Source organism: Verrucosispora sp. WMMD1129, from assembly GCF_029581255.1.
GTDB lineage: Bacteria > Actinomycetota > Actinomycetes > Mycobacteriales > Micromonosporaceae > Micromonospora > Micromonospora sediminimaris.
Genome location: NZ_CP120741.1, coordinates 1548959 through 1606629 on the forward strand (window position 1 = coordinate 1548959; position 57671 = coordinate 1606629).

A 57671-nucleotide genomic window follows, 5' to 3' on the forward strand; every position below is an offset into this window, starting at 1 on the left:
ATGCTGAACGTAGCGACCGGGCCACGGTCCGGGGTTACCGAGAAATGTCGCCGGCAATACCATTTGGAACGCGACATGATTGATCGGAATGACCAGCTACGGCACCGTTGCCGTACGGCGCACGTGAATGGCGAGGTCACCGGGGAGACGGCGGTTGTCACAGCTCGCGAATCGGCAACCGGTCGACGGATGTCAACATGGCAGAGGTCACAATCAGCCGCCGTGTTAGCGCTAACCCAGGAGGCATCCGACCGCAACGTCCGGTCAAATTGCGTGATGAATTGGAAACCCCGGATTCATGTGTCCAACCGCCGGGTGGCGGCCGCACGGCCCCGAGCGCCGCGGCGTACGGTCGGCGTGGGCGCGGCAGAGCCGGCACCGGGGCCGGCTGGCCGATCGGCTCGGGAGGAACGAGTGATCCGGATTCTTCTCGCAGAGGACGTACGCATCCTGCGGGACACCCTGGCCGCGGTGCTGCGGCTTGAGGACGACCTGGCCGTGGTCACGACGGTCGCCAGGGGCGACGAGATCGTCCCGGCCGCGTTACAGCACCGCCCGGACGTCGCCGTGGTCGACATCGACCTACCCGGCGTCGACGGCCTGACTGCGGCGGCCGAACTGCACCAGCGCCTCCCGCAGTGCCGTACGTTGATCCTGACCGGGCTGGGCCGGCCCGGCAATCTCCGCCGGGCGGTCGCCGCCGGGGTGAGCGGCTTCATGGTCAAGGACGCCCCGGCGGAGCAGCTGATCGACGCGGTCCGGCGGGTGGCCGGCGGAGAACGGGTGGTGGAGTCACAGCTGGCGTTGGCGGCGCTGGAGGCGGCGGACAACCCGTTGACCGCCCGGGAGGCCGAGATCCTCACCCGGCACGCGGCCGGCGCGTCGGCGGCCGAGATCGCCGCCGACCTGCACCTGTCCCGTGGCACGGTGCGCAACTACCTGGCCTCGGCCGTCACCAAGCTGGGCGCGCGTAACCGGGTGGACGCCGCCCGCATCGCCACCGAGGCCGGCTGGCTGTAGCGGAACGGATCCGCACGTCAGGTCTCCGGCTCTGGGACGGACCCGCCGACAACAGGCGGCCGGTGGGCGGAGTCGCCAACGACGGGTGCCCGTTCACCGCGCTGTCTTGGTGGGACGCCCGGCAGCGGCAGCCAGGCCGTCAGCTCGAAGCGACCGCCGTGGACCCGAACGGAGAGCCGCCCGGCAAGGTCAGCGACCCGACCGGCCAGGTTGGACAGCCCGTGCCCGCCGGTGTCCGGAGGCGCGTCCGGCCCAGGTGGCCGCAGTTGCCCACGCTCGCCAGCGACGCCCAGGAGGCCGTCGTTGGAGACCCGGAGGCGGACCGTGTCCTCGCCCACCTCGACCGTGATCTCGCACCCCCGTGCCGGCGCGTGCCGCACCACGTTGGTGACCGCTTCCCGCAGGAGCGTCGCAAGGACGGTGTCCAGTTGCTCGGGCAGCCGAGCCACCGACGGCTCGGCGCGCACGACGGCGTCCACACCGGCGGCGGCGAGCACCTCAGCCGCCGCAGCCAGTTCGACGCTGAGCGAGAGGACACGTTCGTCGGCGGTCACGGTCCGCAGGTCCGCCCGTGCCTGCCGGGCCAGCCGGGTCAACGCCTGCAACTCCGCACGCGCTGCGGCGTCGTCGCGGCCGATCAGCCGCCGGGCCAGGTCACACTTGAGCGCGACCGCTGAAAGGCCCATACCCAGCAGGTCGTGGGTGTCCTGCGCGACCCGTATCCGCTCCCGCACGGCGGCCATCCGGGCGAGGTGCCGGCGTACGTCGTCGAGTTCCACCGCAAGGGCCGCCATGCGGGACAGCGCGTGGACGACCAGGCCGGTGGTCACCGTCACCAGGAGCGCGTAGACGAGGTCGGCGGTGTCCAGGTCGGGCAGCACGTGCGCGTGTACCGCGATCGACGCCTGGATCACCGTGAAGGTCAGCCAACCCCATGGGCGGGGCAGCAGCAGCAACGCCGAACCCGCCACGAAACCGCTCAGCCCGTGGATGGCCGGGTGCATGGCCGGGACAAAGCCCAGGCAGGTGAGCAGCAACTGGCCGGTCAGCGTGTACGACCAGCCGCGCGGTCGGACACGGTCCCGCCACGCCGTGGAGTGGTAGAGCTGAAGCACCGCGAGCAGCACGATGGCGGCGACCGAGGCCGCCATGACGACGGTGCTCGCGGAGCTGGCCACGGCACTGACCGTGAACTCCGCCGCGAGGGCGGCCAGCACCAGGGCGAGGACGAGTCGGGCGAGCCGTGGTGCCAACGTCGGCTGGGTGGTGTGGTCGGCGGACGGGTCCGGCATGCTCGCCGGCCGGTCGTACGCCACCGCTGCCCGGATCTGGTCGAGTGCCTGCCGGGCGCTGCGCGCCGCCTCGTCGAGCCGTTCGCGCGCCTCGTCCGACCTCCGGATGCCGGTCGCGAGTGCGGCCCGGGCATGCGCCAGCACGGTGTCGAGCCGGTCACCGACGGCCACCCGCAGTCGCTCGGCCGCCCGCAGGCGTTCCCGGGCCACGGTCAGGGTCGCCAGCTCGGTCCGGGCGGTGTTCAGTTCGGTGACGATGCCGGCGAGCCGGACCAGTCCGAACAGGGCCATGCCGACGTAGACCGGTAGGACGAGGACCAGCGGGGTCTCCGAGAGGCCGGTGAGATGCGGCAGGCCGACAACGGCGAAGCGCAGCACACTCTCGGCCGCCACTGCGACGCCGAACAGCAGCCATGACATCGGCGTCGCCACCGTCAACAGCAGCAGCGCGCCCAGCAGACCGGACGTGCCGACCACCCAGTCACCCCCGAACAGCACGAACGGCAGGTAGGTCAGCAACGCCTGGGTGGTGAGCAGGAGCGCGCGGTGGCGCGCCCACCAGGGCCGGGTCGCCGGTACGGCGTACAGCAGCGGTAGCGCGAACGCCAGGATGGTCACCACGCCGGCGAGCGGACCCGCCCAGTGGACCGCGATCCCTGCGCCCACGGGCAGGGTCAGGCAGAGGAAGACAGTCGCGGACACCCACGAGTGCCGGTGGGCGTCCGGGGCCGGCCCCCGGTCCGCGTCCATTCCTGCTGGCACCTTCCTCCTCGCCGGTTCCTGGCCGGCTGCTGCCGTCTGCACGGTAGTCGCCACCGTCCGCCACCGAAACGAAGATGTGCCCGGCGCACCCTCCGGCCCATGCGGATCGCACATCCAGCTCGTGCTCGGCGGCACTGGTCCGCCGCGTCCGCACCGCACGAGACTCGACCTACGGTCCGTCGTCAGCAGTCGCGGAGGTCAGCATGCGGAGCACGGGGAAGCTGGCGCCTCCCGGCCGCCGCCGCGTGGTGCGGAGACTTACCCGAGGCGCGGTGGTGCTGCTCGCCTTCCTCGCCGTCCCGGCGGCCACCTTCGCCGCTGGCCTGCACACCTTCGACCGGGACCGGTACGCGCAACCCGACGCCGACGCGGCGGCGATCGCGGCGGCCGTTCCGCCGGCACACGACCCCGGTAAGCCCACCGCCGTGGTCGTCGTCGGCAACGACGGCGCCAACATCGCCGACACGCTCGTCCCGTACGAGGTTCTCGCCGCCAGTGGTGCGTTCAACGTCTACACCGTCGCGCCGGAACGTCGCCTCGTGCCGCTGCTCGGCGGGCTCGATCTCGTACCCGATCTCGACTTCGCGCAACTGGACCGGCGGCTGGGTGGTGCCGCGCCGGACGTCACAGTCGTACCGGAGATGCCGGCATCGGAGTCCAGCGACGCGCGGGTGACCGGGTGGCTGCGCGACAGCGCCCGGCGCGGACTGCTGCTGGGGGTGTGCACCGGCGCGCGACTGCTCGCCGAGGCCGGTCTACTTGACGGCCGCGACGCGACCACGCATTGGTACCGGCTCGACGGTTTGCGGGAGCGCCATCCCGATGTGCGTTGGCAGCGCGGGGTCCGCTATCTCGACGACGGCGACGTCATCACCACCGGCGGGCTGTTGTCCTCAGTTGACGGCACGTTGCGGGCGGTGGAGCGGCTCGCGGGTACCGACATCGCCGCGACGGCCGCGACGGCGGTGGGTTGGCGGCACTACTCCCCCGGCAGCGCAGCCGCCCTGCCGAGGTCGCGGCTGGCCGTCGGCGACGCACTTCTGCACGTGCTCAACGTCGGCTTCCGCGCGCGGGAGACCACCCTGGGGGTGGTGCTCACCGATGGTGTGGGCGAGCTCGAACTGGCCTCGGCGTTCGCCCCGTACGCCGAGGTCAAGGCCGCGCGGACGGTGGCGCTCGCGGCCGGGGACCGGATCCGTTCCCGGCACGGCCTGACCTTCGTCCCCCGGGCACAACTCGGCGACGCGGAACGCGTCGACCGGCTGCTCGTTCCCGGTGCCGACGCCGCCGCCGATCCGCCCGCTGCGCTCGTCGGGTTGAGCGACCGCGCCGACGTACCGGTGGCGTACCTGCATGAGCGGCCCGGCTTCGCGTTCGACCCGGCGCTGCGGGAACTGGCCCGCAGCATGGATGTGCCCACCGGACGGTGGACCGCCAAGATCCTGGAGTACCCCCGCTCGGATCTCCAGCTGTCCGGGCCGGGGTGGCCATGGTTGTTGACCCTGCGCCCGGTGCTCCTTTGCCTGGCGGGGCTGGCGGTCGCGCTGGCGGTCCTGCGATTGGCGCGGAAGCCCCGCGCCGCGCCTCCCCTGCCTGACAATGCAGACCGATGATTCGTCGCAGGTGGGCCTACACCCGACAGACAACTGGAGGTAGCAGCGGATGAGCACGACCGAGAGTCGCGGCCGGGTCAAGGCCGCCATCACCGTGTCGGTGGATGGCTACGTCACCGGTCCGGACGACCGTGAGGGCCAGGGGCTCGGGGTCGGCGGTGAGCGGCTGCACTACTGGGTGATGGGCGGCCCATGGACCTACGAGACCGACCATGAGCCCGGTGCAGGCATGAGCGACGCGGACCGCGCCTACTACGACGCACTGCTCGACGGGGCGACCGGCGGCCTGTGTGGCCGTGGCATGTACGACAGCTCCGGTGCCTGGGGCGGCCAGAATCCGTTCGGCGGGACGATGGTCGTACTCACGCACCGCACTCAGGACCAGCCCGACCCGAGTAGCGGCTTCCTGATGGTGAACGGCTTCGACGAGGCGCTGGCGGCGGCCCGGAAAGCGGCGGACGGCGGGGCTGTCGCCATCGGCGGAGGCGCCGACATCATCCGGCAGGCCCTCACCGCGGGGGTCGTCGACGAACTCGGCATCACCACCGCTCCGGTGACGCTCGGCCGAGGCAAGCGGCTCTTCGAGGGCTTCGACCGCGACCTCGACCTCGAGATCCTCTCGGTCCACCAGTCGCCGTACGCCGTCCATGTCAGGTACGCGGTCCGACGCTGACCGTCGACCGTCTGTTGTGACCAGCGCTACCTACCCGAGAATGGAAACACCGGGTGGGATCACGACCGGGCGTAGTGGCGGCAGCGGCCGGTGAAGGTCAGCGCCAGGACCGGGTCGATGACCGCGTCCGCGGGTGCCCGACGACGGGCCGGATCGTCGGGGCCGACCAGGATCAGGCTGGCAGCCAGACCATAGGTGGTGGCGAGGATCCGGGCGGCGGCGGTATCGACGTCGACGTCGACGTCGACCTCGCCGCACCGCTTCCCGTTGCGCACCGCGATCGACGCGCGCAGGTGCAGGTCGCGGTGGGCGCGTGCCGCGACCTCAGCGAGCTCCTGATCATGCAGGGCCTGGGTGGTCAGGTTCTGGGTGACGTGGAACTCCTCGATCCGGATCTCGTCGAGCGGAAGCAGTTCGACCACCGCGGTCGCGATGATCTCGCGAATCGGCCGTTCGGCGGCCTCGCCCTCGGCGATGTGCGTCGCGATCCGCTCGTCCCGGCGGCGGAGCGCGTCGACGTAGACGAATCGGAGCAGTTCCTCGCGGTTGCCGAAATAGTGCTGGATGAGGCCGACCGAGATGCCGGCAGCGGCGGCGACGCGGGCGAACGTGGTGGCCTGAAGGCCGTGTTCCACCAGGTGACGCCGGAACGTCCGGGCGATGAGCGCGCGTCGCTGGTCGTGGTCGGCAACGCGGGGCATTTGATGACCATACCGCCGTATGGCTACGGTTGCCATATGAACGTATTGCAACGGGGGGTGGCCGCGCTGCTGCTCGCGCTGCCCGGAGTCGACCTAGGGGTCGGAGCCGGCAGGTCGGTTGAGGCGGCACCGGCGGCGAGCAGCGCCGTCGAACCGGGCCGGCTGGACGCCTTCGTCACCGAACAGATGGACCGGGCCGGCGTCCCGGGCGTCGCGTACGCGATCGTCGGCTCCGGTGGAGTGGAGCACCAAGCGACGTTCGGCGCGGACGGCGACGGCGAGCCGATCACCGACGCCACCCCGTTCCTGTGGGGATCGGTGGCCAAGCCGGTGACCGCGAGCCTGCTGGTGTCGATGGCCACGGCCGGGGAGCTGGATCTCGACGCGCGCGTGACGACCTACCTGCCGACCTTCGGCATGGCCGACGAGGAAGCCAGGACGATCACCCTGCGCCATCTGCTGAGCCAGACCGGCGGCATCCCGGAGCGGATGGACCTGACCGACCGCTACGACGTTGATCGGCGGCCGGGCGACGTCATCGACGCCCTCGACAACGTGCACCTGGCCGCCGGCGTCGGCGAGAAACACCTCTACTCCAGCGTCAACTACCTGTTGCTCGGGGCTGTCGTCGAGGAGATCACCGGCCGGGACTTCGCCGACGTGCTTCGTGAGCGGCTGCTCGCGCATGCGGGGATGAATACCGCGATCATCGAGGCCGACGATGCGGCAGACCGGCTCCCGCCGGGCCATCGATACGTGTTCGGCGAGCCGAGGGCGTTCCCGAGCCGGTTCGACCCCGCCGGTGTCAGCTACGGATACCTCGGGGGTTCCCTCCGGGACGCCGTAGCGTTCGCCCGGGCGAACCTCGACGGCAGCGCAGTCCTGTCCGCCGAGCAGCGGGCCACTCTGGTCCGTCCGGTGGCGACCACCGGGGACGGCCGGAGCTACGGGCTCGGCTGGCGCACCTGGCCGGTGTTCGGCAGCGACCAAGCGATGGTCTGGCACTCCGGCGCCGCGCCGGGCTACCAGGCCGGGATCGTTGTGCTGCCCGAGCAGGACCGGGCCGTGGTGGTATTGCAGAACGCGTACGGCAGCTTCCAGGAGAACCAGCTCCTGGACACCTCGTGGGGCCTGGCTTCCATCCTCTCCGGAGCCGTACCCGAGACCCACGGCAACGAGCCGTCCTACGCCGCGCTCCTGTCCGGCCTGAGCCTGGTGTGTCTGCTGCTGCTCACGGCGGTGGCCGGCTCGCTGTGGCGGGTGGCGCGGCCGGTCGCCGCCGGGTCCCGGCGGCGTCTGCTGGGTCTCGTCGCCTGGCTGGTGGCCCTGCTGCTCGTCGGTGCCGGCCTGCTCGCCCTGCCGTCGTACTTCGGCGTCACGCTGGGCCAGGTCTCCCTGTGGGCGCCCGACCTCGCCGCGCTGCTCGGTGCCGGGCTGCTCCTCGTCGCTGTTCTCTTGCTGGCCCGCGCAGCCGTCACCGTACGCATCTGGCGTCGGGCAGCAGAGTTGGATCCGAGTACCGCCCCTGAGGCCGGTGTCGGATCTGCGGGGCGGATCATGTTCCCGGAAGGTGGCGACGCATGATCCACGTCGGCGCCGTGCCTTCGCCGGTCACCGCGCCGGTACGCGGGTCGACCGCGCGCCAGCGGTGCTGGTGAGGTCGAACGATCACGTAACCCAACCTCTGGTAGAACGAGACGGCCGCCTCATCGTCGACGTCGACGTCGAGACTCATGGCGTCGGCGCCGCGCGCCACACCTGCCGCTTCGCTGGCTGCGACAAGCGCCCTTCCTACCCCACGGCGACGGGCCGGCGCGACCACCGCCAGCCCGTACAGCCATGGGTTGGGGGTGTCGCAGCCGTCCCGCCACCGGACGCTCACCACCCCCACGACGCGGTCGGCGGCCACCGCGACGAGCATCGCCTCCTCGCCTCGCCCGGCGGCCTGGAGACGCACCTCGGCGCGGTCCCGCGAACCCGCCAATTCGCCCAGACCGTCCAGGTCGACGCGGTGGGCGGCACGGATCATCAGGTCGTCGAGCGGGCTCATTGCGGCGTCCCCAGTCGCGTCGGTAACGGGCTCGGCATCGTCGTCGGTGCCGCGTCCGGGCGGCAACACCGTCTCGGAGATCGTGTCACTCGTAGCGATGGGCCCGGGGGTGCCGCCGAGAGCAACCTAAAGCTATTAGGTTTTAATCTAAAGGGTGTAGGGTGTGGGTATGGCACGAGCGAACCTCACCCCGGCGGTCGTCATCGCCGCGGCGGCCCAGTTGGCGGACCGGGAAGGATTCGACGCGATCACCCTGTCGGCGCTGGCCCGCCATTTCGGCGTGCAGACCGCGAGCCTCTACTCGCATGTCCGTGACCGGTCCGCGCTGCTCGACAGCGTCCAGGAACTGGCCCTCGGCGAGCTGGCCGACCGGATCGCGATCGCGATCGGTGGCCGCTCGCAGCGAGACGCGCTCACCGCTCTCGCCGACGCGCACCGCGACTACGCCCGTCAGTTCCCCGGCCGTTGGGCCGCCCTGCAACGTCCGGCGGCGGCGACCACCGTGCGGTCGGACTCCGCCGGCAGGCTGGCCGCGCTCACGCTGGCGATGCTCCGTGGCTACCAGCTGCCGGAGACCGAACTCGTGCATGCCACCCGGCTGCTCGGCGCGACAATCAACGGCTTCCTCGCACTTGAGGTGGCCGGCAGCTTCGGGCACCGCGAGCCCACCCCCGACATCTCCTGGCAGCGAGCGCTGAGCGCGCTCGACACCGCATTCCGCTTCTGGCCCACCGAAGGGAACCACTGATGCCAGTCCCATCCGAACTCCTCCGTGGCGTCGCCGAGGCCGAGGCCACTCCGCGCGGCCTCCGGCCGCACCGGCTACCGACCTGGGTACGGGAGCAGTTCCCGGACGGCCAGCTGCTCGCGATGGAGAGCCAGCCGTCCGGCGTACGCATCGTCTTCCGGACGGCGGCGAGCACGCTGGAACTGGTGACCCATCCGACCCGGGTCGCCTACCTGGGCGCCGACCGACCGCGTGGCCGCATCGACGTGTACGCCGACGGCGCACTCGCCGCCCGCGACACGCTGACCGGTGGCGACCGGATCGATGTCGATCTCACCAGCGGCCAGAGCGCCCTCCATCCCGGACAGGCGCACACGACCACCGTTTCCGGGCTGCCCGCCGGCCGCCACCGGATCGAGATCTGGCTGCCGCACAACGAGAGCATCGAACTGGTCGACCTGCGGGCCGATGCCGCGATCGAGCCGGACGACGCCGCGTTGCCGCTGTGGGTGCATCACGGCAGTTCCATCAGTCACGGTTCGAACGCCCTCGCGCCCAGCGAGGTCTGGCCCGCTGTCGCCGCCCGCCGGGCCGGTGTCGAACTGCGCAACCTCGGCCTGGGCGGCAGCGCGTTCGTCGACCCGTTCCTGGCCCGCGTGATCCGCGACGCCTCCGCCGACTACATCAGCGTCAAGCTCGGCATCAACGTGGTGAACCTCGACGGGATGCGGCTACGTACCTTCGTCCCCGCCGTACACGGTTTCCTCGACACGATCCGCGACGGCCACCCCGACGTCCCGCTGCTGCTGATCTCGCCGCTGTTCTGCGGAATCCACGAGGACACCCCCGGCCCGGGGGCGATCGACCCCGAGTCGATCGGCACCGACCAGGTACGTTTCGTCGCGACCGGCACACCCGGGGACGTCGCGCTGGGACGCCTGACGCTCCAGGTCATCCGGCGCGAGTTGCGCTCGCTGGCCGACCGCCGTGCCGCCGACAAGAACCTGCACTACCTCGACGGCACCGCCCTGTACGGCCCGACCGACGCCACCGACCTTCCGCTACCGGACGGCCTGCACCCGAGCGCCGAAGCCCACCGGCGGATCGGCACCCGGTTCGCGGAATACGCCTTCACCGGCACCGGCCCGTTCACCCGATGACACCTGGACGTCAACCTCGCGATCTACCCTTCCACCGACCCCACCGACCCGCTGCGGAACGGACCCGATTCCGATTCCCCCTTCGGGTCCTTTCGCGACCGATGCTCTGCCGAAGCCTGCCCGGACGTGGCCCGGCGTGCCTCGGCTGCTACCACCCCGTCGTGGTCGATCGCCGCCGCTTTTCGTTGCGTCGGGACAGGCGCAGGCCCAGCGTCGCCTACCGTAGGTGACACCGCCGCCTGCCGACGGTGGTCATACCGCAGGTAGGCCCACCCGGCGACAGCCGTGAGAACCCAGGTGCCGGGGAGAAACCAGTAAAGGTCAAACCCGATGCTCTGCAGTGGCCAGGCGACGATCAGACAACAGCAGAGAGCCAGCACAGATGCGAGGACGGCCTGCCTGGCCCAACCCTCACCACGACCTTGGCCTCCTGGGCGGCCATGGAATGCCACCACGACAAGAACGAGAACGAGGCCGACGATTGTTTCAAGCGGTTCCCACTGTCCTTCAGCCGCCGCGATGCTGACGGTGGCCGCGAGCGCGACGCCCAGAATTGCCACTTGATCGGAATGGGCTTCCGGCCTCTCGGTCACGCCCGGGTCCTCTCCGTCCATGATCTCCCACCGAAATCAGCCGACCGCTACCTGAAACGCGCTCCTACTCCAGGTCCACGACCTGCTCCAGGGCGGCGCGGATCGTCTCGTCGGACACCGTGTCACCGGTGATCTCCACCTCGGCCACGATGCGGCCGTCCACTCGCTTACGCAGTATCAGGAAGCGACGCCGGTCGCGGTTGAGCCAGGCGTGGAACAGCGCGACGACGCTGCCCAGCGCCCCTCCCCCGCCGACCAGAATCGTGAGGTACTGCTCCCACCCCTTGGTGCCCGGTACGTCGGGGCCCTCGTCGTGCGAGATCAGACCCTGTTCGAGCAGATCCACGCGTAGATCTTCCACCGCACTGAGTGCCGCTTCGTGGTCGTTCGCGACACCGGTCAGGCCGGGACTCACCACGATCGCCAAAGGACCCACCTCGCGCCTCCTCCGCATTACTGGCGAGCCGTACAGTAGACCACTGGTCGCGTTGTGGGCAGTCGGGAGCGAGAGTGTACAAAGCCCTCCTCATTTGCAATTCGGACTACGGCCGGTCCGGGACGCTGCCGTTCCTCCGTGGTCCCGAGAAGGACGGGAACCTGCTCGCTGCCGCCCTGACCGATCCCGACAGGGGCATGTTCACCGACGCGACAGTACGGCCCGAGCAGAACTTGACCTCGGCTCAGATGCAGCGCACCATCAACGAATTCTTCAGGTCCGCGAGTCCCGAGGACACTCTGCTGTTCTACTTCAGCGGGCATGGCCGCAGCGAGTTGCAGAAGCTCTACCTGTGCGGCGTCGACACCGAACGGGATCTCATCCCCGGCACGGCCGTCGGAAACGACACCATGAATGCGATCTTGCAGCAGTGCGTTGCCCGGACGAAGATCTTCATTCTCGACTGCTGTGACGGCGGCGCGTTCAAGGGCGACAACCTGGCCGAGCAGTTCGCGGGCCGCGGCCGGTTCGTGCTCACCGCTGCCGCCGCGACGGAGCTGGCCAAGGACGCCGAGCTCGACGGCCAGCCCAGTCCGTTCACCGCAGCCCTCGTGGACGGACTGTTGGGCGGTGCGTCGGTCGACAACGACGGCAACGTCACGCTGGCCACTCTCTACGACTATCTGCACGCCACGCTCACCAGTCCGCGGCCCGGCCAGAAGTTCGACGGATACGGGCGGATCGCGATCGCCCGCCGACCTGCGCCGGCCGTGGGAGAGGTCACGCCGCCGGCGGATCCGCAGCCGACCGATCCGACCGAGGAGGCCCTGTCGCTGCTGGAACGGCCGACCTCCGGCACGGCCGTGAACACCGAACAGCTGGCCCAGTTCCGCGCGAACCTGCGCCCCGACATCGCCGCGGAGATGCCACCCGCCCTCAACACCGCCGAGTTCCTGCATCGGGCCCACCTGATGCGCAACGGGCGGCTGACCTACGCGGGAGCGCTGCTGTTCGGCGAGGATCCGACGGCCGTGGTGCCGACCGCCATGGTGACCTGCGTACATTTCAAGGGTTCGAACCGGGACGAGTGGTACGCGCGAGAGGAGCTGCGCCGGACGGTACCGGAGCAGATCGTGCAGGCGCGCAACTTCGTCGCCCAGCGGACGGCGCAGGGTGAGACGTTCACCGGTGACTCGATGACACCGGTGCCGGTCAACGACTACCCGATGATCGCGGTACGCGAGGTCATCGCGAATGCCCTCGCGCACCGCGACTACGAGCACCGGGGCATGTGCGTGCACGTTCGGGTCTTCGACGACCGGGTGGAGATCGTGAACCCGGGTTCCTGGCACGGGCCGGAGTTGCCGGACGGCGAAGCGATTCCGATCAGCCAACTACGCTCGGAATCCGACCGCCGCAACTTCCACTTCGCGCGGGTGTTGACCTGGATGCGACTGGTGGAGGGCGAGGGCTCGGGCATTCCCCGCGCGGTCGGCGAATGCCAGCGCATCGGCGCACCTGAGCCGACCGTGGTGCAGACCGGTGACCGCGTCATGGTGACGATCTATCCCCGGGCCCTCAAGGCCACCACGAAGGTGTACGTCTCGTCGACCTTCCCGGATCTGACCGAGTGCCGCCGCGCGGTCCACACCGCCGCTCGTCGGCTCAATGTCGAAGACGTCGCGATGGAATCGTACGTCGCGGAGAGCCGTCCTCCCCTGGAGGCGTCGCTGCGGGCCGTTGCCCGCAGCGATCTCTACATCGGGCTGTTCGCGTGGCGGTACGGTTTCGTGCCGGCGGGGCACGACCAGTCGATCACCGAGTTGGAGTACCGGGAGGCGCTACGACTGGGCAAGCCGTGTCTGATCTTCCTCCTGGCTGACGACGCGCCGTGGCCGGCCACCATGGTCGACCGTGGCGAGGCGGGCGAGCGGATCGAGGCGCTGCGTACGGAGCTTCGAGGGCGCCATCTCATCGCGTTCTTCCGCGGTCCGGAGGATCTCGCAACCCAGGTGACCGCCGCGCTGGCCAACTTCCTCGCGGGCACCCAGCCCCCTGAAGCCGACGACAAGGCCATCGCCGAGAGCCTGCGGGGATACTTCCTGCGGCTACGCCAGCGCTACGGTGGACTCGACCTGGAGGCGTTGTCCGGGCCGGGCTATCGACGAATCGACCTCGGGTCCGTGTTCGTCGAGCCGATTGCCCGTGAGGAGGTCGGCCCCGGAGCGACGGCGTCAGCGGTGCCTCTGTTCGAGCTGCTGTCCGATCCAGGCCGCCGGACGGTGATGCTGCTCGGTGCCCCCGGCGCGGGCAAGTCGACGGTGGCGCAGTATCTGGCACTGGCACTGGCCGAACCGCATCGGGAGCCCCGACTCGCGCCGCTGCGCGGGCACGTTCCGCTGCTGGTTCCGCTCCGCTCCTACGCTGCGCCAGCCGGCGACGGTCGGCGGGAGGGCATTCTCGATCACCTCGACCACCTGCATCGCTCCGAGGGCCTCGGCCTGCCGCGCTCCGTGCTGCGCGCCCTGCTGGACGCCGGTCGGCCCATGATCTTCATATTCGACGGGCTGGACGAACTGTTCGATCCCCGCCAACGTGAGGCGGTGACGGGCCTCATCGCGGCATTCGCCGCCGAGTATCCCTCCGTCCGGATCGTGGTCACGTCGCGGCCGGTCGAGTACAGCCAGCGGATCCTGGCCGAGGCCGGGTTCCACCACCTCACCCTGGATCCCCTGAACGACGCCCAGATCGCAGATTTCCTGTCCAACTGGTATGCGGTGGAGGCGCCGGACGACCCTGCCAAGGCGGAACCACACCGGAAACGTCTCCGGTCCGCGATCCGCGACAGCCCGGCCATCCGGGCGTTGGCCGGAAACCCGTTGCTGCTGACCGCCCTGCTCTCGCTGAGACTCCGGCCGGAGCAGCCCAGGAATCGATGGCAGCTCTACGACCACCTCACGGACGTCCTTCTCGACCGCTGGGACCAGCACCGCCACCTGAGCCCGACCCGGCACGCCGCAGCCTTCGTCGACGTCGCCGACAAGAAGCAGATGCTGGGACGCCTGGCGTACCTGATGCAGTCACAGGGCGCGACGCGCCTCGATCGAGATGAGCTTGACCGGGTCTTCGAGTCCTACCTGGAGGAGCGGTACGGCCTGTCACGTGTGCAGTCCCGGCAGGTGATCGGCGAGCTCATCGACGAGTTCCGCGTACGCGACTTCATGCTCGTCCGCTACGACGACAGTCGGTACGGCTTCACGCATCGCACCCTCCTGGAATGGTTCTGCGCGCGGGACATCGTCCGGCAGCACCATGAGGGGCAAGCGGAGTCGTTACTGGCCCTCTTCGCCGCGCACTGGGCCGACCAGTCGTGGTGGGAGGTGCTCCAGCTCGTCGCGGGAGCGGTGCCCCCGGCGCTGGCCGGGCGGCTGATCCAAGTCCTCTCGACCGAGGTCAACCGGCCCTGGCCGGCCGACCGGTTCACCGAGCCGCCGTGGAATCTCGTGCTGGCCGTGCAGTGCCTCGCCCAACTGCGGATCGGACCCGCGGTGGCCCGGCCGGCGTACGCGCTCCTGCGCCAGCTCATCCTGCTCATCGAGCACGGCGTGTCCACCGGCGACGAAGCCACCGCCGTACTGATCGAGGACCCGATGCTGCCGGTGATCAGGACGCTGGGCACCGACTGGCCGGGCCGAGAGGCGTACCCGCGCTGGTACCGGCGACGTGGGTTCGAGCTGACCCGGGGCACCGCGCACGCCGAGGTCGCCGCGCGGCTCGCCACGCTTCTCGGCGCTCCGCGCGACGGCATCCAGGAGCTTCTCGACCCGCTGGCCGACGAAGGGGATCACCAGGCGCAGCTCGCACTGGTCGCCAGACTGGCCGAAACCGCGATCTCCGAGGCTGGGCTGCCGGTCGAGCGGGACCGCTTGACGGCCGGTCGGGCACGGCTGATCGGGTACGCCGTCAACAGCGCTGACCCGGCGGTGCGGCGTGTCGCGCTCGACGCGCTCGTCAGCGGCTACGGCGTCGACGACGCTCTGGTGAATCTGCTGCATCACCGGGCCCGCAGCGACGAGGACCCCCCGGTACGCGCCCTGGCGGTGCGGGCGCTCGGCCACCATGACGACGGGGACGTCCACGACACCCTTTGCGAGAGACTGGCCAAGGATGTCGCGCCTCCGGTGGTGGAGGCGGCGGCCATCGCGCTGCTTGACCAGCCCGGCAACGCCCCACTGGTCCGGCGGCAGTTGCTCGACCGGATCCATGAAGACGAGTCCGGGGCGGTGCGCAGCATTGCCGTCCGCCTGCTGAGCCGGCACTTTCCGGACGCGGGGCTGATGCTCGAACTTGTGCGTCACGACCCCGACCCGGACACCCGCCTCGCGGCGCTGGAGGCACTCGTGCGAACCACCGACCACAGTGCGGCGGTTCTCGACACAGCACGCGACGATCCGGCGCCAGCGGTACGGCTCGTCGCCGTCCACGCTCTCGCGAACGGCAGTCCGGCCGTCCTCGCGGACGCCGCCGAGGACCTGATCCGAGACGCGGACCCGGCTGTGCGACAGGCCGTCGTCAGTACTCTCGTCCGGACCGGCACCCGCGACCACCTCGCGCTCGAACGCATCCGCGAGGATCCGGACCCGCAGGTGATCCGCGAAGCGGCCACCGGCCTCTTCGGCTGGCAGTCCCCCGTGCGAAACGAGGTCGTCGCGGCGCTGCTGCAACGCGGCAGCCACGACGTTGACCCCGCTGTCCGAGCCGCAGCCGTCGAACTGCTCGCCAGCTCGCCCCTCCCGGCCGAGCAGTCGAGGGCGTTCCTCCTCGACCGGGTGAACGACCCGGATCCCACCGTCCTGGCGGCCGCCGCCGGCGCGCTGCTCGCGGCGGACGGCAGGCCCACGGTGGCACCGCTGCTTCGAACACGCGCTACCAGTGACGACCCGACCATCCGACGCGCCGTGGTCGAGCTGCTCAGCCGAGACTCGGAGGGCGACAGCGACACCCTCGCCCTGCTGGTGGAGCGGGCGAGCACTGACCCGGACGTCTCCGTCCGCCGTGTCGCCGTGGCAGGTCTCGTGGACAAGGGACGCGACCGCCCCCAGGTCGTCGACCTGTTCCGCGACCTTTTCACCGACGGCGATCCCGGCGTACGCCGCACAGCGGCCCGGGCACTGGCGCAGCACCACCCCACCGAGGAGTTCCGCGACCTGCTCGTGGACCAGGCCGCCCATCACCCCGACCCGGCTCTGCGGCGGCTCGCCGAACAGGCCCTCACCTGGCTGCCCGGCACCGAGATCGACGACCTACCCGACCGCACACCGAGCTATCCCGACCCCCGGTAGCCGCCTTCGTGGAACGATGCCGTGAAGCCGACCGGATGGACTCTGTCCGAGGCATCCTTTCGACCGACGCGGGCCATCACCACTCGGGTTAGCCACTGGGACATGAACAGGCGTACTCACTACTGCTGCTGCAGTACCCGAGCTTCGCTCAGAAGACCGGCGACACCGCGGATGTGGTAGGTGCTCATGAAGTCGTAGACGTCCAGCGCCTCGCCGAACTCGTCTTCGATCTTCGCAAGGACCTCGACCGCAACAATCGAGTCGCCGCCGAGGTCCAGAAAGTCGTCGTGCACGCCGATCCACTTGAGGTTCATGGTGCTGGTCCAGATCGACAGGAGCCGCTCTTCGACACCGTCGACCGGACCTTCGAACAGGGTGCACGTGCCGGCGATGACGGCGGACCGGACGTATTCGGTGTCGAGCGTGTTGCCGGCGAGCGGCATGGCGTCGACGAGCAGCACGCCGTCCAAACCACAGCCCGCACCGAGCCGGTCCCACACGTAGCCACGAAGCTCCGGCCCGCTTACGTACTGGGAAAACTCGACCACGCCGATCGTGACGTCCCGATCGTCGTGGCGGATCGTCGTCGCCCGGGCATCACGCACAGCCGGATGCCCCAGCAGGGTGGATGCGAGCTCTGCCAAGCCAACCATCAACCGCTCCTTCAGTAACGGCGGCAATCCGAGCCGTCGGCGCGGATTGACAACAGTCGCCAATGTGCCACGGATGCTTGAGCGGTCGCAGAGAAGAACCGGCAGAAGTTCCGGAAGTGGTTGACTGCCCTTGCTTCTTACCGCCAATCCTTGCCCGCGCCGGCCGCGCGAACCACAATTCTCCCGAGGGTGGCGAACCTGCGACTGTTCGCCAATAGACGCCATATTGTCGCCGGCCAGGGGGTAATTGACGATGAACGAGATCAGCTATGCACAGTCGTCGCTCGTCGAAGAGGACAGGCCAAGCACCACTACGGAACGGGTCATCGCCGAGGTGTGGGCCGAGGTACTGAATCTCGACGAGGTCGGGCGACACGACAACTTCTTCGACCTCGGCGGCCATTCGGTGCTCGCGACGCAGGCCGTGGCAAGGCTGTGCGTCGCCCTGGACCGGCAGTTGCCGGAGCGGGCCCTGTTCGACTGGCCGACCGTCGCGACTCTGGCCTCGGCTCTGCCCGGCTACCCCGTCGCCGAACAGGTTGCGCCCATCAGGCGCCGGTGAGTGACGGGCCGGGGGGCTTCCGGACCGGAGCTGCCCCGCCGCACCCGCGGGTCGGACAAACCGATCAAGCCGGAACCACACGACATGACGGATCCTCACGACATCGAGCGACCAAACTATCGTTCAGAATTTACCGGGGTTTCGTCCGCGACAGGTCATCAGTAAGACGATCTGTAACCGGTCAAACCGCCTCCCGACGAATTGAGGTTACTCGCGGTATCCCTGCTCCGCGGCCCGCTCGAGTACGCCCGGTTGGCGCCTGAACGACTTCCGGAACAAACGTGATTGATGATCGTCGTTCCGTGATACCGTATGCTGGCCGACATGGTGCGAGTCGAGTTCCGGGTTCTCGGAACATTGGAAGCCGTGGTCGATGGTTCCCCCGTGCCGATAACCTCCCCGCGGCAGCGCATAGTGCTGGCCAATTTGCTGATGGCCGCCAACCATGTCGTGACCGTGGAAAAGCTGATCGGCGCAGTTTGGGACGATTCCCCGCCGCCCAGCGCGCGTGGTCAGATCCAGATCTGCATCTCCGCGTTGCGCCGGGCTCTCGGCAGTCCGGAGATCATCGACACCAGCCCACTCGGGTACTCCATCCGGGTGGCCCGTCAGCAGCTCGACTACCTCATGTTCGACGACGCTCTCGCCCGGGGCCGGTCCGCCGCAGCCAAAGGTCGGCTGGACGAGGCGCTTACGCACCTGGACCGCGCGATCGACATCTGGTCCGGACCGGCCTTGGGCGGAGTGCCGGGCCGGGCCGCCGAAGTTGTCTCCCACCGTCTGGAGGAACGGCGGATCATGGCGCTGGAGGACCGCGCCGAGATCCGTCTTGGCCTGGGCGGTCATCGGGAGTTGGTCGAGGAACTGGTCGCGTTGACCACGGAGTACCCACTGCGAGAGCGCCTGTGGGGATTCCGGATGCTCGCGCTGTATCGGTCCGGACGGCAGGCAGAAGCGCTGGCGACGTACCGTACGGCCCGCACCAACCTGGTGGGCGAGCTCGGCATCGAGCCGAGCCAGTACCTGCGCAAGCTGGAACGCGCGATCCTCAGCCAGGACAGCAGCATCAGCGGCGAAGTGGACGACAGCCGAACCGAGGCCGCCACGAGCGTGCACCGTCCGCAGGAGTTGCCCGCAGATCTGCCGGACTTCGTCGGCCACGCGGCGCTTATCGAAACCCTGACCGCCACGCTGACCAGCGAGGACACCAAGCAGGTGCCGATCGCGGTCATCACCGGCGCGCCGGGCTGCGGAAAAACCTCGCTGGCCCTGCACGTGGCCCATCTGTTACGCGCCAAGTTCGTCAACGGCAGCCTCTACGCCTGCCTCTACGGGAGCACCACGCAGCCACGCTCGACCGAAGCCGTACTCAGCGACCTCCTGCACGGACTCGGCGTCGCCCCGGCGGCGATCCCGGTCGCACCCGGCCAGCGGATCAACCTGCTACGGAGCCAGCTCGCGACGCGGCGGCTGTTGATCGTGCTGGACGATGTGGGCAACGAGGACCAGATCGCCGACCTGCTCCCCGGCGTGCCAGGCCCGGCGGTGCTGATCACCAGTCGCCGCCGGCTCGCCGGCATCCCGGGCGCCCGGGCCGTCGACGTGGACATGATGTCGGCCGAGGAGAGCCTCACCCTGCTCGGCCAGATCTGCGGGGAGCAGCGGGTCGCCGCGGCGCCCGAGGCTGCTGCGGAGCTGACCGAGATGTGCGGTGGTCTGCCCCTGGCCGTGCGGATCGCCGGGGTCCGACTGGCTGCGCACCCGCACTGGGCCGTTGGCACCCTGCTGGACCGGTTGCGCGACGAACGATCTCGGCTGGACGAACTCTCCCACGGTGACGTCGCGGTCCGCTCGCTGCTCGCTGACGTGTACGACTCCCTCACCGTGCCGGCGCAGACCCTGTTCTGGTTGCTCAGCGCGTTGGAGCTACACGAGTTCAGCGCCTGGACCGCGGCGGCCCTGCTGGACTGCGATTCGAGACAGGCCACGGCGCTCCTCGACGAGCTCGTCGACGTCCGGCTGCTGGAGGCCCAGCTTTCCGCGCTCACCAAGCAACCCCGCTACCGATTCCACGAGCTGGTGCGGGTGTTCGCCAGCGAGCACCGGCTGACGCAGGACGACCGGGAGACCTGCATAGCGGCGGTCACCCGATCGCTCGGTGCCCTGCTCGCCTTCGCCGAGGAGGCTCATCATCGGATCTACGGGGGGCGGTTCGCGGTTCTGCACGGCACGGCACCCCGATGGGCCAGCGCGCGTGCCGAGTTCGACCGCTTCCTCGGCGATCCCACCGCCTGGTTCGACGAGGAGCGCATCACGCTGGAGGTGGCGATCCGCCAGGCGGCAGAGCTGGGGCTGGACGAACTGTGCTGGGAGTTGGCCACTGTATCGGTTGCCCTGTATGAACGGCGCGGCCTGTTCGCCGAATGGCGTACGACCCACAACATCGCGCTGGAGGCCACCAGCAGGGCCGGCAATCGCCGGGGTGAGGCTGCCGTGTTGGCGTCGCTCGGCTCGCTCGGCGTGGCCCAACACGCCGAGGACGACGGCGAGAACCTGCTGCACGCGATGAGCTTGTTCGACGCGGTCGGCGATCAGGCCGGAGCGGCATTGACGCTGCGCAACCTTGCGCACCTGGACCGAATCCAGGGTCGACCCGACAGTGCGGTGCTGCGTTACGAGCAGGCGCTGGAGAAGTTCCGGGCAGTCGGCGACCTGGGCGCACAGGCCCACGTACTGAGTGGACTCGCGCGTAGCCACCTGGATCTCGCAGCCCCGGAGCGCGCCGAGATCCTGGCGAAGGAGTCACTCGCACTGGGTGAACAGCTGGGTAACCGGCGCCTACAGGCCCAGGCGTTGTACCGGCTCGGTGAGGTGTTTGCCGACTCGAAGCAGTCGCTGGCCGCGAAGGCCGTCTTCCAGTCGGCTCTGGACCTCGCTCGGGCGCAGGACGACCGGATCGGCCAGTCCTACGCCCTGATCGGTCTCGGCGGGGCCATGTTGGAGCAGAACGAGTTCACCGCCGCCGAGATCCACTTCAGCGAGGCGGTCGAGATCTGCCGGATGACGCAGGAGCGGAATGTCCATGCCCACGCCCTGTTCGGCCTCGGCCGGGTGTACCTGGGCCGGAGTGAGTTCGACACCGCCGAACACTTCTTCGTGCAGGCCGCGAACGCGTTCGCGATGCAGGAGAACAATCCGTGGCACTCACGCTCCATCGACGAGCTGGGCGCGCTGCGTCGGGCCGCCGGCCGGCTGACCACGCAGAGCAACAAGAACGAGCCGGCCGGCGAGATGAGAACCTGACCGCGATCAGCCCCGCTGGCCGGCCAGCCGCCAACGTTCGAGCTTCCCGGCCGCCGAACGCGGCACCTGATCGACGAACGTGACCCGCGTCGGCACCTTGTAGTTGACCAGACCAGCCCGGCAGTGCGCCATCAGCTCACCGGTACTGACCGAGGCTCCCGGCCGGCAGACGACGTAGGCGCCGACCGTAGCGCCCAGCACCTCGTCCTCGGCCGCCACCACCACGGCGTCCAGCACCGCGGGGTGCTCCAGCAACTGCGCCTCGACCTCGTTCGGGTAGACCTTCTCACCGCCCACGTTGATCACGTCGTGCCGACGGGGGGCGAGGAACAGATAGCCGTCCTCGTCGAGCCATCCGAAGTCGCCGACGCTGGCGAAACCGTCGGCCGTCGTTTCCAGCACCTGGCTGCCCAGGTAGGCGTCTCCTTTGGACACCCGACCGGCGCGCATGAACACCTTGCCGGTCTGTCCCGGGCCCAGCCGGTTCCCGGCGTCGTCCCTGATGCTGATCTTCGTGAAGAACCCCCGGCCCACCGTGCCCGGCCGTTGTTGCCATTCGTCCCCACGCACCAGGGTGCCGCCGACGTTCTCGGTCGAGCTGTACACCTCGTACAGGTGTTGCGGCCCGACCAGCTCGATCCACCGCTTCTTGGTGAACGAGTCGCACGACGCGGCCGTGTGCATCACCGTACGCACGCTGGCGAAGGACGCCGGATCGGGCTCGAGAAGCATCAGGATGGTGCGCATGTGTGCCGGGGTGAGCTGGATCCATTCCACCGCGTAGCGCTCGACCAGCTCCACCGTCCAGGCCGGCAGGAAGTACGGCGGCAGAATTGTGGTGTTGCCGTCGAGGAGCCCGTCCAGCAGCGTGGTGAACGGGGCCGCGTGGTGCAGCGGGCCGAGAATCAGCTGCCGCTGACCGGCGCGCCAGCCGGCGCGACGGCGCAGGGGCAACGGCACCTGGTGCGGATCGTAGCCGAGTGGTCCGGGCCGAATCGCGATCTTCGGCCGGCCGGAACTGCCGCCGGTGGGCAGCAGGTAGGCGATTCGGCTGGCCATCGCCGCCGGCGACCGCGCCGGTCGTCCCGCGCCGGCCTCGGCGTCGGCCTCTGCGGCGATGAGCTCGGCCCGTCCGTACGTCTGGCCGATGAAGTTGAGCAGCTTCTCCCGCTCAGGTACGGGCGAGGCCGGGTTCAGCGGCAGCAGTGGCAGTTCCGCGGAGAGGACGGCCACGATGTCGACCACCGACTGGATCGTGTTGTTCGCCTCGATCGCGACCACGCCCGGACCGGTCCCCCGAGCGGCGGCGTCCACAAGTGCGTCCGCCCGCCGGCCGCTCCGCTCGGCCAACTCCCGCCACGTCAGTACCTGCTCGACGGAGTTCTCGTCGAAGCCGACGACCGCAGGCCGATCGGCTGACATCTCCGCGATATCGGTGATCCGCTGACGGATCGATACGCTCATTCGAGCCTCCCACAATCGAGTACGTCGTCATCCACCCGGCGGTCGGCGACCTGCCGGACGAGCCGGCCGAGGTGGAGGAGACGCAGACCCACCCGGCAGACCTGGCCGGCGCACACGTGATGGACGCAGGTCGATGATGGCCCGCCCGGGTCGGCATACGCAGAGAACAACCGGCAGAACAACGCACACGACCCGACCCCGAGTCGCTGCCGGTCCTTCTCTACTGCGCGGCGCGGAGCGCTCAATAGCGTTGCGCACATGGTCTCACCAGGGCACATCTACAGTGCCGCGCCGAGCATCCGGACGACGCGGACCCACCAGGCAACCGGAACCCGCGCGCCCCGGCGTCGGGCTCGATCGGTGACCCTGGTCCCGCGGCCGTCGGTGACCGTGCGGTTCAGTGGAACACGGTCGGCCGAGGGGCCCCTCAACATCGGCCAGTACAACATCCTGCAGTGGCTGCGTCGTGAGTCGGAGCAGTTCTTCGCGGCCGTCGCGGGGGAACTCGACGTTCCGGCCGCGACCGTGGTCGATGACGTCGCCCAGGCACTCGCGGTCCTGATCGAACGGCACGAAGGACTCCGTACGACCTACCTGGACGGCGCCGAGCCACAGCAGTTCGTGCAGGCCACCGGCGAGCTTGTCGTGGAGGTTTACGCGATCGAGGCCGCTGACCCACAGCTCGTCGACCGGGCCAGCCTGGCCCGGGACCTTACCCGGCGGTTGCGCGCCGCGGGCGCGTACCGCATCGGCGAACTGCCGGTCCGGGTCGCCCTCGCGGTGTCCTCCGGTGACGCGTCCACCAGCTCCGCCGAGGTGGTGCAGGCCGCGGTGATCGGCTGCTCGCATCTCGCGGTCGACTATCAGGCCATGGAGATCATCAAGCGGGAATTCGCCGACCTGATCCGTGACCGCGGTGCACGACCGGCCGGCGGACCACCGATCCAGCCGTTGGACCTGGCCGCCCTGGAACGTACGCCCAAGGCCCTGCGGCACGAGGAAACGGTTCTCAGCTACTGGAAAGACCGGTTCTCCCGCATGCCGCAGTGCCTGTACCCGGTCCCGCGGGTCGCCGCCGGCACCGGGTCGGTCTCCGTCGAGATGACCTCCACCGCAGCCGGGATGGCGTTGCGGGCGGTGACGGCGCGCACCAGGACGAGTCGCGCCAGCGTCGTGCTGGCGGCGATCGGCGCGGTGCTCTCGCACCGGACCGGCGTCCGGGAACTCGTGCTCCCCACCCTGTCCGCCAATCGCTTCGAGCCGCACCTTCGGCAACACGTCGGCAGCCTCGCGCAGCTCGCGTCGATCACGCTCACGGTCAGTGACACCACCTTCGACCGGCTGGTACGGCAGGCGTGGGCCGCTGTGGTCGACGCGAGCCGACACGGCCGTTACGACGTGGACCGGCAGAGTGCCATCGCCCGCCGGATCGAGCACGAGCGTGGCGTCGTGTTCGATTGCGAACCCCTGTTCAACAACCTTGTCATCGAGTCCGGTCGGGCCGCCGGCCGGGCCACGGCACCGGTACCCACGCCGGATGAGCTGGTCGCCGCGCGACGCACGACGCAGCTGCGGCGGCAGCCGATGCCCGCCGGGACCACGCTGATCCGCTTCGACCTCTACGGCACCGACGGGCAGTTGCGTCTCGGCTGCTGGAGCAGTGACACCGGCCGCATCCCCGACGACGAGGTCGAATCGCTGCTCCTGGCGGTCGAGAACCTGTTGATCGCGGCCGGATCCGCTGACCTCGGCGCCCGGGGGATCCGCGACTCGATTCCGCTCAGCCCGGTGCAGCGGGGCCCCGGCTGGCGGCTCGTGGACGGTTGCTGGATCGAGGTGGCCGAGGTGCAACGGTTGCTCGACGACAACCTGCCGTCGACAGGTGCCCGGATCTTCGCGGAGGTGGACGGCCTGCCGTTGGTCGCTCACCTGGCGCGGACCGAGGCCATCCGCACCCCCGAACAGGCCCACGCCGCCTGTCTGGCAGCGGTGAAGGCGTATCCGACGGCGATGACACCACGGCACTACGTCATCTGCGAACGCGTTCCGGACAACCCCGACGACCCGGCCGCCTGGCGCGACGTGTGCTCCCAGGGATCCGGCCGAACCGTCGGGACCGGCGACCCCGGGCCCTGCTGATCCGACCCGACCACCAGATGCAATGAAGGGAGCCGACGGTGACCACCAGCAACATCACGCCCGTACGCCTCACACCCGCGGTATCGAGCGACGAGTCGACACTGCCCGCCGTGCTGACCGCGCCCAGCAGTGGCGTACCGGCCGAGAGTCAGATCGCCGAGATGCGGGAATCGGTCCGTCGGCAGCTGCGCACCAACGGCGCGGTCCTGCTACGTGGCTTCGACATCGGCAGCGTCAGCGGGTTCGAACGGGTCGTCCGGGCGGTGTCCGGTGCGCCGCTGTCCTACGCCGAGCGGTCGTCGCCGCGTAGCACCATCGAGGGCCAGGTCTACACCTCGACGGACTACCCACCGACCGAAGAAATCTTCCTGCACAACGAGAACTCGTACCAGGCGACCTGGCCGCTGACGCTGTTCTTCTACTGCATCACGCCGCCCGACACGCAGGGCGCCACGCCGCTGGCCGACACCCGCCGGATCCTACGGTCGATCGATCCGAGCGTGCTTGAGGAGTTCACCCGGCGCGGCTGGACCGTGGTACGCAACTTCACCGAGGGCTTCGGGGTGCCATGGCAGCAGGCGTTCAACACCACCGACCGGGCCGAGGTGGAGCGCTACTGCGCGCGTAGCGGTGTGGAGGTCCAGTGGGTCGGGACCAACGGCCTGCGTACGACGGCCCGCCGCCGGGCGGTGCACCAGCACCCGGTGACTGGCGAGACCGTCTGGTTCAACCACCTCACGTTCTTCCACGTGACCACGCTGCCCGAGGAGGACTGCGAGGGCCTGCGGGAGATGTTCGACGAGGCGGACCTGCCCACCAACACGTACTACGGCGACGGCGGGCGAATCCCCGATGAGGTCGTGGCGCACCTGCGCGACTGTTACCGAGCCGCCCAGCGCCGCTTCGACTGGGAGCGCGACGACGTACTGATCGTCGACAACATGCTCGCGGCTCACGCCCGTGAGCCGTTCACCGGACCACGAAAGATAGCCGTGGCGATGGCCGAACCATTTCCGGCTGCGTGAGGAAGGTGGCACCTGACCGACGGAGGGACACCGCTGCGGCGGCCCTCCGTCGGCCGGCCCGGGAGAGACTGATCATCCCCACGGCGTGTCACCGGCGACAGCGACCACCGAGGTGGGCGACGAGACGATCGGGCGCGGACCGGAAACCTTTGAAACCAACAACTCGATACCCCTTGTCTGCTTCGGCTCTTGTGCCGGCTGCCGCCGACAGAAACGAAGCTATGGCCGGCCGTTTTCGGCTCCCCATCACGACGCTTTCCTCGCCGGCCGCTGCCTACCCGATCGGCGATAGCGGTGTGGAGGTGCCCGGGACGACGGTTGAGCAAGAATTGCCTACTCTCCGTCAACGAAGGCGACCCTCCTCATGGCCTCATGGTTGGACCAGCGGACCGCTCCGCATGTCGGCACCGCAGCGCTGATCTGCATACCCAGCGCCGGTAACGGCGACTTCCAGTTCGACCGGTGGCCCGACACCGTCGGCCCCTGGTGCGTCGTCCGCCCGCCCGTCGTGGGCGACCCGGGCGGCGACGCACCGGCCACGCGGTCTGCGGCCCAGCCTCCGCCAGGACTGCCGGAGCGGGCCGCGGAGCTCGTGGCGGACCTCAAGCGCCTAGGGGTCGAGAAGTTCGCGTTGTTCGGCCACGAGGGTGCCGCGCTGCTCGGCTACCAGGTCGCGGTCGAGCTGGACCGGCGGGGCGCGCCGGCACCGCTGCGCCTGTTCGTGTCGGGCTGTCCCGCACCCCAGTACCTCCGCCGCTATGCCGGCGAGGCGCACACCGAACCGACCGACGACGAACTGACCGAACGGGTGCTGGCGACCGCAGTGGCCATGGGCACCATTCCGCTGCCGTCGATCGTCGCGGCCGGCGTACGGGCGCTCCGGGCCGAACTGACCGCGTTGCGGGCCTATCAGGTGCCCCGTCCGGCGCCGCTGCGCTGTCCGCTGACCGCGATCCGGTGGCTGGACCAGGGCATCGAGGCGGAGGTGATGGCCGGCTGGTCGGCGTACGGAGACACCGATCTGGTGCAGTTGCCCGGGTCCGGATTGAGCTATTCGACCGAGCCGGCCGATCTGTTGCGGGTCATCGGTGACCGGGTGCCGGCCGGTGGCCGCACCTGAATGACACGTCCGCGGCTGCACGCCGGTGTGCAGCCGCGGACGAGGGGGGCTCAGATCAACCCGGTCGCTACCCCACAGGCCACGGCGTGGGCGCGGTTGCGGACCTGCAACCGCGCCATCATGTCGTAGATGACGTTCTTCACGGTGTGGTTGGAACACAGCAACGACCGGGCGATCATCGCGTTGTCCTGGCCCTCGGCCATCAACGCGAGCACCCTCGTCTGACGGGGCGTCAGCGGCGACCGGCCGGCCGCGCGGGACGTTTCGGCCTGGCTCGGCGTGCCGCTGCCACCGAGCACCCCGACCAGCACCTCGTGCGGCAACCGGACCTCCCCGTCCCGGGCGGCCCGCACGGCGGCGGCCAGTCGGCTCGGTGTGACGTCGGCGAAGCGGAGCATCACCAGGGTCCCCGAACGCAGTACGCGTACCACGTCCGTCGGTGAGAAGCGGTCCGCGACCAGCAGCGTCCGCTGTGTCGTGGGCCGCGACGGGCACGCCGTCAGCGCCTCGTGCACCGTGTCGACCGCCGTGACGATGACGGTGTCCGGTGATTCGTGCGGGTCGGGCACGGGTGTGACACCGGCACGCCGCAGCGCGGCCAGCACCTCGGCCCGGATGGTCGCGTTCGGGGCCACCACGTGTGCGGTCAAGGCCATCATGTTCTTCTCCTGTTCGCCGTTCACAACATTCCGGCCCGCAGGGCGAAGGCCACCGCGTGGGCCCGGTTGCGCAGCCGGAATCGTCGGGTGATGTCGTGCACGACACTGGTCACGGTGCGCGTCGAGTAGCACAGCTCCTTGGCGATCTCACCGGTCTCCCGGCCCTCGGCGATCAGCCGCAGCACCGCACGCTCGCGGTCGCTGATGTTCGACGCCAGGGTGCCGGCCGGAGCGGCCGGCGCGGCGAGCAACCGGTCGAGCATGTCCGGCGAAACCGTGCAGTCCCCCTCACCGGCGGCCAGCACGGTGCGGGTGAGCCGCTCCGCGGTCGCCTCCCGGCGCCGAAGCAGGCCGCGGGCACCCGCCGCGATGGCTCGCAGCGCGTCAGCCGGCTCCACCTCGGGCACGACGAGCACCACCTCGGGCCGGTCCGCACCGGCGCGGACGGCCCGCACCGTATCCAGCGCGTCCTGGCCCAGCTGGTCGACCACCAGGACCGTGACCGCCGCCTTCTCCCGCGTCGTCACCACAGCGATGTCCGGGCACCCGAGCATCGCGCTCGTCACGCCCGCTTCCAGCACGGGGTCGGTCGCCATGACGTTGACCCACATCGGTTCGCCCATCACGCCTCCTTCTTCGTCACGCCGGGGCGTGGCGTGGCGTCGGAATGTCCTGGCCGGATGGTTCCGCGACGAACTAACTGGTCGCTGTCGACTCGCTGTCGACTCGCTGTCGGCCGCCGGCACAGCCTGATAGCGGAGCATCGACTCGCCATCGTCGCGCCAGCGCCGGTCGTCCTGCCCGCAACGCGACGCCGGCTACATCGGCGGGCCGACCCGGGGCGGCAGCCTTCCCGCATGTCTGCCGATTCTTCTCTGCAGGCGGTCCGTGTTTCCGTGGCACATTTACAACCGTTGTGGATCCGTGCCGAGAACGTCGATTTCCGCCGTTGCGGTGAGAGCGGTTGATGAAGGCCGCCCGCCCTCTACCTGGATGGACACGGATCGGAAAGAGCAAGGTTCGGTGCCGAAAAATCGTCGGATCAGCAGGATGTGGGTGAACAAGTGATTAGTTCTGACGTCAGTGACATCGCCGCAGACCTCGCGGCGAACGCCACTCTCTTGGAGATCGCCGAGAATGTAGGGCTTTCGCCGCTACTCGATCGCGGAACCCCATTCACGCTGGCCGAGGCAACGACCGCGACGGGCGTTCCCGAAGATCGTGCTGCCCTCTTGCTGCGCGCCATGTCCGCCGCCGGGCTGCTGGAGCGCGACGCCGAGACCGGGCCGTTCACGCCCTGCACGGAGCTCGCGGACCGGCGGTACGAGGCGGGCTACCTCTCCTGGTCGCTCAGCGCGAACCGGCCGTACATCGATCACGCGGAGCGGTTTCTGCGTGAGCCGGAAGCGGCCGGCCGCCAGCACCAGCGCGACGGTCGACGGGTGGCGGTGTCGTCCCGCTGGATCGGCTCGCGCGGTTTCTATCCCGGGGTGTTGTCCGAGATCATCAGCCGCAAGCCCCGACACATCGTGGATCTCGGCTCCGGCGCGGGCGCGCTGCTGATCCGGCTGCTGACCGAGCTGCCCACCAGCACCGGCGTGGCCCTGGACCTCAGCGCGGGGGCGTGCGAGGAGGCCGAACGCGCCGGTCGCCACGCCCAGGTGGACGACCGGCTCACGGTGGTCAACCGGTCCGTCGAGACGCTCGTCGACGACCCCGCCCCACTCGACGGCGCGGACATCATCCATGCCGGCTTCGTCATGCACGATGTCGCTCAGCATCCCGAGGTCTTCGCGGGTGTCCTGCGGGCCTGCCGCGAGCATCTCGCCGACGGCGGCTGCCTGGTGGTCACCGACGCGGTGCCGTACGTGGACAGGCCGGGCGAGCGCGCCTTCAGCGCCCTGTTCAGCTACCTGCACGAGAGCTCGATGGACGTGCGGCTGCCGACCGAGGACCGGTGGTGCGAACTCTTCCGGCAGGCCGGTTTCTCCGAGGTGACCAGCACCGCCCTGGGGATGCCCGGCAGCCGCCTCTTCGTGGCCACGCGATGAGCCGCAACGGCGGAGCAGCGGCCCTCGCGGAGCACGACGCCGAGCGCATGGCCATGGCTCTGTACGAGGCGCGGAGCAACCGCGTGCCGATCGCTCCGTTCACCGATGCCTGCCCCACGCTCGACGCGGCCGGCGGATACGCCGTCCAGCGCCGGTTGACCGAACTACTGATCGCTGACGGCGAACGGGTGATCGGCTACAAGGCCGGGCTCACCTCCGCCTCGATGCAGGAGATGTTCGGAGTCCACGCCCCGGACTACGGCCCGGTGTTCGCCTCGACCGTCCGCGCGGACGGTGCGAGCTTCGCCCGCGGCGAGTTCATCTCGCCGAAGGTGGAAGCCGAGATCGTCTTTCGGCTGGCGAGGCCGTTGACCGGTCCCGGCGTCACCGTGGAGCAGGCCCACGCGGCGATCGGCGAGGTCATCGCGGGTCTTGAGATCGTCGACTCCCGGATCACGGATTGGCGCATCCGGCTGGGCGACACCATCGCCGACCTCGCCTCGAACGGCGCGGCAGTGCTGGGACGTTCGATCCCGGCCAGCGCGGAGCTGGACTACCGGCGCGTGCGAATGGCCTTCCGCCGCAACGGGGAGTTGGTCGCGTCCGGTCAGGGCGCCGACGCCCTCGGCGACCCGGTGGCGGTGGTGGCGCTGCTGGCGAACCTGCTGGGCGAGAGTGGCGTCACGCTGGAGGCCGGCCAGTTGATCATGACCGGTGCCCTGCACGCCGCAGTCCCGTTGAGCCCCGGTGACACCTACACCGCCGAATTCGATCACCTGGGCTCGGTCACTCTGCACGTCACGAACACGTAGCCCCGACGCGGGTAGGAAGGCGATCCCCTCGATGAATTCAGAACGACGGCTGTCAGTTGGGGTGCTCGGCGCCGGGCTCATCGGCGTCGACCTGGCGGTGAAAGTCGAGCGGTCCGCCGCACTGGACCTTCGCCTCGTCGCCGGCCGGACGGCCGACAGCCCGGGCCTCAAGCGGGCCGCTCGGCTGGGGCTGCCGGTCGCCAGCCGGGGCCTGTCGTCCCTTGCCGACCTCGACGAACCGCTCGACGTGGTCTTCGACGCCACCAACGCCGGCTCGCACGCCGAGCACGCGGAGACGCTGACACCGCTCGGCACGCTGCTGATCGACCTCACACCCAGCCGGATAGGGCGGATGGTCGTCCCCACCGTCAACGGCGCGGAGGCCGCCGCGCACCGCGACCTGAACATGGTGAGCTGCGGTGGGCAGGCATCGGTGCCGATCGTACGAGCGATCACCCGAGCCCACCGCATCGACTACGTGGAGGTGGTCGCGACCGCGGCGACGCTCAGCGTCGGTCGCGGGACCAGGCTCAACCTCGACGAGTACGTCGAGACCACTCAGGACGCGCTCCGCGAGTTCACCGGTGTGGGGGACGTGAAGGCCATCCTCAACGTCAGCCCGGCTCGTCCTCCGGCGACCTTCAGGGTGGCCATGTCGCTGATCGGCGAGGGGCTGACCCACGAGTCGGTGCACCCGCTCGTGGCGTCCGCCGCCGCCGACGTCCGTGCCTTCGCCACCGGCTACACCGTGACGAGTTGCATCGTGAACGACAACAAGGCGTTCATCGCCGTGGAGGTGACCTCCGCAGGCGACCAGATTCCCGCCTACGCGGGCAACCTCGACATCATCAACTCGGCTGCGATCCGGGTCGCCGAGCGTTGTGCGGTGGAACGCCGACCGATCGAGGCCATGGAGGTCGTGTCATGAGCCAGCAAGCTGCGGAAAATTCGCCGAGACAACCGATCCTGATCCACGACCCGACGCTGCGCGACGGGCACCACGCCGTCCGCCACCAGCTCGGGCGGGATCAACTCCGGGCGTACGCCGCCGCCGCCGACGCCGCCCGGGTACCCGTCGTCGAGGTGGGGCACGGCAACGGCCTGGGCGCCTCGTCCCTGCAAGCCGGCCGAGCCCTGCTCAGCGACGAGGCGATGCTGTCGGTGGTCCGGGACGCGTTGACCACCAGCAAGCTCGGCGTCTTCATGCTGCCGGGCTGGGGCACTACCGAGAGCATCCGGCTGGCCGTCTCGTACGACGTCGACCTGGTCCGCATCGGCACCCACTGCACCGAGGGCGATCTGGCCGAACGGCACCTCGGGCTGCTGCGCGACGCGGGCGTCGACGCACACGGCGTGCTGCTGATGAGTCATATGGCCAGTCCCGAGCGCCTGGCCGAGGAGTGTGCGCGGCTCGTCGAGTTCGGTGCGACAGGCGTCGGCATCCTCGATTCCTCCGGCCACTACCTGCCGCAGGACGTGAGCACGCGGATCGCGGCCATCCGGTCCGCCGTCAGCGTGCCGGTGATCTTCCACGGGCACAACAACCTCGGTATGGCGGTGGCGAACTCCATCGCCGCCGCCGAGGCGGGTGCCAAGATCCTGGATGCCTGCGCCCGGGGGTTCGGCGCGGGGGCCGGCAACACCCAGCTGGAAGTTCTCGTGCCCGTGCTCGAACGGCTGGGCTACGACACCGGGATCGATCTCTATCGGCTGCTGGACGCGGCGGACATCGCCGCACGGGAGCTGATGCCCGCGCCGCCCACCATCGACTCGATCGGTGTGGTGAGTGGTCTCGCCGGAGTCTTCTCCGGGTTCAAGAACCGGGTGTTGGACGTCGCCGCCCGGGAGGGCGTCGACCCCCGCGACGTCTTCTTCGAACTGGGCCGCCTACAGGCGGTGGCCGGGCAGGAGGACCTCATCGAGGACGTGGCGCTCGCGTTGCGTGCCGGGTCCACGGGTCAGCGTGAACGGACGGCAAGCCATGTTTGACCAACTCAAGACCATCCTGGTCGAGGATCTGCAGATGCGGACCGAGGATGTCGTGGCCACGGCCGATCGCGTCGAGGTCGGCCTCGACTCCCTCGCCGTGGTCGAGCTGTCGGATCTGCTCAGCAAGCGGTTGGACGTCCACGTTTCCGACTACGAACTGCTGGAACTCGCGACGGTCGGTGACATCGCCGAGCTGGTCGCGGAGCGCTGTCGTGCGTGAGGCCGCGGGGCCGACCGCCGGAGCGTCCCGTACCGTCACCCGGGCCCTGTCGCGCAACGAGTCACCGCACGGCCCGTTACCGGACATCGTCGCCGCGGTCGCGGCGAGCAGCCGGGACGTCAACCGCTATCCCGACCCGGCCTGCACCGACCTGACCGCGGCGCTCGCCCGGCGGCACGGTGTCGCACCGGACCGGGTGGCGATCGGCGCCGGATCCTGTGCGTTGCTCCAGGCGGTTTTCCAGCTCGCCGGGCCGGGTGCGACGGCCGTCTACGCCTGGCGTTCCTTCGAGTACTACCCGATCCTCGCCGGTCATCTGGGGATCCAGTCGGAGCGGGTGCCACTCGCCGACGACGTGCACGACCTCGCCGCCATGGCCGATCGCATCACCGCCACGACCCGGCTGGTCGTCATCTGCAACCCCAACAACCCCACGGGTACGCTGCTCGGCCTGGACCGGCTGCGCGCGTTCCTCGATCGCGTCCCGCCGACCTGCCTGGTCGCCCTCGACGAGGCGTACTTCGAGTACGTCGACGAGCCGATGGGCGCCGGTGGACTCGCGCTGTGCGACAGGTATCCCAACCTGGTGGTCCTGCGCACGTTCTCGAAGGCGTACGGCCTGGCGGGGCTCCGGGTCGGCTATCTCATCGGCGCGGCGCGCATCGTGGCGTCGCTGCGCGAGATGACGCTGCCCTTTGCGGTGAGCGCGCCAGCCCAGCACGCGGCGGTCGCCGCCCTCGCCCTTGAGGACGTGCTCCTGACGCGGGTCCGGCAGACGATCGCCGAGCGCACCCGGGTGCGGGCTGCTCTGCTGGCCGACGGCTTCGCGGTCCCGGCCAGCCAGGCGAACTTCCTGTGGCTCGGGCTCGGCGAGAACGCGGGCCCGTTCGGTAGTTGGTGTGCCCGGGCCGGAATCGAGCTGCGGGTCTTCGACGGGGAGGGCGTCCGCGTATCGCTCGGTTCGCCCTCGGACAACGACGCGTTCCTCGCGACGGTACACCGATGGCGCGTCCGCAACGCACCGGAACTACTCACGACTGGAGCGCTGAGATGATGCCCGAGAACACAGCCCTTCACCGGAAGGTGATCGTCGCGCCGGGAATGTGCAGCGGCGGCTCTCTGATCTTCGGGCGGATCGGCGACTGGACGTGGGAATCGGTGGCCGAGACCTGCCGCACCAACGTGCACGCCGCCCGCACCGCCGAAGGCGAACCGACCTACCTCTCGTTCTACTACTACCGGGTGCGGGGCGGGAAGGTCGTTCATCCGCACGGCCTGGCCTTCGGTGACGAGCTTGAGGTGACGTCGAGGGTCTTCCAGTTCGGCGGTGGCTCGGTGCTGACGTTGCATCGGCTCGCTCCCGCCGGCTCCGGCCTCGGCACCGCGTTCCTCGATCCGGCGGAGGTCTACGAGACGCCGGACCCGGAGTGCATGTACGCGGAGACGCTCAACCGGTGGATCGCGCGCGGCAATCCGGGCAGCAACCGAGTGCTGTCCGAAACCGTTCCCCACGGCTTCGACAACGCCGACCTGCCACGACTTCCCAACCAGTTCTCACCGCGTACGCTCGTCGGTCGCGCCCGCGGTGCGGGCAGCTTCCTCACCCCGGCGCCGCCGGGATTCGCGGTCGCCGGGGACGAGCTGTCCTTCGAGTACGCACTGGACGCCGTCCGGGACATCAACGGCGCCGGGCTGGTCTACTTCGCCTCGTACTTCTCGATCTTCGACACGGCGCTGTTGCGTCTGTGGCGTGGGCTCGGCCGCACCGAGCGGCAGTTCCTCCAGCGGCGGGTGATCGATCAGAAGGTGGGTTTCTTCGGCAACGCCGACCTGGGCTCGCTCTTCACCGTCACCGCCCGGCGGTGGCAGAACGTCGCCGACCCGCTCTCCGAGATCGCCGACCTGGAACTGCGCGACTCGGCCAGTGGTCGGCTGCTGGCCGTCGCGGCGATCGAGACGGAAACGCCGTCGACGCTGGCCTGAGGACGTCGACCCGACAGGTCGCGGGCCCCGGCCCGCACCCCACCGGCCACCTGATGGGCGCGGTTGCGAATTGGCAACCGCGCCCATCAGTGCGTAGCTGACGTTTCGTCACCGGGTGGGTCGCCCTCGCCGCAGTCAGCCCGGACGCGGGCACTGGGTGTGGGCCACGGGCACGAGACACGGGCGCCGGGTGCCGGATGCCGGAACGCCGGGTGCCGGATGCCGGGCGCCGGGCACGGCTGGCTCATCCGGGTGGGCCGCCCACGCCGAGGTGGACGGCCCGCACCAGGTCGAACTGCAACGGCCCAGGCAGTCGGCTTCCGGGACCGACCGCGGCGATCCCCTCAACACGGTGATGTCCGGGCCGACGTCGGCCCGGACATCACACTCTCAGCGCATGTCGGGTGAGCTGACCCACGCGGGGTGCTGCTACCCGCTCCGGCCCGCCGCTGGCGGCGCGCCGGAGCGGGCTACCGAGCAGCTGCCGCCGGCTCGGGCTCGGGCTCGGGCTGCGGGCTGGTCGGCGCCACCGGATCGAAGTGCCGCAGCGCCACCACCAGGTTGACCGCCGCGAGGGTGGACAGAGCCGCGAGGAAGAGCAGGGTCGTCGTCACGCCGAAGCGGCCGATCGCCATCCCGCCGGCCAGGAAGCCCAGCGGGCCGGCGATGTTGCTGATGGTCATGACCGCCTGGATGACCTTCGCTCGGATGTCGGCCGCGAACCGGGTGGCCAGGATGCTGAAGAACGGGGCGTTGGACAACGGAAGCGCCGCGCCGGACACCGCGAGCGCGGCGACCAGGACCGGCACCGGCACCTCGAACAGCAGCACCCACCAGGGCAGGACGAGCTGAAAGGCGGCCAGCCCGAAGACCATCGTCGGGGACAACCGGCTGCCGATCAGATAGCTGACCGCCGCCCCGGCGATCGCGCCGGCACCGAAGCCCGAGAGCAGCAGCCCACCGACTCTGGCATCGCCGGCGAAGCGGGCGAACGCCAGCAGCGGCAGCGCGAGCATCAGGACCCGCATGAGGAAGCCGAAGCTGATGGTCGTGACCATCACCCGTCGCAGGAAGTCGTCCCGGAGCAATGCGCGTACCCCGGCCAGGACTCCTGCGTGGTCCGGGGTCTGCCGCTCCTGCGGTGCCGGCGTCGCCGGCTCCGTCCGCCGCGTGCGCGGCACGAACCACCACAGCAGCAGACCCGACACCGCCGAGGTCACGGCGTCGAACAACAGCACCTTGTCCGCGCCGAGCGTCGCGATCAGCACGCCCGCTATGGCCGGGCCGGCCAACGCGGCGATGTTGAAGCACCCTTCCAGCACGCTGTTCGCCCGCATCAGCGCCTTCGGGTCCGGACCGGCGAGTTCGGTGGCCAGGTCGCGTTGCGCGGCGAAGTAGGGCACTCCGAGCACGCCGATCACCGCGACGATCGTCAGGAGCAGGGGAAAGCTGAGCAGACCCAATGCGGCCAGCGCAGGTATCGACCCGATGGCGGCGAACTGCGCGAAGTCGATGACCACCATGGTTCGGCGTGCGCCGTACCGTTGGATGACCTCGCCGCCCGCGAATCCGAGCACCGCCATGGGAAGCACCGACACGGCGAAGACCAGACCCGCCCGCGGTGCCGAGCCGGTGCTCTCCAGCACCAGCCACGGCAGCGCGAGCGTCGTCATCTGGGTCCCGACGGCGGACCCGGCGCCGGCGGCGTACACCGCCGCGAGGGCCCGCCTGGTGGTGCCCGGTGCGGGAGACGGCGCGATCGACATACCGTTCACCGTCGCCCGGCCGGCTTGTCGATCAGCCCCGTCAGGATGCCGGCGAGGTCCGCCACATATTCCTTCATGACCGAGAAGTGCTCACCCTTCGCCCGGTGCACCCCCAGCCCGGCGGTCCGCTCGCGCCACCGTTGGAGGTAGTCGCCGTAGCTCTGGCCGGAGCTGACGACCTCGTGCTCACCCTGCGCCAGCTCGTCACTGACGATCAGGTCCAGGTGACCGGCGTACGGGCGGTCCCGGTAGGACAGCACCATCTCCATCACCTCCTCCCACATCCGCGCGGCGGGCAGCCACATCGTTCCCGCGCCGCGTTCGGGGAGCGTGATCCCGTCGTTGCCGACGATGTCGTCCACGATGTGTTCGAGCAGCGCCAGCGTCTCCTGCCGGAGCACCGAGGTGTCCTCGTCCGGCGGTGCCGCGTCGAGCCGTTCCAGGTTCGTCACACACTGCTTGATCAGCGCGTACTCCGACCAGAGGTGCTCCTTCTGCCACGCGTCCTGCCCCGGGTCGAGCAGGATGAAGGTGACTTCCTCGCCTTCGGCCATCAGCCGGCTGGCCATCTCGGTGCTCACCCCGCTGCCGCCACACCAGCTGAAGATCCGGTACGGCCCCTGCGGGACCGCCTCCCGCAACTCCGCGAGGTAGCGGGTCGCCATCTCCTCGGTGGACGGCACCGAGCCGGTCGACGGGTCAGGGCCCGGCCACTCGAAGGCGACCACCGGCAGATTCGGATCAAGGTGCTCGGCCAGCCGCCGGTACCAGTGCGCGCTGCCGCCGCCGGGGTGCACGCACACCAGTGGCGGTTGGTCGCCGGTCCGGCGCAGCCAGAGCAGCGCCGTGGCCGGCTGCCGCTCGCCGTCGATCGACGCGGCGAGCGCCGCGAGCGTGCGGTGCTCGACGAAGGTTCGCACGGTCGTCTCGATGTCGTGCCGGTCCCGCAGCATCGCGATCGCCCGCAAGGTCAACAGCGAGTGCCCGCCGAGGTCGAAGAAGTCGTCGTCACGGCCGACCCGGGGCAGGCGGAAGACCTCGGTCCAGACCTCGGCGACCGCCACTTCCGTGGGCGTACGCGGCGCGCTGTATTCCCGTACCGACGTCGTCGCCGCCGGCCGGGGCAGCGCGGCCCGGTCGAGCTTTCCGTTGTTGTTCAGCGGGAGCCGGTCCAGGCGGACCCAGGCCGTCGGGACCAGGAAACCGGGCACCCGGCTGCGCATCACGTCACCGAGCCGGGCGGGGTCGGCCGGGCCGTCCTCGTCGAGCACGACGTACCCGACGAGCTGCTTGACCCCGTCCACGCCCTGGTAGGCCGCCGCCGCGGCGGCCCGCACCGTGGGCAGCTCGGCGATCGCGGCCTCCACCTCGCCCAACTCGACGCGGTGCCCACGAATCTTCACCTGGTGGTCGCGCCGCCCGATGAAGTGGATCGTGCCGTCCGGATCCTGGCGGACCAGGTCCCCGGTGCGGTAGAGCCGGTTCCCCGGCGCGTGCCCGGACGGGTCCGGTACGAAGCGTTCGGCGGTCAGGTCCGGACGGCTCTGGTATCCGCGCGCGACGCCCGGACCACCCAGCAGCAGCTCACCCGGCACGCCGAACGGGACCGGGTCGAGGTTCTCGTCCACGACGTGCACGTAGGTGTGATGGATCGGCTTCCCGATCGGGATGACGTCGGTGAGCGCCGGCAGGGGGATCCGTGGGTGGACGGTGGCGAACGTGGTGGTCTCGGTCGGGCCGTACCCGTTGCTGACCAGCACGCCGTGTTCCATCGCCTTGCGCACCTGCAGCGGCGGCAGCACCTCGCCACCGACCACCACTTCCCGTACCCCGGCCAACGCCTGCGGCCGAACGTCCATCATGGTGTTGAAGAGGCCGGTGGGTAGGCACAGCACGGTCACCCCGTGTCGGCGCAGGAGTTCGTCGAGCCCGTCGGCGGTCGGCATTTCCGGGGAGACGACCAGCCGGGCCCCGTTGCACAGCGCACCCCAGATTTCGAACGTCGACGCGTCGAAGGCGAGCGTGCAGATCTGGAGCATGACCTGCTCGGCGTCCAGTCGCGCGTACTCCTGGCCGTGCACCAGTCGTACGACGCCGCGGTGCGGGACCAGCACGCCCTTCGGACGTCCGGTGGACCCCGACGTGTACGTGATGTAGGCGAGGTTCTCCGGTGACAGGGTCACCTGTGGCGCGGTGGTCGGCCGGCTGCCGTCCGACCACCAGTCGGAGTCCAGGTTCAGCGTGGTCAGCCCGGCACGCGCCACGAAACGGTGGGCGTGGGCCGGCCCGCTCACCAGAACCTGGGCGCCGGAATCGTCGAGGAGGTACTCGATGCGGCCGTCCGGGTACTTGGGGTCGAGCGGCAGGTAGCAGCCGCCGGCCTTGAGGATGCCGAGCAGCGCGACCACCGTGTCGATCCCGCGGTTCATGCAGACCGCGACGGGCGTTTCCAGGCCCACACCGTGCTCACGAAGCGCCCACGCCAGCTGGTTGGCCCGGGCGTCGAGTTCGCCGTAGGTCAGGCGCGAATCGCCGTACTCGAGTGCGACGGCGTCCGGCCGGGCCTGCGCCTGGGCCGTGAACAGGTCGGTGACGCACGCCTCGGGCAGGGCGGGCCAGTCCTGCTGCGGCTCGGTGAACCGGTGCGCCGGGGTCGAGCTGAGGTCGACCGGGTTCGCGCCGCCGTCGGCGATCATCGCGGTGAGCAGTTCGAGGAAGGTCTCGCCCAGGGCGGTCAGCCGCTCCTGGGTCGCCCAGCCGGCCCGGCACTCCAGTCGCAGCTCGCCCGGGAAGGTCAACGTGACCAGGGTGAACTCGTTGGGGCTGTCGTCGACGACCGCGCCGAACACGTCCTCCTGCGCGTCGAGCACGTGGAAGTCGAGGTAGGAGAAGATGCTGCTGATCAGCGGCGTACCGGCGCCCCAGGCACGCTGCATCGCGGGGATCGGGTAGCGCCGGTGCGGCCAGACGGCAAGCTCCTCGGCGAACACGGCGCGCACGAGGTCGCGCCAACGGGGCGTACGCAGATCCACCGCGAACGGCACCGTGTTGAGGTACATCCCCATCACCTCGTCGCCGCGCAGCAGTTCGGGCCGGCCGTTGACGACCAGACCACTGAAGAACCGCCGCTGGCCGGTGATGGCGCCGATCATCGCGAGGTGCGCGGTGTGCAGCACGGCCTTGAGCGAGGTCTGCGTCCGCGCGGCCAGCTCACGCAGCCCCGGTTCGAGATGCCGCCAGGACATCCGCAGCTCCGGCACCGCGCCGTGGCCGGCGGGGGCGGTGTCCGTCGGCAACGCGATCCGGTCGTACTCGTCGACCCGGCTCCGCCAGAACTGCTCGTCCGGCCCGGCCGACAGCGATCGCCGTTCCAACCTGACGAAGTCGGCGTACCGCCCGGGAGGCGGGGGCTTCAGCGCATCGGGGTCCGCGTCCCGGATCGCCCGGTAGGTGTCCCGCAGCTCGGCGATGAGGGAGTGGTGGCTCCAACCGTCCAGGATGGCGTGGCACTCGGTGTGGGTCAGCACCCACGTCCGCTCCCCGGTGCGGTGCACGTGCCAGCGCAGTTGCGGGGCGTGATCGATGGGCAGCATCGCCAGCTTCATCGTCTCCCGGTACCGCTCCAGGATGTCCTGCTGCTCAGCTTCCGCGAGCTCGCGTAGATCGTCGAAGCCCACCTCGACCCGCGCCTCGGCGTGGACGAGTTGCATCGGCTCCGTGTAGCCGGACGGGTGGAACGTGGTGCGCAGGATCTCGTGCCGGTCGACCAGCCATTGCGCGGCCTGCTGCAACGCGGCCAGCGAGAACGGGCCGTCGTCGGCGATGTCGAAGCTGGTGACGTTCTGGTATGCCGGGTGCGAGCCGTTGACCAGCATCTCGTACACCATGCCGGCCTGCACCTGACCCATCGGGTAGGCGTCCACCAGGCCGTCGGGGAGCCGGTCACGGTCGGCCGGGTCGAGTTGCTCGAACCGGCCGACCGGCGCCTCGTCCGCACCGGTCGCCGGCCGGTCGGCGAGCGTGGCCAGCTGCGCCGCGGTCTGGTGGGTGAAGATGTCCTGCACCGACAGGTTCAGCCCGCCCCGGCGCAGGGTGCCGATCGCGCGGATGGCCCGGATCGAGTCACCCCCGACGTCGAAGAACCGGTCGTGCACACCGATCCGATCGATGCCCAGCGCCGCCGCGAGCGCCTCGGTGACGACGCCTTCGGCCTCGGTGCGGGGGGCGACGTACGCTCCGGCCGCCCAGGCGCGGCCAGGTGTCGGGGCCGGCAGCGCGCGCCGGTCGGTCTTTCCGCTGGTGGTCAGGGGCAGCGCGGGCAGCAGCTGCCAGTGGCTCGGGATCATCGCCTCGGGCAGTCGACCGCGCAGGAACGACGCCACGTCGCTCACCTCGACGCCGGCGTCGGTGTCCCGGGCGACGAGGTAGCCGACGAGCTGGCCGTCGTGCACCGCCACGGCGACCGCGGACACTGCCGGGTGCTCCGCCGCCACCGCCTCGATCTCGCCGAGTTCGACCCGGTGCCCACGGATCTTCACCTGGTCGTCGAGCCGGCCGAGGTAGTCGATCCGGCCGTCCGGCAGGTAACGCGCGAGGTCGCCGGTGCGGTACAGCCGTCCTCCCCCGCCACCGGACGCCGCGAACGGGTCGGGAACGAACCGCTGTGCCGTGAGCTCCGGGCGGCTGAGGTAGCCGCGGGCCAACTGCACGCCGCCCAGCAGCAGCTCACCCGGCACTCCGATGGGGACCGGTCGCAGGTTCTCGTCGACGATGTAGGTACGCGTGTTGGCGATCGGCCGTCCGATGGTGACCGGCGTCCCGGGCAGGCACCGCACCGCGGTGACGTCGACGGCCGCCTCGGTCGGCCCGTAGAGGTTGTGCAGCTCGCAGCCGATCCGCTCGTGGACGGCGGCGACCAGGTCGGCGGGGAGCGCCTCGCCGCTACAGATCATCCGGCGCACCGACGGCAGCGGCCCGAACGACTCGGCCAGGAACACCCGCAGCATCGACGGTACGAAGTGCAGGGTGGTGACCTGCTCGGTGGCGATCAGGTCGGCCAGGTAGTGCGGGTCGCGGTGGCCGTCGGGGCGGGCGATCACCAGCGTCGCCCCGGTGATCAGCGGCCAGAAGAACTCCCACACCGAGACGTCGAAGCTGTACGGGGTCTTCTGCAGCACCCGGTCGGAGTCGTCCAGCCGGTAGGCGTCCTGCATCCAGCGCAGCCGGTTGACGATCGCGCGGTGGGTGACCACGACGCCCTTGGGCCGGCCGGTCGAGCCGGACGTGTAGATCACGTACGCCGGGTGGTCCGGCCCTGCCGGGGTCGGGCTCGCCGGTGCCGGCCCGTTGCCGGTGATGGCCGGTTCGCCGTCGGTGAGCACGATTGTGACACCGGCGTCGGCGCACATGTAGTCCCGACGCTCGGCCGGGTGGTCCGGGTCCAGCGGCAGGTAGGCGCCGCCGGCCCTCTGGATCGCCAGCAGGGCCACCACCAGCTCGACACCGCGCCGGCGGCACACGCCGACGATCGACTCCGGCCCGACGCCCGCGTCGACCAGGTACCGCGCCAGTCGGTCGGCCCGCCGGTCCAGCTCGGCGTAGGAGACGTCCTCGCCCTCGAAGCGGAGGGCGACGGCGTCCGGGGTCCGGGCCACCTGCTGCGCGAAAAGCTCCGGCAGGGTGCCGGTCGGGTACGCCACCTCGGTCTCGTTCCACGTCCGCAGCACCAGCTCCCGCTCCGCCGGTGGAGACTCGACGAGCTGGCTGACAGGTGCGTCCGGCGTGGCAGCGATGCTGCCGACGAGGGCGGTGAAGTGGCTCGCGAACCGCTCGACGGTGTCCCGGTCGAACAGCGCGGTGGCGTAGTTCAGGAAGCCGGTGAGGGTGCCGTCGGGCTGGTCGACGACGACCAGGGTCAGGTCGAACTTGGCGTCGCTCTCGCCGACCGGCAGTTCCTCGGCGCGCAGTTCGCCGACGCGGCGGGCCGTGGAGTCCCCGTTGGCCCAGAGGAACATGGTCGAGAACAGCGGGGTCCGGGAGGCGTCGCGCACCGGGGCCAGCTCGTCGACCAGCCGTTCGAACGGGAGTTCCTGGTGGGCGTAGGCGCCGAGCGCCATCTCCTTCACCCGCCGGAGCACCTCGCGGAAGGACGGGTCGCCGGACAGGTCGGTGCGCAGCACCAGCGTGTTGAGGAACAGCCCGATCAGGTCCTGCACCTCGGCCCGGTCGCGACAGGCCACCGGGGTGCCGATCGTGATGTCGTTGCTCCGGCCGAACCGGCCCAGCGTGATCGCGTACACGGCCATCAGCACCATGAACGGCGTCGCGCCGGACTGGCGGGCGAGGTCGTGCAGGGCTCGGGCGTCCGACGCGGACACCGCGAACGGGACCAGGTCGCAGGCGCTGTCCCGGACCTGTGGACGGGGCCGGTCGAGCGGCAGTTCCAGCGCGGTGGCGCCGGCCAGCGCCTGCCGCCAGTAGTCGAGCTGACGGTCCAGCTTGGCACCGGACATCGCATCGCGCTGCCACGCGGCGAAGTCCGCGTACTGCACAGGTAGTGGCGCCAGCGGGGACGGCCCGCCGGTCAGCGCGGCGGTGTACAACCGGTCGAGTTCCCGCCACAGCACCTGCTCGGACCAGCCGTCGAAGGCGATGTGGTGCAGGGTCACCACCAGCGCGTGTTCCTCGTCGGCCAGCCGCGCGAGGGTTCCGGTCAGCACCGGGCCGGTCGCCAGGTCGACGGGTGCCCGGTCGTGGGTCATCCAGCCGGCGATCCGTTCGTCCTGCGCGGCGGGGTCGAGGCCACGCAGGTCCACCTCGTGCAGCGTGGCCGGCTGCGGAGGGTCGATCACCTGGCCCGGTTCACCGTCGACCACCACGTAGCGGGTACGCAGCACCTCGTGCCGGGCCACGATCGCGTCCAGCGCCGCCCGCAGCGCGCCGGGCTCCAGCGGCCCGAACAGGCGCAGGCCGGCACTGGCCAGATACTCCGTACCGCCCGGCCGGACCTGGTCGAGGATCCACAGCCGGCGCTGCGCGAACGACAGCGCGGGCGGCGTCTCCCGCGAGACCCGGGTGACCCCCTCGTCCGGCGCGGCGGTCGCGGCACCTACGAGCCTGCGCCGAAGCAGTTCCGCGCGCAGACCGGCTCGATCGATTGTCTCAGTCACAGGGCACCATCCTGGGAAAGCAGTTCGCTCATCTGGGCGTCGGTCAACTCGTCGAGTTCCGCCGTGATCAGGTCGGTCACCACCACCGCCAGCTCGGCCACGGTGGTCGCCTCGAACAGGCAGCGCAGCGGGACCTCCACGGCGAAGGTCGCCCGCAGCCGGGCCAGGACCCGGGTGGCCAGCAACGAGTGCCCACCGAGTCCGAAGAAGTCGTCGTCGACGCCGACCCGGTCGACGCCGAGAATTTCCGACCAGATCCCGGCGATGGTCTCCTCCGCCGGGTCCCGTGGCGCCACGTACCCGCGGGCACCGTCGAGTTCGGACGGTTTCGGATCCGGCAGCGCCGCCCGGTCGACCTTCTTGCTCGGTGACAGCGGCAGGGCCGCGACGGTGACCCAGGCCGACGGGATCATGTACGAGGGCAGCGACTCCCGGAGGTACGCCCGCAGTTCGTCGAGGTCTGGTCCGGTGTCGTGGGGCCACTCCAGGTAGGCGACGAGCCGCTTGTCACCGGGCCCGACGTCCCTCGCGACGACGGCGGCTGCGGACACCGCGGGGTGCCTGGCCAGCACGGCTTCGATCTCGGCGAGTTCGATCCGGAAACCACGGATCTTCACCTGGGTGTCGAGTCGGCCGAGGAAGTCGACAGCGCCGTCCGGCCGGAGCCGTACCAGGTCACCGGTGCGGTAGAGGCGCGCTCCCGGTTCGGTGGCGAACGGGTCGGGCACGAACCGCTCCGCGGTCAGTTCCGGCCGGTCGTGGTAGCCACGGGCCAGGCGGACACCGCCGAGGTACAGCTCACCGGGCACCCCGACCGGAAGCGGACGCATCTCCGCGTCGAGCACGTACACCTGGGTACCGGCGGCCGCCCGGCCGATGTGCAGGGTGGCCGTGCTGCGCTCGTCGGCGAGATCGCCCGACACGGGGTTGAACATGCAGGTGACGGTCGCCTCGGTCGGCCCGTAGGTGCAGAGGAACCGGCCGGGCAGGCCGGTCGCCGCCCAGCGTTGGGCGTCGTCGACGGTCACCACGTCCGAGCTGACGTTGATGGTCTTCATCGCGGTGAGCCGGTCCACGCCGGACTCCATCATCTCCCGGTAGTACGCCGGGGTGATCTCCATGACCGTCACGCCGTACTGCGCCAGCTTGGCCGGCAGCTCGTTCGGCGTCCAGAAGACCGGGTCGCTCACCACGATCGTGGCGCCGGTGACCAGGGTGGCGCCGATCTGGTCCATCGCGACGTCGAAGGTGAGCGCCGAGAGCTGCACGACCCGTTCGCCCGGGCGGATGCCGTACTGGTCGGCGACCACCCGGCAGTGGTGCGCGTACGCCCGGTGCGAGATCATCACGCCCTTGGGACGGCCGGTCGACCCGGACGTGTAGATGATGTACGCGAGGTTGTCCGGCACCGTGACGGTTGCCAGGTCGGTCGTTGGCCGGCCGCTCGCCCGGTCCCCGTCGTCGACCACCAGCACCGGCCGGTCGTGTCCGGCGAACCGGTCGGCGAACCTGCCGGTGGTCACCACCAGCTGCGCTCCGGCGTCGGCGAGCATGTAGCGCAGCCGCTCCGGCGGATGTTCCGGGTCGAAGGGCGCGTACACGCCGCCGGCCTTGAGCACCGCCAGCAGCACCACGACCGGTGCGATCCCGCGCTGAAGGCACGAGCCGACGACGACCTCCGGGCCGACCCCCATCGCACGGAGCTGGTGCGCCAGCTCGTTGACCCGGGCGTTCAGCTCCGCGTAGCCGAGCCGCTCGTCGCCGAACACCACGGCGGTCGCGTCCGGGGTCCGGGCCGCCCACTGTTCGAACAGCTCCGGTACCGAGAGGTGCCGTTCGCCGGGCGGGTCGAGCAGGTCCAGCCGGTCCGCGTCAGGGTCCGCCCACTGGTGCACGATCGTGCGGCGTTCGTCGGCCGACAGCAGATCCAACTCGCTGATCCGGGCCTGCGGGTCGGCGGTCGCGCCGCCCAGCAGGCGTAGGTACTGGCCGGCGAGACGTTCGATCGTCGAGCGGTCGAACAGCGCCGTGGCGTACTCGAACCAGCATTCCAGCCGGCCGTCCGGCTGCTCCATCACGGACAGGGTGAGGTCGAACTTGGCCACCGACAGGCCGCTGTCCAGGCCGGTCGCGGCGCAGCCGGCGAGGGTGGACGCCGCGTTGCCGGCACCGGTGTGCTGTACCTCGAACATGATCTGGAACAGCGGGTTGCGGGACAGGTCGCGGTCCGGTTGCAGGGCGTCGACGAGGTGTTCGAACGGCACCTCCTGGTTGGCGAACGCCTCCAGGGCGCTCCGGCGGACCCGGTCGACCAGGTCGAGGAAGGTCGGGTTCCCGCCCAGGTCGGCCCGGACCACGAGGTTGTTGACGAAGAAGCCGACCAGGTCCTCGGTCTCCGGCCGCGTCCGACCGGCGACCGGGGTGCCGATCGCGATGTCGGTGCGGCCGGTGTGGCGGCTCAGCAGCACGTCGAACGCGGCCAGCAGCACCATGAACATGGTTGCGCCGGTCTGGTTGCCCAGCTCGCGTACTGCCGCTCCGGTGGTCTGCGGAATGTCGACGATCAGCATGTCGCCGCGCAGGTCCCGCCCGGGCTGGCGGGGCCGGTCGGGGGTCAGCTCGACCGGCACGAGCCCGGCGAGCCGGTTTCGCCAGTGCTCGATCTGGTTGCCGATGGTGCCGTCGGCCTGCCGGTCGCGTTGCCAGGCGGCGAAGTCGGCGTACTGGACCGGAAGCGGCTGCGTCGACCACGGGGTACCGGCGAGTCCCGCCGCGTACGCCTCGTTCAGCTCGCGCAGGAAGATGCCCAGCGACCAGTTGTCGAAGGCGATGTGGTGCAGGGTGATCGCGACCAGGTGTTCGTCGGCCGCCGTGTGCACGACCGTGACCCGCAGCGGACGCTCGTGGGTGAGGTCGAACGGCCGGGCGCTCACCGCTTCGACGATCGTCCGGGCGCGCTGCGCGGCATCCGCGGTGCCGATCAGGTCCACGACGTCGAAGGGCACCGGGCCGGGGGGATCCACGAGTTGCAGCGGAACGCCGCTGTCCCCGACGTAGCGGGTGCGCAGCACCTCGTGCCGGGCGCTGACCTGCTCGACCGCGCGGCGCAGTGTCGCGGTGTCGAGCGTTCCGGTGAGGTGGTACACCAAGGGAATCAGGTATTCCGCGCTGCCCGGTTCGAGCTGGTCCAGGAACCACAGTCGTTGCTGGCCGAACGAGGTCGGCAGGGCGCCGTCGCGGGATACGGGCACGATCTGCGGCTCGCTGTCGGGCGCCGTGCCCGCGTCGATCGCCGCGGCGACCCGCTCCACGGTCCGTCCTTCGAACAGGGTGGCCACCGTCAGCTCCAGCCCGAACCGGCGACGCAGCCGGTGCGCGAGCCGGATCGCCAGCAGCGAATGCCCACCCAGCGCGAAGAAGTCGTCGGCGACGCCGACCCGCTCGGTCCCGGTCAGCTCGCCCATGAGCGTGGCGACGGCCCGCTCGGTCTCCGTCCGGGGGGCGACGTGACCGGGGGGCACGTCGTCGGGCTCGGCGTGCTCCGGGTCGTCACCGGCCGGGCGGCTGCCGGGGGGCGGCAGCGCCGACCTGTCGACCTTTCCGTTGGGCAGCGACGGCAGCGCGGCCAGCGGGACGATGCTGGCGGGAACCATCGCGGCGGGCAGCCGGGTGCCGAGGAATCCGGACAACTCGTCGATCTCCACCGTCGTACCGGCGGCCGGCACCACGTAGCCCGCGAGTTCCAGGTCGCCGGTGACTGACCGGTAGGAGGTGACCACGGCCGCCGCGACCGACGGATGCGCCCGCAGCGCGGCCTCCACCTCACCGGGTTCGACACGCACGCCTCGCACCTTGACCTGCGCGTCGAGGCGGCCGACGAACTCCAGGACGCCGTCGTCACGCCACCTGGCGAGGTCTCCGGTGCGGTACCACCGCTGGCCGGGCCGGTCGGCGAAGGGGTTCGGGGTGAAGCGTTCGGCGGTGAGGTCGCCGCGCCCGGCGTAACCGCGGGCGAGGCCGACGCCGCCGATACACAACTCACCCGGTACGCCGATGGGCGCGAGCCGGCCGGCGGAGTCCACCACGTACAGGTCGACGCCGGGCAGCGCGGCACCGATCGGAACCGTACCGTCGGTCTCGCCACGTGCGTAGCGCCACGCGGTCACGTCGATCGAGGACTCGGTCGGGCCGTAGGTGTTGTACACCTCCACCTCACGCACGCCGAGCAGTCGCTCGCACAGTTCGGTCGGCAGCGGCTCCCCGGCCGAGCAGACCAGCCGCAGCGCGTCGCAGGCGGCCAGCTCCGGTTCCTCGACCACGGTGCGCAGCACGGACGGGACGAGTTGCACCACGGTGACCCGGTACGCGGCGAGGGCACCGACCATCACTGCGGTGTCGCGGTGCGCGTCCTGCGGCGCCATCACCACTGAACCGCCGGACACCAGCGGCGCCAGGAACTCCCACATCGACGCGTCGAACCCGATGGTCGTCTTCTGCAGTACCCGGTCGGTACCGGTGAGCGCGAACTGGTCCACCGCCCACAGCACCCGGTTCCGGATCCCGCCGTGACTGATCACGACGCCCTTGGGGCGACCGGTGGAGCCGGACGTGTACATCACGTAGGCGGCGTTCGCGGCGTCGAGCGCCACCGGCGGCGGTGGCGTGGCGCGGGCGATGTCGTCCCACTGCTCGTCGAGCACCACCACCGGGGTCTGCTGCGGAATCCGCTGTCGCAGCGCCGTGTCGGTGAGCACCAGTTCGACGCCCGCGTTCTCGATCATGAATTCGAGCCGCTCGTCGGGCAGGTCGGGTGCGAGCGGAACGTAGACCGCGCCGGCGGTGAGCGAGCCGAGCAGCGCGACCACGAGATCGGTACCGCGGTGCAGGGCGACGCCGACGGCGGTTTCCGCGCCGACTCCGCGGGTGCGCAGGAAGCTGGCCAGCTTGTCCGCCCTGGACCTCAGCTCGGCGTAGGTCAGCTCGGTGTCACCACAGACCACGGCCACCGCGTTCGGCGTGGCCTCGGCCTGTGCCCGGAACAGGTCCGGCAGCAGGGCGTCGGTCGCTGCGCGCGGTGCGGGGTGCCAGCCGAGCAACTGCTGCTGCTGCGCGGTCGTCACGGTCGGCACGTCGCGCAGCGGCTTCTCCGGCGCCGCCGCCAGGTTCTCCAGCAGCGCCACGTAGTTGTCGGCCATCCGCTCGATCCGGGCCCGGTCGAAGAGCGCCGTCGGATAGGTGATCCGGGCCACCCAGGATCCGTCCGGCTCCTCGGTCATCTGGAGCGACATGTCGAAGGTGGCACTGCGTACCGGGGTCGGCACCCAGTCGACCTCGACGCCGGGCAGACTCAGCGGCTCCCCCTGGCCGTTCAGGACCGCGAACCCGACCTGGAAGAGCGGGTTGCTGGCCAGGCCACGGTCGGGCGACAGTTCGGCGGCCAGGCGTTGCAGGGGCACGTCCTTGTGTTCGAAGGCGTCCAGGGCCGTCTCGCGGACCCGACCGAGCAACTCGACGAAGGTGGGATCGCCGGACAGGTCGGTCCGCAGCACCACCGTCTGCGCGAGCGAGCCGATCACCGACTCCAGCTCGACCCGGTTCCGGCCGCTTGTCGACACTCCGACACCGAAGTCGAGCTGATCCGCGTAACGGCTGATCAGGAGCTGGTAGGCGGCCAGGAACACCATGAACGGGGTCGCCCGGGCGGCACGTCCCACGGAGTTGACCCGGGCCGCCAACGGGGCCGGCACCGCGAACGCCACCACATCGCCGGCCGGCTCCCAGGCGGCGGGGCGCTGCCGGTCCGTGGGCAGTTCCAGCGACGGCAGTCCGGTCAGTTGCTCCCGCCAGTAGTCCAGGTGCCGGACGAAGGTCGCGTCGTTCGCGTCCCATCGGCTCCGCTGCCAGTCGGCGAAGTCGGCGTACTGGAGCTCCAGCGGTGCCAGCGGCGACTTCTCGCTGGCGGCGTGGGCCGCGTAGAGCACGCCCAGTTCCCGGGCCAGGATGCCCAGCGAGGGGCCGTCGAAGGCGATGTGATGCACCACCAGCATCAAGATCGCGTCAGTGGGGGAAAGCTGCACGAGGGTCAGCCGCCACGGAGCTGATTCGCGCAGGTCGATCGGCGTGGTCACCGCCGCCTCGCCGATCTCGCGTACCCGTCGGTCCTGTTCCGCGGCGGGGTACCCGGTGAGGTCCACCACCGTGAGGTCGGCCGCCGCCGGCTCGTCGATGATCTGCACCGGCTGTCCGTCAACAGTCGAATAGCGGGTACGCAGAATCTCGTGCCGGCCGGCGATGTCGGTGAAGGCGGCGGTCAGCGCCGCCCGGTCCAGCGGCCCGCGCAGCCGGAATCCCCAGTGCAACAGGTACTCCTGGGTGCCGGACCGGACCTGGTCGAGAAACCACAGCTGCTCCTGCTCGAAGGACAGTCGGAGCTGGTTGTCGGTTTCGAGGATGTCAGTCATGCGCACACCTGCTGCTTCGTCGGTAGGAAGTCATCCAATGTGGTGCCCAGGCCGCGGCCCGACGCCGCACGCCGGACCAGGTCGGCCACTGCCAGATCCAGGCAGCCGAGACCGAACGGGGAGAACACCGTCACGGCTTCGTCGCTCCTGACGTACCGCTCACCGGCCACCAGGACCTCGCCGAGCGAGGCGGCGATGAAGTCGCGGTGGCCGGCTTCCTGCTGGGCCAGATCCAGCGAGGTCGCGGCCCGGCACACGTGGTCCGGGTCGTCCACGATGTTCACGCTGGAACGGATCGAGTCGGTGGTGAGGTCACGCAGGGACAGGTGCAGCACCAGCGTTCCCGGGCGGCAGTGCTCGGTACCCAGGTGCGGGGCGCTCGCCGTGGTCGCCAGGCACACCAGCTTGTGGCGGGCCATGGCGTCGGCCGCGTTCTCGGCCACGTCGATCTTCAACGTCGGCCAGACCGACCGCGCCTCGGCGGCGAAGGACTGCGCCCGTTCGGCGCTGAGGTCGTACAGGGTCACCGTGTCCAGCGTCGGCAGCACGGTGCGCAGATACCTCAGCACCTCGAAGTTGATCGGACCGCAGCCGACGAGCGTCACAGCCGATTCCGGGCTGGACGAGGAGAGCGTGGACGCCGCCAGGGCGGCGCTCGCGGCCGTACGCCCGGCCGAGATCGCCGACGCTTCGAGAATCGCCTCCGGTACGCCGGTGTGTACCGAGTTCAAGATCATCACGGCTGAGGCCCGGTGCATCCCCCGGTCAAGGTTGCCGGGAAAGGATGACACCCACTTCACCCCGCAGGTCGGCGTCTCACCGCCCAGATAGGCCGGCAGCGCGATGATCCGCTCGCGCTCTCCGTCGGGGAAACGGAGGAAAACCGACTGTGGTACCCGGGTACGGCCCAGCGCGTGCGACCGGTACGCCGCCTCCACCGCGGACACCACATCGCGCTCGCCTCCGTCGAGGACGGCACGGACCTCGCCTGCTCCGAGAATCAACATGGCGCCACCTCCATGTCGGGCTTGGTCCACAGGTGCGACACGTCACCGAAGTACGTCATGACCCAGTCGTCGTCGTAAATGGTGTCGAGGTACCGCTCACCGCGGTCGGGAAAGACCATGGCGCAGGTGGCCCCGGGTCGGATCTGATCGCGCATCTGCTCCAGGCCCGCCACGACTGCGCCTGACGAGCCGCCGACGAGAATCGCCTCGCGGGCGGCCAGCCGGCGGCAGGCCACAATCGCGTCGAGATCATCGACTCGGACCACGATGTCGGCCAGATCGCTGCGGTACAGCTTCGGACGCACCGATGCGCCGTGGCCGGGAATCATCCGCCACCCGACCGCTGGGCCGAATATCGCACTACCCAACGCGTCCACCGCCACGATGGTCACCGGCAGTTGGTGCGTCCGGATGTATTCGGCGCACCCCCGCAGGGTGCCGCAGGAACTCGTGGCACAGAACAGGTAGTCGATGTCCGGCAGCGCGCGCACGATCTCTCGTACCGTCGTACGGTGTGCCTGCGGGTTGAGCGGGTTCGAATACTGGTCCGGGCAGTACGCGTGATCGATCGTCGCGACGAGTTCACGCACCCGTCGGATACGGACGGGCAGGTACTCTCCGGTGGCCGGGTCGACATCGGTGACCACCTCGACCTGCGCGCCGAGCGCCCGCATGATGGCGATGTTGTCCTTGTTGGTGCGCGGGTCGACCACACAGATGAAGCGAATTCCGTAGTACCCGCAGACCTGCGCGAGCCCGATTCCGAGATTGCCGGAACTTGACTCGATCACCACCGATCTTCCGGGTACGAGCCGCCCGTCGCGTATGCGTTCTCGCAGCATCTCCAGCGCCGAGCGGTCCTTGATACTGCCGCCCGGATTGTGCGACTCCAACTTAGCGAACGTCCTGAACGGACTCTCGGGGTCGAGCTTCACCAGCTCGACTATCGGTGTCGCTCCGATGGTTGCCAGCACTCCTGACCCGGTGGGGGTTTGTTCGGTCATAGAGCCGCTCCTCGAATTGCATCCGCCGCGATGCGCCTACTACGAGATTCCTCCGCACCGTCGAGACAGCGCAGGGAAGAACATGCAGACTCACCGGTCGACGCCGGCAGCAGTTCTGCCGGAGGTTCTTCTGTTTTCTTCGTGCTGCTGCCGGCCGTGCCGTTTCCACCCGAAACAATGACGACCGCACGGCCGGCAGATCCGCGCCGTAGCGCGCCGGCCAGCGCTACCGCACCGCTTGGTTCCGCGCTGACACCGGCACGGCGAAGAACACCCAGCGCGTGGGTGATCGCCTCGTCGGTCACGCCGATCAGATCGTCGACCCGGTGCCGAATGATCGGCCAGGGAACCGCACCGGGTCGTTGCCCACGCAGGCCGTCGGCGATCGTCATGGACGGCGGCAGCTCGATCGGCGCACCCTGGGCGACGGAAACGGCGTAACGGCGGGCGGACATCGGCTCCACCCCGACGACCCGCACCCGCCGGGACAGCGCCGACGCCGCCAGGCAGACGCCGGCCAGCAGGCCACCACCGCCGGTGGGTACGAAGATCGTCGTGACGCCCGGCACCTGTTCGAGCACCTCAAGCCCGACCGTGCCGGCCCCGGCCACCACCAACTCGTCGTCGGAGGAAGGCACGAAGACCGCCCCGGTCGCCGCCGCGATGTCCGCGGCCCGACGGTCACGTTCGACCACGCCGCCAGTCACCTGGACCACGCTGGCGCCCAGCGCCCGGATCGTCCGGGCCTTGCCGTCGCTGGCCCCGGCGGCCATCACGATCGTCACCCTGATGCCCAACGCGGCACCGAGCATGGCGACGGCGATGCCGTGGTTACCGGAGGAACCCGCGACCACATCGTCCGCGTACCGGGCAAGCATCGCGTTCGCCGCGCCCCTGATCTTGAACGAGCCGCCGCGCTGGCGGTGCTCGGCCTTGACCAGCACCCGCGAATCCAGCGCGAGCACCGGAGTGCGATCGACCAGGCCGGTGATCCGGTCGGCGGCCAGGCGTACATCCGCGAGGGTGGGCCCGACGCCTGTCGTCCTCATGGCCCGTCCACGGTGACCGCCCGGCGGTCGGTCTTGCCGCTGACCGTCGTCGGCAGGCGGTCGATCCGGGCGAACCGTCGCGGGATCATGTAGTGGGGCAACGTCATCGCCAGGTGGGCGCGCAGCGCTGCGTCCGTCACCTGCTCCGACGCCGCGGCGACGTGCGCGATGAGGAAGACCCGGCCGCCGGCATCGGTACCCGAGGTGACCACCGCGCCGGTGACGGCGGGATGGGCCAGCAGCGCGCCCTCGATCTCGGCCGGGTCGATCCGGTAACCCCGGACCTTGATCTGCCGGTCGATGCGGCCGAGATACACGAGGTCACCGTCGGGCAACCGACGCGCCAGATCCCCGGTGCGGTACATCCGCGCGCCGGGGGCACCGTGTGGGTCCGGCAGGAACCGGTCCGCGGTCAAGCCCGGTCGGCCGCTGTAGCCGCGCGCGACTCCACATCCACCGATCCACACCTCGCCGACACCGCCGTTCGGCACGGCGTGCAGCTCGTCGTCGAGCAGATGCACGCTCACGCCGTCGATCGGTGTTCCGATCAGGTCGACAGTCGTGTCCGGAACCGCCGGCACGGCGAAGCGGGTCGAGGTCATCGTGGTCTCGGTGGGGCCGTACTGGTTGATCAGCCGTCCGGGCACCCGGTCGCGGCCACCGGCGACGAGGAACGGTCGCAGCGACTCACCGCTGGACACGGTCAACCGCAGGTCGGGCAGATCGCTGTGCCGCAGCGACGTCAGAAAGGTCGGGGTGGCCGACAGGATCGTGTTCACGCCCCACCTGCGGAGGGCCGCGACGAACTCACCGGCGCGCAACAGGGTGGAGCGCGGCGCGAGGACCACCTGCCCGCCCGCGACGAGCGGGGCGAACGTGTCGCGGATCGAGGCGTCGTACCCGAACGGCGCGAGTTGCAGCACCACGGTGTCCGGACCGAGTTGGTAGTCGGCGACGACGAACCGCAGGTAGTTGGTGACACCGCGGTGCTCCAGCAGTACCGCGTTCGGCGGCCCCGACGAACCGGAGGTGTGACTGACGTAGGCCAGCGATCGGGGCGACACCGGTCGCAGGGGTGCCGACGCGTCAGGCGCGTCGACGAACACGGTGGGGCCGTCGATGGCGAGGTCGTGCTGCCCGGCCCGGGCCGGTGTGGTGACCAGGAACCGGGCCTGGGCGGTGCGGACCATCGCCGCCAGTCGCTGGTCGGGCAGCTCGGTGTTGAGGGTGAGGAAGGCGCCGCCGGCCCGAAGCACGGCCGCCATCGCGATGACGGCCTCCGGGCCCCGGTCGACCATGACCGCGCAGACCTGCTCCGGTCCGACGCCCCGGGCCACCAGCGCCCGGGCCAGCCGGTCGGTCCGGGCGGCGAAGTCCTCGTAACACAGGGCGGTGTCCGGGGTGACGATCGCCGGTGCGTCGGGCCGGGTCGTGGCGTGGGTCAGGATGTCGTCGAGAAACGTGGTCACAGCCCCGCTCCGCCGCTCGGCCGGTCGGTGGCGCACCACTCCAGGACCGCCCGGGCGCTGTGGTACTTGTTCTCGGCCTGGGCGAAGGCGATGCTGTCGGGCCCGTCGAGCACCGCCCCGGTCACCTCCTCGCCCCGGTGCGCCGGCAGGTCGTGCATGAAGACCGCGCCCGGACAGGCCGCCATCAGCGTCTCGTTGACCTGGAACGGGGCGAACTCGGTACGCCAGTCGGGCGTCGGCTTCGTCGAACCCGTCGTCTGCCAACGGGTGGTGTAGACGACATCGACCGCTGGCAGGTCCGATACGTCGTGCCGCTGCTCGACACGTGCGCCGCTGCGCCGGGCGGACACCGCCGCCTGGTCGAGGTAGCGCTGCTCCACGCCGTACCCGGCCGGGGTACGCAGGTGCAGCTCGGCGCCGGGGTACCGGGACAGCGCGAGGGTCAACGCCGAGGCGGTGTTGTTCCCCTCCCCCACGTACAGCACCCGTACGCCCTCCACCCGGCCGAAGTGCCGGACGATCGTGGTGAGGTCGGCGAGGGCCTGCGTCGGGTGTTCGACCGCGCTCATCGCGTTGATCACCGACATGCGCTTCTGGGCGGCGTACGCCCGCAGCTCGGACTCCGGACCGACCGTGCGGGCGACCAGGACGTCGAGCATGCCGGAGAGCACCGCGCCGGTGTCCTCCACCGACTCGCCGGTGGCCAGTTGCAGGTCGTTCGGGCCGTACGTGATCAGGCCGGCGCCGAGACGCAGCGCACCGGCGGAGAACGCGGTCCGGGTACGGGTGGAGGTCTTACGGAACAGCACGCCGACGACCGCCCCGGACAGGGGCTGGTCGGCTCCCGCGGAACCACGCGAGTACTCGGCGCCGCGCTGGACGAGCCAGCGCAGTTGGTCGTCGGAGAGGTCGTCGATGGAAATCAGGTGGCGTCGCTCGGTCATGCCGAGCCCCCTTCCAGGTGGCGATCGGCCGTGACCCCAGAGCCTGCGCGAGGTGCGGACCGTCGAACAGGGACGGAGTCGCACGACGCGTCTGCGTATTCGTCTCTATGGGCGGTACGCGTGGGCCCGGCAACATCGGGCTCAGCTATTCGGATCACCCGACCATGCCGGAGGGGTCATGACTGACGACGGTGTCTACCGCGTCGTGCGCAACGACGAGGAGCAGTACTCGATCTGGTGGGCAGACCGGGAGCTGCCGCTCGGCTGGACCGCCGAAGGGACGTCCGGGTCGAAGCAGGAGTGCCTGGATCACATCGGAAAGGTGTGGTCGGACATGCGGCCGCGAAGCCTGCGGGAGCAGATGGCCAGGGCCTGACGGCCGAAGTCCGCACCACACCACACCTCATGCCGCCCCGTCCCGCCGAACACGGCGTGCGGCGGGGCGGCAGCACAACGTCTCGCCGCCGAGGGCCGGCAGCTCAGCGCCGTGGACGCAGACAGCTACATCGACGCGACTCCGAAACCGTGGTGGACGGGCAGCTCCAACTCCGAGGGAGAAATCATGATCGCCCCGACAATTGAGTCCGAGGTCCGTAGTTACTGCCGAAGCTGGCCGGTCGTGTTCGACCACGGGCGTGGCAGCCGGATGTTCGCCGACGACGGCCGCGCCTACCTTGACTTCTTCGCCGGCGCCGGTGCCCTCAACTACGGCCACAACCATCCGACCCTCAAGCAGGCCCTGCTGGACTACCTGGAGCGGGACGGCGTCACCCACAGCCTCGACATGCTGACCGCCGCCAAGCAGGACTTCCTCACCGAGTTCGCATCCCAGGTGCTCGTTCCCCGTGGCCTGGACTACCGCGTGCAGTTCACCGGGCCCACCGGCACGAACAGCGTCGAGGCCGCCCTCAAACTCGCCCGCAAAGTGACCGGACGCCACACCGTCGTCGCCTTCACCGGCGCCTTCCACGGCATGTCACTCGGGTCACTGGCCCTCACCGGAAACGCCGCCCTGCGCGCCGGCGCCGGCGTTCCACTCGGAAACACCTGGCGCGTCCCGTACGACGGCTTCGCCGGTGGTCAGGTCTCCGGGCTCACCCTGCTCGACACCATGCTCGCCGACAGCAGCAGCGGAATGGACCTACCGGCCGCCGTCATCGTGGAGACCGTGCAGGGCGAAGGCGGCATCAACCCGGCCCGCGCGATCTGGCTCGCCGACCTCGCCGAGCTGTGCGCCCGTCGCAACGTGCTGCTGATCGTCGACGACATCCAGATGGGCTGCGGTCGCACCGGCCCGTTCTTCAGCTTCGAGCACGCCGGAATCACCCCCGACATCGTCTGCCTTTCCAAGTCCATAAGCGGGTACGGCCTGCCGATGTCCCTCACGCTCTTCCGCCCCGAACTCGACGTGTGGCAACCCGGCGAACACAACGGCACCTTCCGCGGCAACAACTTCGCCTTCGTCACGGCCGCCGCCGCGCTCAAGGAATTCTGGGTCGACAGCAAACTGGAGAAGCAGACAGCGGAACGGGACATCCTGCTGGAGGACTGGCTCGCGGAGCTCGCCGAGCGACACCCGGCGCACATCGCGACCTCCCGTGGCCGGGGCCTGGTGTGGGGCCTGGCCTTCCGGGAGCCGCACCTGGCCCGACGAGTCGCCCAGGAGGCGTTCTCCCGTGGGCTGCTGGTGGAGAGGTCCGGATCCACCGACGAGGTGGTGAAGCTGATGCCGCCCCTGACCCTGACTGACGACGAACTGGCCGAGGGCCTCGGCATCCTGGAGCAGTCGGTGGCGGCAGCAGTCACCCGCTGAGCCGCACCCCCGCCGTACCCGGTGGGTCCCTTGCCGAACCCGAGATCCGGGCAACTTTCCTGTTGTTGCTGCCTCAGCCCGACCCCGAGGCAGCAGGAGCAGGGAAGTTGCCCGGATCTTGAGGCCATGCCGTCGCGGCCGTGCAGGTCGTGTCACCGCAGGAGCATCCGGTCAATCGGAGGCAGCGCTCCGGGGAGCCTGCCGTTGCACGAAGAGATCTGCCTCCAGCAGCCGGCCCGAGAGCCGACCCGCCTCGTAGATCTCGTCGGCGGTCATCCTCGGCACGATCTCGTGGGCTTCGTGCATGCCGTCACCGCTGCCGACATTGAGCATGGTGAGATACCACCGAAGTGCCTGTACGAGGTTGATCGGCCCGCCGAAGCCGTCGCGGTACCAGCAGGCTGCAGCGAACATGCTGCCCTTGTCACCGGACTCGGCGCCCCGCACGTACCACCTCAGCGCCTCCTCGTCCAGGTCGCGCTCGCTGAGCCGGTCACCTAGCAGCGGACACGCCTCGGAGATCCCGGCCTCCGCCGCGCGCCGCAGCCAGTGCACCGCCTCGGGCGAGCTACCGGACAGCACACCGAGGTTGAACGCGGCGAAGCCGTCGCCCGCGTCGGCGGCGGCCTGGTAGAGGGTG

37 protein-coding genes and 1 pseudogene (1 of these 38 cut by a window edge) are annotated in these 57671 nt (G+C 70.1%); 21 read left to right on the forward strand and 17 right to left on the reverse strand.

The annotated features are described in order from the left end of the window. Positions 1-414 precede the first annotated feature (414 nt). A complete protein-coding gene (locus O7624_RS06985) occupies positions 415-1020 on the forward strand; it encodes a response regulator transcription factor (protein ID WP_093403004.1) in 606 nt (201 codons plus the stop codon). A 17-nt stretch (positions 1021-1037) separates the two neighbouring features. On the opposite strand, the gene O7624_RS06990 is transcribed toward O7624_RS06985, so the two are convergent. Then, positions 1038-3062: a histidine kinase gene (locus O7624_RS06990; protein WP_282239391.1), complete on the reverse strand. Its 2025-nt coding sequence runs from the start codon at positions 3060-3062 to the stop codon at positions 1038-1040. Positions 3063-3277: 215 nt separating this feature from the next. Between O7624_RS06990 and O7624_RS06995 the strand changes: the two genes are divergently transcribed. After that, complete coding sequence (locus tag O7624_RS06995; RefSeq protein ID WP_282239392.1) at positions 3278-4687, forward strand: DJ-1/PfpI family protein; 1410 nt, start codon at positions 3278-3280, stop codon at positions 4685-4687. A gap of 49 nt (positions 4688-4736) precedes the next feature. After that, on the forward strand, positions 4737-5360 hold the full coding sequence (locus O7624_RS07000; RefSeq protein ID WP_282239393.1) for a dihydrofolate reductase family protein: 624 nt from the start codon (positions 4737-4739) through the stop codon (positions 5358-5360). 59 nt (positions 5361-5419) lie between these two features. On the opposite strand, the gene O7624_RS07005 is transcribed toward O7624_RS07000, so the two are convergent. Then, a complete protein-coding gene (locus O7624_RS07005; RefSeq protein WP_282239394.1) occupies positions 5420-6061 on the reverse strand; it encodes a TetR/AcrR family transcriptional regulator in 642 nt (213 codons plus the stop codon). A 36-nt stretch (positions 6062-6097) separates the two neighbouring features. On the opposite strand from O7624_RS07005, the gene O7624_RS07010 reads away from it, so the two are divergent. Then, positions 6098-7645: a serine hydrolase domain-containing protein gene (locus tag O7624_RS07010; RefSeq protein ID WP_282239395.1), complete on the forward strand. Its 1548-nt coding sequence runs from the start codon at positions 6098-6100 to the stop codon at positions 7643-7645. Here the strand turns inward: O7624_RS07010 and O7624_RS07015 are convergent. Then, a complete protein-coding gene (locus O7624_RS07015; RefSeq protein ID WP_282239396.1) occupies positions 7617-8111 on the reverse strand; it encodes a GNAT family N-acetyltransferase in 495 nt (164 codons plus the stop codon). The two genes, O7624_RS07010 and O7624_RS07015, sit on opposite strands and share 29 nt — an antisense overlap. A 169-nt stretch (positions 8112-8280) precedes the next feature. Between O7624_RS07015 and O7624_RS07020 the strand changes: the two genes are divergently transcribed. Continuing rightward, positions 8281-8859 (forward strand): TetR/AcrR family transcriptional regulator, encoded by a 579-nt coding sequence (locus tag O7624_RS07020; RefSeq protein ID WP_282239397.1) that lies wholly within the window; start codon positions 8281-8283, stop codon positions 8857-8859. After that, positions 8859-9998: a GDSL-type esterase/lipase family protein gene (locus O7624_RS07025; RefSeq protein ID WP_282239398.1), complete on the forward strand. Its 1140-nt coding sequence runs from the start codon at positions 8859-8861 to the stop codon at positions 9996-9998. The genes O7624_RS07020 and O7624_RS07025 overlap by 1 nt, the downstream gene beginning before the upstream one ends. Before the next feature lie 657 nt (positions 9999-10655). Here O7624_RS07025 and O7624_RS07030 read toward each other — a convergent pair. Next, positions 10656-11027 carry a hypothetical protein gene (locus O7624_RS07030; protein WP_170863378.1) on the reverse strand — a complete coding sequence of 124 codons (372 nt, stop codon included), beginning with the start codon at positions 11025-11027 and terminating at the stop codon, positions 10656-10658. A gap of 74 nt (positions 11028-11101) precedes the next feature. On the opposite strand from O7624_RS07030, the gene O7624_RS07035 reads away from it, so the two are divergent. After that, positions 11102-16369 (forward strand): HEAT repeat domain-containing protein, encoded by a 5268-nt coding sequence (locus O7624_RS07035; protein WP_282239399.1) that lies wholly within the window; start codon positions 11102-11104, stop codon positions 16367-16369. A 119-nt stretch (positions 16370-16488) separates the two neighbouring features. On the opposite strand, the gene O7624_RS07040 is transcribed toward O7624_RS07035, so the two are convergent. Beyond that, positions 16489-17022, reverse strand: a complete 534-nt coding sequence (locus O7624_RS07040) for a phosphopantetheine-binding protein (protein ID WP_170863376.1) — start codon at positions 17020-17022, stop codon at positions 16489-16491. 253 nt (positions 17023-17275) lie between these two features. On the opposite strand from O7624_RS07040, the gene O7624_RS07045 reads away from it, so the two are divergent. Next, positions 17276-17584: a phosphopantetheine-binding protein gene (locus O7624_RS07045; RefSeq protein WP_093402991.1), complete on the forward strand. Its 309-nt coding sequence runs from the start codon at positions 17276-17278 to the stop codon at positions 17582-17584. 324 nt (positions 17585-17908) lie between these two features. Beyond that, on the forward strand, positions 17909-20887 hold the full coding sequence (locus tag O7624_RS07050) for a BTAD domain-containing putative transcriptional regulator (RefSeq protein WP_282239400.1): 2979 nt from the start codon (positions 17909-17911) through the stop codon (positions 20885-20887). A 6-nt stretch (positions 20888-20893) separates the two neighbouring features. Here O7624_RS07050 and O7624_RS07055 read toward each other — a convergent pair whose 3' ends face one another. Continuing rightward, on the reverse strand, positions 20894-22351 hold the full coding sequence (locus O7624_RS07055) for an AMP-binding protein (RefSeq protein WP_282239401.1): 1458 nt from the start codon (positions 22349-22351) through the stop codon (positions 20894-20896). Between the two features lie 360 nt (positions 22352-22711). Here O7624_RS07055 and O7624_RS07060 point away from each other — a divergent pair, with 360 nt between their 5' ends. The 3 genes from O7624_RS07060 (at position 22712) to O7624_RS07070 (ending at position 26635) form a co-directional block, all read left to right on the forward strand. After that, positions 22712-24490 (forward strand): condensation domain-containing protein, encoded by a 1779-nt coding sequence (locus tag O7624_RS07060; RefSeq protein WP_282239402.1) that lies wholly within the window; start codon positions 22712-22714, stop codon positions 24488-24490. A gap of 161 nt (positions 24491-24651) precedes the next feature. Beyond that, positions 24652-25515, forward strand: coding sequence for a TauD/TfdA family dioxygenase (locus tag O7624_RS07065; protein WP_232511179.1), 864 nt, complete (start codon positions 24652-24654; stop codon positions 25513-25515). A 364-nt stretch (positions 25516-25879) separates the two neighbouring features. Continuing rightward, positions 25880-26635, forward strand: a complete 756-nt coding sequence (locus tag O7624_RS07070; protein ID WP_282239403.1) for a thioesterase domain-containing protein — start codon at positions 25880-25882, stop codon at positions 26633-26635. 50 nt (positions 26636-26685) lie between these two features. Here O7624_RS07070 and O7624_RS07075 read toward each other — a convergent pair whose 3' ends face one another. Together O7624_RS07075 and O7624_RS07080 are read right to left on the reverse strand one after the other, a co-directional pair. Continuing rightward, entirely contained in the window at positions 26686-27294 is a 609-nt protein-coding gene (locus O7624_RS07075; RefSeq protein WP_282239404.1) for a LuxR C-terminal-related transcriptional regulator, read from the reverse strand. A gap of 20 nt (positions 27295-27314) precedes the next feature. After that, entirely contained in the window at positions 27315-27917 is a 603-nt protein-coding gene (locus tag O7624_RS07080) for a LuxR C-terminal-related transcriptional regulator (protein WP_282239405.1), read from the reverse strand. A 621-nt stretch (positions 27918-28538) separates the two neighbouring features. On the opposite strand from O7624_RS07080, the gene O7624_RS07085 reads away from it, so the two are divergent. Genes O7624_RS07085 through O7624_RS07115 form a run of 7 tightly spaced genes read left to right on the forward strand, consistent with a single transcriptional unit; the run spans position 28539 to position 34349 of the window. Further along, the gene (locus O7624_RS07085; protein WP_282239406.1) at positions 28539-29345 is read left to right on the forward strand and encodes a class I SAM-dependent methyltransferase; all 807 of its coding nucleotides are present in this window, start codon (positions 28539-28541) and stop codon (positions 29343-29345) included. Beyond that, positions 29342-30157, forward strand: coding sequence for a fumarylacetoacetate hydrolase family protein (locus O7624_RS07090; protein WP_282239407.1), 816 nt, complete (start codon positions 29342-29344; stop codon positions 30155-30157). Before O7624_RS07085 ends, O7624_RS07090 begins: the two co-directional genes overlap by 4 nt. A gap of 31 nt (positions 30158-30188) precedes the next feature. Beyond that, positions 30189-31085 carry an acetaldehyde dehydrogenase (acetylating) gene (locus O7624_RS07095; protein WP_282239408.1) on the forward strand — a complete coding sequence of 299 codons (897 nt, stop codon included), beginning with the start codon at positions 30189-30191 and terminating at the stop codon, positions 31083-31085. Beyond that, positions 31082-32146, forward strand: a complete 1065-nt coding sequence (gene dmpG, locus O7624_RS07100) for a 4-hydroxy-2-oxovalerate aldolase (protein WP_282239409.1) — start codon at positions 31082-31084, stop codon at positions 32144-32146. Before O7624_RS07095 ends, dmpG begins: the two co-directional genes overlap by 4 nt. Then, on the forward strand, positions 32139-32366 hold the full coding sequence (locus O7624_RS07105; protein ID WP_232511157.1) for an acyl carrier protein: 228 nt from the start codon (positions 32139-32141) through the stop codon (positions 32364-32366). The genes dmpG and O7624_RS07105 overlap by 8 nt, the downstream gene beginning before the upstream one ends. After that, the gene (locus O7624_RS07110) at positions 32359-33420 is read left to right on the forward strand and encodes a histidinol-phosphate transaminase (RefSeq protein WP_282239410.1); all 1062 of its coding nucleotides are present in this window, start codon (positions 32359-32361) and stop codon (positions 33418-33420) included. The genes O7624_RS07105 and O7624_RS07110 overlap by 8 nt, the downstream gene beginning before the upstream one ends. Beyond that, the gene (locus O7624_RS07115) at positions 33417-34349 is read left to right on the forward strand and encodes an LnmK family bifunctional acyltransferase/decarboxylase (protein WP_282239411.1); all 933 of its coding nucleotides are present in this window, start codon (positions 33417-33419) and stop codon (positions 34347-34349) included. The genes O7624_RS07110 and O7624_RS07115 overlap by 4 nt, the downstream gene beginning before the upstream one ends. 470 nt (positions 34350-34819) lie before the next feature. On the opposite strand, the gene O7624_RS07120 is transcribed toward O7624_RS07115, so the two are convergent. The 8 genes and pseudogenes from O7624_RS07120 to O7624_RS07155 all read right to left on the reverse strand — a co-directional run bounded on the left by O7624_RS07120 (position 34820) and on the right by O7624_RS07155 (position 55218). Beyond that, the gene (locus O7624_RS07120; protein ID WP_282239412.1) at positions 34820-36115 is read right to left on the reverse strand and encodes an MFS transporter; all 1296 of its coding nucleotides are present in this window, start codon (positions 36113-36115) and stop codon (positions 34820-34822) included. Between the two features lie 5 nt (positions 36116-36120). Beyond that, positions 36121-43284 carry a non-ribosomal peptide synthetase gene (locus O7624_RS07125; protein ID WP_282239413.1) on the reverse strand — a complete coding sequence of 2388 codons (7164 nt, stop codon included), beginning with the start codon at positions 43282-43284 and terminating at the stop codon, positions 36121-36123. Continuing rightward, positions 43281-49745, reverse strand: a complete 6465-nt coding sequence (locus O7624_RS07130) for a non-ribosomal peptide synthetase (protein WP_282239414.1) — start codon at positions 49743-49745, stop codon at positions 43281-43283. Before O7624_RS07130 ends, O7624_RS07125 begins: the two co-directional genes overlap by 4 nt. Continuing rightward, positions 49742-50752, reverse strand: a complete 1011-nt coding sequence (gene sbnB / locus O7624_RS07135) for a 2,3-diaminopropionate biosynthesis protein SbnB (protein ID WP_282239415.1) — start codon at positions 50750-50752, stop codon at positions 49742-49744. Before sbnB ends, O7624_RS07130 begins: the two co-directional genes overlap by 4 nt. Then, a complete protein-coding gene (sbnA, locus tag O7624_RS07140) occupies positions 50746-51756 on the reverse strand; it encodes a 2,3-diaminopropionate biosynthesis protein SbnA (protein WP_093402967.1) in 1011 nt (336 codons plus the stop codon). The genes sbnB and sbnA overlap by 7 nt, the downstream gene beginning before the upstream one ends. Positions 51757-51917: 161 nt before the next feature. Then, positions 51918-52805 (reverse strand): annotated as a pseudogene (locus O7624_RS07145) (pyridoxal-phosphate dependent enzyme); the annotation flags it as partial. Next, entirely contained in the window at positions 52802-54274 is a 1473-nt protein-coding gene (locus tag O7624_RS07150; protein WP_282239417.1) for an amino acid adenylation domain-containing protein, read from the reverse strand. The pseudogene O7624_RS07145 and the gene O7624_RS07150, both read right to left, overlap by 4 nt. Continuing rightward, the gene (locus O7624_RS07155) at positions 54271-55218 is read right to left on the reverse strand and encodes an ornithine carbamoyltransferase (RefSeq protein WP_282239418.1); all 948 of its coding nucleotides are present in this window, start codon (positions 55216-55218) and stop codon (positions 54271-54273) included. The genes O7624_RS07150 and O7624_RS07155 overlap by 4 nt, the downstream gene beginning before the upstream one ends. A gap of 178 nt (positions 55219-55396) precedes the next feature. Here O7624_RS07155 and O7624_RS07160 point away from each other — a divergent pair, with 178 nt between their 5' ends. Further along, positions 55397-55594 (forward strand): MbtH family protein, encoded by a 198-nt coding sequence (locus O7624_RS07160; RefSeq protein ID WP_093402962.1) that lies wholly within the window; start codon positions 55397-55399, stop codon positions 55592-55594. A 189-nt stretch (positions 55595-55783) separates the two neighbouring features. Then, entirely contained in the window at positions 55784-57031 is a 1248-nt protein-coding gene (gene ectB, locus O7624_RS07165) for a diaminobutyrate--2-oxoglutarate transaminase (protein ID WP_275415523.1), read from the forward strand. Between the two features lie 171 nt (positions 57032-57202). Here ectB and O7624_RS07170 read toward each other — a convergent pair whose 3' ends face one another. Then, positions 57203-57671: the 3' end of a hypothetical protein gene (locus O7624_RS07170; RefSeq protein ID WP_282239419.1), read on the reverse strand. Its footprint extends 752 nt past the window's final position; 469 of the gene's 1221 nt are visible here — the last part of the coding sequence; its start codon lies off the right edge, out of view; it ends in the stop codon at positions 57203-57205.

What these genes read in the sequence shown, in the direction of transcription:
- O7624_RS06990 (WP_282239391.1), bottom strand. Translation starts at nt 3,062, where the DNA reads ATGGACGCGGACCGGGGGCCGGCCCCGGACGCCCACCGGCACTCGTGG.
- O7624_RS06995 (WP_282239392.1), top strand. Translation starts at nt 3,278, where the DNA reads ATGCGGAGCACGGGGAAGCTGGCGCCTCCCGGCCGCCGCCGCGTGGTG.
- O7624_RS07000 (WP_282239393.1), top strand. Translation starts at nt 4,737, where the DNA reads ATGAGCACGACCGAGAGTCGCGGCCGGGTCAAGGCCGCCATCACCGTG.
- O7624_RS07005 (WP_282239394.1), bottom strand. Translation starts at nt 6,061, where the DNA reads ATGCCCCGCGTTGCCGACCACGACCAGCGACGCGCGCTCATCGCCCGG.
- O7624_RS07010 (WP_282239395.1), top strand. Translation starts at nt 6,098, where the DNA reads ATGAACGTATTGCAACGGGGGGTGGCCGCGCTGCTGCTCGCGCTGCCC.
- O7624_RS07015 (WP_282239396.1), bottom strand. Translation starts at nt 8,111, where the DNA reads ATGAGCCCGCTCGACGACCTGATGATCCGTGCCGCCCACCGCGTCGAC.
- O7624_RS07020 (WP_282239397.1), top strand. Translation starts at nt 8,281, where the DNA reads ATGGCACGAGCGAACCTCACCCCGGCGGTCGTCATCGCCGCGGCGGCC.
- O7624_RS07025 (WP_282239398.1), top strand. Translation starts at nt 8,859, where the DNA reads ATGCCAGTCCCATCCGAACTCCTCCGTGGCGTCGCCGAGGCCGAGGCC.
- O7624_RS07040 (WP_170863376.1), bottom strand. Translation starts at nt 17,022, where the DNA reads ATGGTTGGCTTGGCAGAGCTCGCATCCACCCTGCTGGGGCATCCGGCT.
- O7624_RS07045 (WP_093402991.1), top strand. Translation starts at nt 17,276, where the DNA reads ATGAACGAGATCAGCTATGCACAGTCGTCGCTCGTCGAAGAGGACAGG.
- O7624_RS07050 (WP_282239400.1), top strand. Translation starts at nt 17,909, where the DNA reads ATGGTGCGAGTCGAGTTCCGGGTTCTCGGAACATTGGAAGCCGTGGTC.
- O7624_RS07055 (WP_282239401.1), bottom strand. Translation starts at nt 22,351, where the DNA reads ATGAGCGTATCGATCCGTCAGCGGATCACCGATATCGCGGAGATGTCA.
- O7624_RS07065 (WP_232511179.1), top strand. Translation starts at nt 24,652, where the DNA reads ATGCGGGAATCGGTCCGTCGGCAGCTGCGCACCAACGGCGCGGTCCTG.
- O7624_RS07070 (WP_282239403.1), top strand. Translation starts at nt 25,880, where the DNA reads ATGGCCTCATGGTTGGACCAGCGGACCGCTCCGCATGTCGGCACCGCA.
- O7624_RS07075 (WP_282239404.1), bottom strand. Translation starts at nt 27,294, where the DNA reads ATGATGGCCTTGACCGCACACGTGGTGGCCCCGAACGCGACCATCCGG.
- O7624_RS07080 (WP_282239405.1), bottom strand. Translation starts at nt 27,917, where the DNA reads ATGGGCGAACCGATGTGGGTCAACGTCATGGCGACCGACCCCGTGCTG.
- O7624_RS07085 (WP_282239406.1), top strand. Translation starts at nt 28,539, where the DNA reads ATGTCCGCCGCCGGGCTGCTGGAGCGCGACGCCGAGACCGGGCCGTTC.
- O7624_RS07090 (WP_282239407.1), top strand. Translation starts at nt 29,342, where the DNA reads ATGAGCCGCAACGGCGGAGCAGCGGCCCTCGCGGAGCACGACGCCGAG.
- O7624_RS07095 (WP_282239408.1), top strand. Translation starts at nt 30,189, where the DNA reads ATGAATTCAGAACGACGGCTGTCAGTTGGGGTGCTCGGCGCCGGGCTC.
- dmpG (WP_282239409.1), top strand. Translation starts at nt 31,082, where the DNA reads ATGAGCCAGCAAGCTGCGGAAAATTCGCCGAGACAACCGATCCTGATC.
- O7624_RS07105 (WP_232511157.1), top strand. Translation starts at nt 32,139, where the DNA reads ATGTTTGACCAACTCAAGACCATCCTGGTCGAGGATCTGCAGATGCGG.
- O7624_RS07115 (WP_282239411.1), top strand. Translation starts at nt 33,417, where the DNA reads ATGATGCCCGAGAACACAGCCCTTCACCGGAAGGTGATCGTCGCGCCG.
- O7624_RS07120 (WP_282239412.1), bottom strand. Translation starts at nt 36,115, where the DNA reads ATGTCGATCGCGCCGTCTCCCGCACCGGGCACCACCAGGCGGGCCCTC.
- O7624_RS07130 (WP_282239414.1), bottom strand. Translation starts at nt 49,745, where the DNA reads ATGACTGACATCCTCGAAACCGACAACCAGCTCCGACTGTCCTTCGAG.
- sbnB (WP_282239415.1), bottom strand. Translation starts at nt 50,752, where the DNA reads ATGTTGATTCTCGGAGCAGGCGAGGTCCGTGCCGTCCTCGACGGAGGC.
- sbnA (WP_093402967.1), bottom strand. Translation starts at nt 51,756, where the DNA reads ATGACCGAACAAACCCCCACCGGGTCAGGAGTGCTGGCAACCATCGGA.
- O7624_RS07155 (WP_282239418.1), bottom strand. Translation starts at nt 55,218, where the DNA reads ATGACCGAGCGACGCCACCTGATTTCCATCGACGACCTCTCCGACGAC.
- O7624_RS07160 (WP_093402962.1), top strand. Translation starts at nt 55,397, where the DNA reads ATGACTGACGACGGTGTCTACCGCGTCGTGCGCAACGACGAGGAGCAG.